Genomic DNA, 57,671 nt, shown 5'->3' on the forward strand with positions numbered 1-57,671 from the left:
AGGCAAGGGGAGGCAAGGGGAGGCAAGGGGAGGCAAGGGGAGGCAAGGGGAGGCAAGGGGAGGCAAGGGGAGGCAAGGGGAGGCAAGGGGAGGCAGTCCACTCAGCCATCTTCATTTTTGCCAAACGGGATGCCGCACCATTCGACTCCGCACTCCATCCCGGCCAGCAAGCTGGCGGCTCAAAGCGGCAGCAAGCTGCACGCAGTCCAAGCGGGCCATCTCCGTTTTTTCAAACGGGATGCCGCACCATTCGACTCCGCACTCCATCCCGGCCAGCAAGCTGGCGGCTCAAAGCGGCAGCAAGCTGCACGCAGTCCAAGCGGGCCATCTCCGTTTTTTCAAACGGGATGCCGCACCATTCGGCTCAGCACTCCATCCCGGTCAGCAAGCTGGCAGATCAAAGCGGCAGCGAGCTGCACGCAGTCCAAGCTAGCCATCTTCCTTTTTCCAAGCCGGACGCCGGGCCATTCGACTCTGCAATCCTGAAAAAGGACACGTGGGTTGAAAAACGCCGCCGCAGTTTGGCGACGCCGTTTCCCGGAGCTCTACCAGCCTCCGCCCCGGCCTCAGCGGATGCGTGTCACGAACAGTCCCGCAGCGATGGCTGCCGCGAGGTGCGCGCGGTGCTCGTTGATGATCTGCCAGGCGTCTGACGGCGATGTGGCGGCCGGAATGAAATAGCCTCCTCCGCTTTCCAGTTCCTCGGCGGAAGGGGCGACGGCCTTTTGCCTGAGAGCTTCCCGGGCGCTGTGGCGGTCGGTGGTGTCAGGAGCGGGAACGGGCGTCTCGCGGGGGGCGGACGAGAATGCTCCGGTTAAAGTTCGCTTGAACCTAGCGGCAATGGCTATTGCTTTCATTGGGGGAGTGGGGGTGACGAAAGTGCCACTCGTTTCCGGTGGCGGCGGGGTTCTTTTTCCGCACTGAATCGGGGATGCCTTGGGGTGGGCGTGGGTGGTGATGCAGTGCGTGCGGGGAAAGAAATAGGATCCGGGCCCCTTTTCGTCAAACCCTCATTTGGGGGGATCCATGGGAAGCAGCCGGCTCTTCCGTGAGCACTCGAGCCGCCACGCATCCCGCTCCGTCGGGCGGTATTTCCCGCAAAACGGCGGTAATTGCTGTTTAGCACGTGCCAACTCCGCCTGCCTGCCAAAAAGAATCCATCTGGCAATAACAGGCACCCCCTCCGCACGCCATCACACGATCGCGTAACACCCCTCCCCCCGATCGCGTTAGGGATCACCCCCCGATCACGTTAGTGCCGGAGGCGCATGAGCTGCTAGAATGTCCGGAGTGGCTCGGAATCATCCCGGGTCATCCCCCATGCAAGAATCATCCCCCACGTAATAATGTTTTTATGAACTCGCTTACTCTACTAACCATTTCGGGACTGTTGTCAATCACAGCCCACGGTGCCCTCATTGTTTCCTACGCCGAGGATTCGAACGACTTCAACTCCCGGCTGACCAACACCACGGTGTTCGACTTCGACAGTCTCTCCGGCGGTAACCGCACGAACGTGTCCTGGAACACGGTCGGGACCTATAACAATCTCTACATCAAGTCCGCCGACAAATTCGGCGGCGCGGGCAACCCCGGAGGATCGAAATACTCCGTGCAGGGCGCGAGCCTGGGCGCTGCCACCACCACCACCCTCACCCTCGTCGGCCAGCACGCCTATTTCGGCTTCTGGTGGTCCGCGGGTGATGCGAACAACGTCCTGAGCTTCTACAACAACAACGGTGTCACCGACACCCTTGTGGCGCAGTTTTCCACCTCCACCCTGTTGGCCGCCATCGCCGGATCCCCGGAATACAAGGGCAGTCCCGTGACGAACTACCTGAACCAGAATTCGGCCGAGGCCTACGCCTTCGTCAACCTCTTCGGTTCCTCGGGCAACACCTGGAACAAGATCGTCTTCAGCAACCTCGGCACCAGCGGCTTTGAAACCGACAACCACACCGACCGCGTGCTGCCATGGGGCAGCTATCCGGAAGAGGTGAACAAGCCCTATCCGGGCAAGGTCATCGCCAGCGTGTCCGGCACGACCGTGACGGTGATCCCGGAACCAAGTTCCGCGCTTCTGCCTCTCCTCGGTGCCGCTGTCCTCATCCCCCTGCGCCGCCGCCGCTGCTGATCGCGGGGCGCACGATGCGGGCCTGCCATCCCACCCCCGGGGAGGTCATGCCGCATCCGCACCCTAGGATCCATTGATTCGCAAAAGCCACGACGCGGCGGGACCTGTTTCCGGAACATTCCGATCACAGATCCCGCCCCGTCGCGCGCCGCCGGAAGACTTCGTCAGAAGGTCCCGCCCGAAGACTTCGCCCCGAAGCCTTCGGGCTAAGCCTTCGGGCTAAGCCTTCCGACGAAGGTAGATCCCACCATTTTCAAATGACGGACATCCCCCCGATCCCCCTGCCCCGGAACCTTGCTCCCATCGAAGTGCTCCGCCTCGCCGCCGAGCTCGCTTCGGTGTTGAACCTGCGTACCCAGGGCTTCCGCAGGTGCCGGGTGTCCGACGACTCCACCGGCCTGTGTTATTCGTTCGACACGATCAGCGACGCGCAGGTCTTTCTCGACAAGCGGACGAGGTCGCTGAGGGGGAAACCGGTTTTCCTCTTCGCCCGCGGGGCCGAGGTTTACGAATACCGGGACCAGAAGACGGACTGAGGGGATCGTTGCTGTAACAGACCGGCCGCACCCGTCTCACGTTCCGTCCGCCGCCGGACAGGATGTCCACGGCACGCAGCGTTCAAGATGAACGCGCTCCTTTCGCAAGGCCGCCTGGCGGAACGTCATACGAGCGGGGCGTTTTACCCGCGGGGCCTCATCCGGCGGGGCGTCGTCATTCTGACGACTGCTCCGGGGGACATCCTGTCCCCCGGAATCCCGACGCTATCGAGATGTCCGAAGTGCCCGGGCGGAACGGCCGAAACCAGACGGTAGCAACCAACCGCCACCACGACCTGCGGAATCTCACTCCACCGCGGTTTCGAGTTCCTGACGCGGGCCGAAGAACTCGAAGCGGACCTGTGCTCCGGGGATTCCCCAGGCGAGGAGCTGGCGGTAGATCGCCGCCATGAAGGGCTTGGGACCGCCGTCTGGATTCTTCAACCGTTCGTCATCCATCACGAACCCCTTGACGAGATATTTCTTCAAAATGGTGGATGCCCAGCGGCGGAACTGCACGCCCCGTGGAGAACGGACCCGGTAGCCCACGGCCAGGATGGCATCGAGGTTGTAAAGGGTGATGTTGCGCTGCACCTCGCGGTTGCCCTCGGTTTGAACTGTCAAGGAATCCTTGACAGTTGCGGCAGGGTCCAGCTCCCCGTCCTCAAAGAGATTCTTCAGATGGAGAGAGATATTCTGCTTGGTCGCATTGAAGAGTTCCGCCATCTCAAGCTGGGAAAGCCATACGGTATGATCCTTGACGAGAAGCCTGATCTGGCTGCGTCCGTCTTCCGTGGTGTAGAGGATGAGGTCGTTCATGGGGTGCGCTGGCATCGGATTCGAACGCCCGAACCGGTGGCGGTGAGCGGTTCCGATGCTGGCCAGCGATGGGGGACTTGCACGCTTTTTCGCCGCCGGTGCCTGAAGTCCCGAAGGCCCGTGATCGACCGAGAGCGGCGCGCCACGGATGCCGTCCCTTCAGGACTCGGTCCATCCGGGAAGCGCCACCCGGGGTTCCGCTTCGCTCACCCCGGGCTGTCCCATTTCGCACCGTTGGTGCTGAAGAAGCCCCGCTTCGGAGGCTTTGCCCGCCGCAGCCCGCCGATCCCCGATCCCCGATCCCCGATCCCCGATCCCCGATCCACGATCCACGATCCACGATCCACGATCCACGATCCACGATCCCAAATCACACCCAGATCGACTTCTGCTTCTTCTCTTTCGGATGTTCCTGGATCTCGAAGGTCTTGCGCTCGCGGCTGTTGAAGATGGCTTCCTCGCGGGTGATGGTTCCGGCGTTGAGAAGCTGGTTGATGCTGTCGTCGATGGTGCGGTTCCCCTCGCGGAAACCGATTTCCATGAGGCCCACGATCTGTTCCAGCTTGCGCTCGCGGATGCAGTTCCGCATCGCGTGGCTCGGCTTGAGGATTTCCGAGGCGAGGACGCGGCCCTTGCCATTGGCGCTGGGGATGAGCCGTTGGCTGATGATACCCTCCAGCGAGCCGGCGAGCTGGGTGACGATCTGCGCCTGCTGGTCCGCCGGGAACACGTCCACGATACGGTCGATGGTCTGCGGCGCGTCCGGCGTGTGGAGCGTGGCGAGCACGAGGTGGCCCGTCTCCGCCGCGGTCAGCGCGATCCGGATGGTCTCCAGGTCCCGGAGCTCCGAGACAACGATGACGTCCGGGTCCTGGCGCAGCGCCTGCCGCAGCGCCTTGGGGAAACTCTGGGTGTCCGTGCCGATCTCACGCTGCTTGATGAGGCAGGAGCGGTGCTGGTGCACGAACTCGATGGGGTCCTCCAGCGTGATGATGACGCCGTTCCGGTTGTCCGCGATGCGGTTCACCATGGACGCCAGCGTGGTGGATTTTCCGGAACCCGTGACCCCGGTGACGAGGACGAGACCGCCCCGCAGGTTGCACAGGTCGAACACCGGCGAGTGGTGGCCCAGATCCTCCAACCGCGGGACATGCTGGGAGATGAAACGGAACGCCGCCTCGGCATGGCCGCGCGCGATGTGGATGTTTCCACGGAAGCGGCCCACGTCGTTCACCTGCAGCGCGTAGTCCAGCTCCAGCTCCTGCTCGAGCTTGGCGCGCTGCGTCTCGGTGAGCGTGTCGAGGATGAGGTCCCGCACGGTGGAAGGATCCAGCAATTCCTGGTTGAAGGGAACGATGGAGCCGTTCACCCGCGCGCAGGCCGGTGCCCACGGGCTGAGATGGAGGTCCGAACCGCCGAGGGCGACGGTCTGGCGGAGGTAGTCGGTGATGTCGCTGGGCATGGTCGGGGTTTGTCAGGATCTGTTGGAAATGCCGCGCAGCGCACGGTCGAAGTCTTGCGGGCGGGTGCAGGCGTTGCGCGCAATCTCGGGCTCCAGATAGCCTTGTTGCACGGAGGCCACGAGGTACTCCAGCAGCGAGCAGTTCGAGGGATCGGTCGATTTCACCAGGTGGTCCTGGAGTTCCGGCAGCTTGTTTTCCAGGATCCAGTTGCGGGTGGCCGCCTCGTTCTGCATGTATTCCAGCGCGGGGAAAAGTCCTCCGCCCTTGCGCGGCAGCAGCCGCTGCGACATGATGCCGATGAGCTGCCCGGCGAGCAGGTGGAACGCCTCGTGCTGGCCCTGCTTGAGCAGATGGGAAAAGCGGTCCAGCGCCTCGATGACGCTGCTGCTGTGGAGCGTGGAAACCACGAGATGCCCGGTGGCCGCCGCCTGCAGCGCCGTCACGGCCGTCTCCTGGTCGCGGATTTCCCCGAGGAAGAGAATGTCCGGACTCTGCCGCAGCGCGGACCTCAGCCCGGTCGGGAAGTCCTTGGAATCCTGACGCATCTCCCGCTGGGAAAAAAGCGAGAGGTCGTTGGTGAAAAGATACTCGATGGGGTCTTCCAGCGTGACGATGTGCCTCGCGAAATGATGGTTCACCCAGTCCAGCGACGATGCGACGGTGGTGGACTTCCCGGCACCCGTCGGCCCGGTGATGAGGACCAGCCCCTGGCTCCGCTCCATCCAGGATTGCAGGAGCTCCGCGGGCAGTCCGAGCTCCACCAGCGGCGGGATCTCGTTGCGGATCGGCCGCATGACCGCCGCCAGCCGGCCCAGCGTGTGGTAGAGATTGACCCGCAACCTGCCGCCGCCCGGCACCCGCCACGAAAGGTCCGCCTCCAGATTGGACGCATGATCGACACCGCAGGATTTCCAGAACTCCTCCATCGTCACCCGCGGGATGGGACCGGGGTGGAGCAGCATCACCTCCCCCTCGCGGCGGACCCGCGGCGCTTCGTCTTCGAGAAGGAAAACGTCGTTCGCCTGGTCGGCGAAGGCGTCACGGATGAGTTGGTTCAGCGCGGAATTCATGCGGGCGGAAAATCTTTCGGATGCTTCCGCAGTGTTAGAAGAAGCAACGGGCATCACGAAGCTAAAAAGCCGCGGACGGATGAAATTGTCTGTGGAGGATGGCCATCGGGATTTCGGTCACCGTGCGCATTGGAGTGTCACAAGGGAAAATTCGTTCGCGAAGGACAGGGGGAAGGGTGGGGGAATGAATCCGGACTTCCCCCCATCCGCCCGCCTGCCGTACCGTTCCACGGGAACAAATGCGCCGCCACCTTCGGGTTTCTTTGTCATGAAAATGTCGGAACACATCTATCTTTTCACCATCACCGACCGATTCCATATCGAGGGCAGGGGACCCGTCGTGGTTCCGGGCATTCCTTGGACATACGAGGGACCGGTTGTCCGTCAAGGGGACGCCCTGATCCTGAGGACTCCGCTTGGCGGCATCATCCGCACATCCCTCGAAGCCATCGAAATGGTCAATTACAAGCCCGGCGGCCGACGGATTGAAGCGTCCGCCGTTTTATTGGCGAAAGGCCTGCACAAGTTTGACATTCCGATCGGGACGGAGGTCTATCTCGACTCCGCCGCCTCCTCTCAAGGTGCCGGTGGCGGAAGCTCCGGATGAATCCAACCTTCCCAATGCCCGGAGTCCGGCATATCCTCGCTAGGAAATGATAAAAACATCACGGGGATGTCTCTGGGCCGTGGTATTGGTCGTGGCCGCGATCGCCATAGTTTACCTGCAGGATGCGTTACTCCCTTCGCATGCCGCCGGCAATCTGCCGGAAGGAGCTACGGAGATTCAGGAATTTTACGCGGATTATGGGATTATCACTGGAGATTTCGTGAGATTGCTCAAGGCCCGCATTCCGGAAAACCAGGTGGCGGAGTATGCCAGGAAGGTGGGTGCGGTCGACAGGGCGGGGGACGGAGACAAAGGGAGATACCCCACATGGTCGCGGGAAGCGGACTGGTTCAAGCCACGGAAACCCCCGCTGTATTACCGCGTCGAGCCGGGCTACCGGCTGATCGTCGGTTGGGAGAACGGATACGTATATTACGATGCCTGCGCATGGTAGGACGACAAACGTATTCCACCGTGCGGAAGTGATGTGGCCGGTCTGCTCTTCCTCCGCGTCTTCCTCTCCGCTCTCCGCGACCTCCGCGTTTCGATTCCATCCGAATCCCATCCTTCTTCGCGCCTTTGCGGTAAATCTTCCATGACCGGGCACCCGGCCACTCACCCCAGCGGCAGCTCTCCCGCGAATCTCGCCACCTCCTCCGCCAGCCGCTCCCTCGCGGTCCGGAGGTAAAGCTCGTCCAGCTCGATGCCGGTGAACGCCGTGATCCTCTGCCGGTGCGCGGCGATGGCCGAGGTGCCGATGCCGAGAAACGGATCCAGCAACCGCGTCGCACTGCCCTTCCCGTGCAGCTTCACGCACTGCTCCACCAGCGCGATGGGAAAGGTGGCGGGGTGGGGGCGTTCCTTGTCGCGCGACATGATGGTGTCGTAGGGGATGAACCACGTGTTTCCCCGGCACCGCAGGTCCGCGCCGCCGGTGTGGCCCCAGCGGGCGATGTTCGACTTGTCCTGGTAAGGCACCCCCGCCGCGCGGCGGTCCAGGGGCACCTCGCCGTTCTTCGTGAGGTGGAAGACATACTCATGGCAGTCGTTCACGAAACGCTTCGAGTTGATCGGCTTGAAATGCCCCGCGCTGATCCTCTCCCCGCTCCGCGTCTCGATGGAGATGGACTTCACCCAATGGAACGTGTTCTGCAGGATGAAAAGCGGTTCCTCCCCGTCCGCCAGTTCCAGGATGAGCTGGTGCGGCATCAGCGGATTCGCCGGAGCCGCGCCCACGTTGAGGAAAAACGAACCATCGTCCGCCAGCACCCGCCTCACCTCCGCCACCCAGCTCCGGCACCACTTCAGATACTCCTTGCGCGGCGAGGTGTCCTTGAAGCTGTTATAATTGATGCCGAGGTTGTAAGGCGGCGAGGTGACGACCAGATCCTGCGATCCGGCGTCGAGGGTCTTTAGAATTTCGAGGCAATCGCCGTGGAGGAGATTCATGGAAGGTGGTGTCATTTCAGGCGCCGTTGGCTTCGGGATCTACCGCAAAGGAAACCGGACACCACGAAATTCACGAAGGATCACGAAAAATCGGATTGATGCGAATTTCCCGTCAGTCATCCGATCGCCGGGCCGCGTGATGGATATGATTCCCCTTTCGCGCTTTTTCGTGAATGTCGTGGTTCTGATACCTCTTCAGGCAACGCTACCTTTTCCATCCCGCTTTGCGACCCTTTGCGGCCTTCGAGACTTTGCGGTGAAAAAATCGAACCCATCAGGCATGATGCAGCAGGATCGAGTTCGCCGCGAAGTGGTCGGAGAGAAGGTCCGAAACGATCACCAGCGGAGTGCCCGGGCGGATGAGGTCGTCCTTCTTCAAAAGCTCGCTGACGCGCTCGATGGTCTCCTCGATGTTCGACGCGAAGGCCAGCTTGAACGAACGCACGCCACGGGTCAGCGCGAGCTGGCGGCAGACGCGGTCCGTCGGGGTGAAGGCATAGAAACCGGAGGTGCGCGGGCGGAGCATCGCCACGTGGTTCGCGAGCACGCCACGGCGGGTGAGCACCACGAGGCGGGCGTCCGGCAGGGAATCCGCCAGGGTCACCGCGGCGCGCGCCGTCTTCTGCCGCTCGTCGCGCAGCAGCACGTTCTGGCCGAAGCCGTGGCCGCCGGAACGTTCGATGCGCGAGGAAATCCGCACCAGCGCGTCCACGCAGCGTTCCGGGTAGCGGCCCACCGAGGTCTCGCCGGAGAGCATCAGGCAGTCCGCCTCCTCGTAGGCGGCGTTCATCACGTCCGTGACTTCCGCGCGGGTGGGGGTGGGGTTGAGGATCATCGACTCCAGCAACTGCGTCGCGACGATGACGCGCGTGCCGAGCTCGTGGCAGCACTTGACGATCCGGCGCTGGAGGATGGGCAGCTCCTCGAACTCCACCTCCGTCCCCAGGTCGCCGCGGGCCACCATGATGACGTCCGCCGCGTTGATGATCGCGTCGATGTTGCGGATGGCCTCCTGGTCCTCGACCTTGGCGACGATCTGCGCCTCGCCCTCGAGCTTCTCCATCGCGGCGCGCAGTTCATGGACGTGGGCGGAGTCGCGGACGAAGGATCCGGCGATGTAGTCCGCCTCGCACTCCACGGCGAGAGCGAGGTCCTTGTGATCCTTTTCCGTCAGGGCCGGCAGGTTGAGGCGGGTGCCGGGAAGATTGATGTGGCGGCGGGAACCCATGGTGCCCGGAGTCTTCACGTGACAAAGCACGCGGTCCGCCTCCACCACGTCGATGCGCATGAGCAGCGCTCCGTTGTCCACCACCAGCGTGTTCCCCACGGAAACGTCGCCCATCAGGCCGTCATAGTTCACCGTGGTGGATAGCGTCACCGTCGGATCCGCGCCGACCTTGCGGAACTCCACCACATCGCCCTCCAGCAGGTTGTAGGGTTTTTCCAGATCACCCGTGCGGATGGACGGGCCGGTCAGGTCGAACAGCACGGCGATGTTCGCATTCCGTTCGGCGGCCTGGCGGCGCACGCGCTTCGCCATCTCCGCCGCCCACTCGTGCTTGGCGTGGCTCATGTTCAGGCGGAAGACGTTCGTGCCGCCGTCGATGAGCTTGCCGATCATTTCTTCGGATTCGGTCGCGGGGCCAAGGGTGATGATGATCTTCGATTTGCGTGACATGATTTTGGAAAGTGGTTGGCTCGGCACGGAGCGGTGCCGCAGCGATGAAACACACTCCCGGGAAACCAAGCAAGACCGTATGCCCGTGCCGGATCGAGGGATTTGTTTTTGAATTTTTTCAGAACCATCAATGAGGTCCACCACCAAGACGCCAAGACGCCAAGATTCGGAAAAAGTCCCGGACTTGCGTTTTTGCCTTCCTCTTGTTCTTGGCGCTCTTGGCGTCTTGGCGGTAAAATCCTTTTCAATGACAGAGGACCCCCGCCGCCCGGCCATGAATCCCCCCGGAAAAGTCCCCGGAAATCCTCCGCAAATCCTGAATTCCGCCCTGTGACGAATAAAACCCCTGTCCCGGGATTGACGTAAGCGGCTCTGCCCGCTGAGATTCCCGCCCCCGCCGAGCGGCGGACTTTGCCATGGACTACACCGCGAAAATCGCAACCAACGTCGCCTCCATCCCACGATCCGGGATCCGCGACTTCTTCGAACTCGTACAAGGCCGGGATGATGTCATCTCCCTCGGCGTGGGCGAGCCTGACTTTGTCACTCCATGGCACATTCGCGAGGCCGCCATCTACTCGCTGGAAAAGGGGCAGACGACCTACACGTCGAATCTCGGCCTGCTTTCCCTGCGGAAATCGATTTCCAAATACGTGGACGACTTCTTCCACGTGCAATACGAACCTGCGAAAGAGGTCCTCGTCACCGTCGGCGTCTCCGAGGCGATCGACATCGCCCTGCGCGCCCTGCTGAACCCCGGCGACGAGGTCATCTACCACGAGCCGTGCTACGTTTCCTACAGCCCTAGCATCGTCATGGCGCACGGCGTCCCGGTGCCGGTGGTCACGACCAAGGAGGACGAGTTCTCGCTCAAGCCGGACAAGGTCGCCGCCGCCATCACGCCGAAGACCCGCATCATCTTCATCAACTTCCCGACCAATCCCACCGGTGCCTGCGCCTCGCGCGAGGACCTCGAGGGCATCGCCGCACTCGCGATCAAGCACGACCTCCTCGTCCTCACCGACGAGATCTACAGCGAGCTCCGCTACGACGAGACGAACCCGCACGTCTCCATCGCCTCGCTGCCCGGGATGAAGGAGCGCACCATCCTCCTGCACGGCTTCTCCAAGGCCTTCGCGATGACCGGCTTCCGCCTCGGCTACGCCTGCGCGCCGCAGCCCATCATCGAGGCCATGATGAAGATCCACCAATACTCCATGCTCTGCGCTCCCATCATGAGCCAGAACGCCGCCATCGAGGCGCTGGAAAACGGCCAGCCCGCGATGATCGAGATGCGCAACAGCTACCACCAGCGGCGTGATTTCCTCGTCAAGCGGCTCAACGAGATCGGCCTCGACTGCCACACCCCCGGCGGCGCGTTCTACGTCTTCCCGGACATCCGCAGCACCGGCCTCTCCAGCAAGGAATTCGCCATGCGCCTGCTCGAGGAGGAAAGCGTCGCCTGCGTGCCCGGCAGCGCCTTCGGCGAATCCGGCGAGGGCTTCCTGCGCTGCTGCTACGCCACCGCCTTCGACGACATCCGCACCGCCACCGACAAGATGGAGCGCTTCGTGAACCGCCTGAAAAACGCATGAACGCCACGCCCGCCACGCAGGATCCCGAGCGCCTCACCCAGGCGCACGTCATCCCGTTCGTGGTGTTCATGTCGTTCATGCTCCTGCTGCAGCTCGTCGGCGGCTTCATCGAGTGGAAACACCCGGACGCCCCGTGGTGGCGGCAGGAACCCGCGCAATTCATCTACCCCATCCAGACGATGGTGACGCTCGGCGTCCTCATCCGCTACTGGCGTCATTTCACCTTCAACTGGTCGGTGAAATGGTCGCTCGCCGCCGTGGTCTTCGGCGCGGTCGGCATCGGCTTCTGGCTGCTGCCCACCGTGCTCCACGACGCCTGGGGCCTCACCGGGAAAACCGAAGGCATTCTCAAGCTCCTCGGCGTGACCGAGCGCAAGGAAGGCTTCGATCCCGGGATCTTCCAAAACCCCGTGGCCTACTGGACCTCGCTGGTTTTCCGCTTCTTCCGCGCCGCCGTCATCGTCGCCTTCGTCGAGGAAATCTTCTGGCGCGGCTTCCTCATGCGCTTCGTCTGCGATTGGGAAGGGGACTACTGGAAACAACCCTTCGGCCGCGCCCGCTGGATCTCCTACCTCGTCGTCACCGGCCTCTTCATGGCTGCCCACGCGCCCGTCGACTACGCCGGCGCCTTCATCTACGGCAGTCTCACCTACCTGCTCTGCGTCTGGAGCAAGAATCTCGGCGCCTGCGTCATCATGCACGGCGTCGCGAACCTCCTCATGGGCCTCTACATCATGCGGACCGGGAACTACGGACTCTGGTGAGTTTCCAACATCGGTAACTTTTCAGGATCATGACACCCCGGCAACTGTACGATGAACTGGTTGCTCAAGGGTGTGATCCGAAAAACTTTCAAATAGAGGGGCTGGGCGGCATTTCTGATGTGTATTGCCTGGCAGACCGTGGCGGCGGCCGTTGGGAGGTATTCTATTCCGAGTGTGGTATCGAGTCTCCACCAGAATTTTTTTCCCGTGATCGGAGCGAGGCGTATGAGCATTTTCGGACAAAAATCCTCTCGATTCCTCATTTTCACTGCGTCGGCTTTTTTCATGACGAGGATGCGGCGGATGGTCTTTCGAAGCCGTTGGACTCGGCGGGTGTCGGGATTCGCCGGGATGTCATTCCCTACGCATCCGCCACGGACTTGAGGCACAGGATTTTTGTTTCGGGTGCCGATGTCTTTGAAGCACGTCGTATTCTGGGGAACGATCTCCCTATCCGGGACATCGCGCCGCCGCTCCCCGCCGCCCGGCACGTCCCCGGAGCCCCCCGGTTCCGCTCATGAAATCCGCAAACAAAAGGGGATCGGTAAGAAGCCGGAAAAAAATGAATTCCGAGTGATGTTTTTCTTGTAACGTCCGGCACTCTTCCTCATACCTCCGCCCCGCGTTACGCGGGAATGGGTAGATGCCCGAGTGGCTAAAGGGGGCAGACTGTAAATCTGCTAGCGAAAGCTTACGTTGGTTCGAATCCATCTCTACCCACCATTTCATTTTAAACGACCAAGGGAGTTCTTCGGAACTCCCTTTTTCTTTGCGTAAAATCTCGCTGTCAATCTGCTGGCGGTTTCATACCAGACCCTTCCCGGTTAGGATCTGCAGATTGCCAATTCCGGCGTGAAGTTTGGCGTGCTCCCAAATGAGGAAGCTCGATTTTTCTTCCTTTTCAAACTGCTCCAATTTATTTGGTCTTCTGTAATGAAAACCCGATTTTTCAGATCATTTCTCGTGAGCGTGGCAATCGCCGCTGCCAGTGCTGCCCAAGCTGCGGTCCTGGTTGTTCCAGGAGCCTACGAGTCCACCGAAGGCGCGGGACAGAACAACTTCCCGTTATCGCTGACGGCGGGCAACACGCAACGATATCAGCAAGTGTTCGGCTCCGGTGGCTTCTCATCCCTTACCGGCCCCTTTCTCATCACCGAAATCGCCTTCAGGCCGAGCGCAGCGCAGGCCGCATTCACCTCGACCGCCACAATTCAATTAAGCCTGTCGACAACCTCCAAGGCTCCGGATGGCCTGAGCACTACGTTTGCCGAAAACGTGGGAGAAGACCCGGAGGTGGTCTTCAGCGGGGACCTGGCGATCTCGTCAGCCGCAGCGGGTCCGCCGGCCGGGCCCAAGGCATTCGATATCGTGATTACTTTCCAAACTCCTTACCTCTATGATCCGGCGGAGGGAAATCTTTTGATCGATTTCAGAACGTCTGCGACCTCGGGAGAGAATTTCTTTCTCGATGCCCAGTCAACGGTGGGCGATCAGATTTCGAGGGTCTACAGCAATCAGGCTCCTACGGCCGTTAACGCAACCACGGGCACCGCGGTTACCCTCGCCCTGATAACCCGTTTCACGATCACTGTCCCGGAGCCTTCATCTGCGGCCCTGATCGTTTTAGGCGGGATGACTTTGTTGCGCCGCCGTCGCTAGTTGGGGGGGAGTTTAAGCGGGGACTTTTACTCATTTCCGAGCGAAGGGTGAGATATCCTCAGATTTGAAGCCGTCCGAAGAGGTGCCAGTAGAATTGCTTTCACCGCTTTGGGACGGTCCAAATTTGGATTGTTTAGAGAACAGCTCAAACCTGAGCGGCCCTCCGGTTGCCAGCAAATCTGCTTTCACTGATTTCAGCCTTTGTAGACGCCCTCAAATTTGAGGGCGTCAATTCCGGCCTCGGCAAGCACCGTGCGGATGTCCCGCATGACGTTGGAATGATTCTTCCTGCGATCTCCGCGATGTGCTGGAATGCCAGAGGGGGGAGGGGTGCTGTTTTTTGGTTGATATTCCTAATTCTTCCAATTGGGGACTTCTGCTAGTTTACGTGTGCGTCTGTTCACCGGCCCCCCCTCAGTTAGCGCACCGAGCAAGCGACGGATGACAGAAGAGGGTGGGGGAGCCAATGGGAAATGAACGGCATTATCGCGAATAATGTGGACACCACCTGCTTTCCGTAACAGGGATGAGAGGTGATAAAAGTATCAATTGTATTTGTTTCCACCACTCTGGCGTCGGCCTGTTTCAGTTCAGGGGCCACCCTTTTCACCAGCGGCGATTACAACAATCCGGGCCTCGGATTTGTCAGCAGTCCATACGCAAGCCAGTATATCGCCGCGCAATTTATTGTAACAAACGCTATCAGTCTCACGGGGATCAACGTCGCGGGACGGTATGGCGGAGTCGCGCAGGATGATCAATTCAGCATCGCTATCATGGCAGACAGCGGTAATTCCATGCCGGGTGAGTTAGTGGACAATTATGTTTTCTCTTCCATTCCCAGCACCCGCTCCGCTCTGTCCTCCGGCGAGGGCTATATAAACAGCTTGAATCTCTCTTCTGCAATTACGTTGGGAGCAGGCACTTACTGGTTGGCGGTGGCCAATGGAAGCAGCTCCTATTGGTCGTGGTTGAATTCCTTGAGTAGCGGAACCCTGTCTGCGTCCAGCAGCACATTCCTTACAAGCGGCTACCTGCCGTTTAATGACGCGCCCGTGCCCTTTATATTCAACTTGGAAGGTTCGGTGATACCAGAGCCTTCCGCGCTGGTACTCGGCCTTTTTGGGCTCGACTTCCTGACCCGTCGGAAACGGTTTTAAAAGGAGTGTCCACAAACTTTGGAAGACCCCAGACGAACAACCCGTCACCTATTTCAAGAAGCGGGCTAGTTGGCCCACCTTTCAGTGCGGGGCAGCAGGGACGAAGGAAATCTAAGCGGACGGTGGATAAAACTCCGATTGTGATTATGGCTCCTCTTGATTATTTTTTGCCGGCATTTTCTCTTTCTTCTTTTCAAGAAGAGTTGTGAAAAAGGGGGATATTGCAGCACCGACAACAAGAAGCATTGCGGCTCATCTCGTCCTTGAATTTGGAACGTCGTGCGGAGTGGCTTGACGGTTGAAACTCCGCCACGACGGACTTGCGCGCCGCGGAATCGGGATGAAACACTCGTCCCGACCGATCAAAAGACCGACATCACTTCGGAGCCGTGATCGCATAACCGCTCGGGATCAGCGGGCCGTCCGTTTTCTTGAGGATCTTCATGTCATTCATGCGCCAGATGGCGGTCTTGCGGGTCTTCGTGTTGTAGAGCAGCAGATCGGGCTTGGCATCGCTGCTGAAGTCCGCGAGGCCCGCCATTTGAAACCCGGCGGAAACGCTGATCTGGGAACTCTTCGCGGTGACGACCTGGTTGTTCATGTACCAGACGACCACCTTGGTTTTCGCGGTGTTCGTGAGGCAGAGGTCTGGCCTGCCGTCGTTGTTGAAATCGTCGGTTCCCGCGATCTGCCAGCCCGCCGGCAGGGTGGGACCGTTCTTGGCGGAGCTCTTCGCCTGGTTGTTCAGGTACCAGATGGCGGTCTTGCGGGTCTTGGCGTTGTATAGGAGCAGGTCCGCCGTTCCATCGACATTGAAGTCGTCCGCCGCGGCGACGGCGAATCCGGCGGTGATCGTGGGCCCGGCCTTGGTGCTTTTTTTCTTCGTCCCGTCCAGAAGGATGAACTGTGTCTTGTTGGAGGATGGGTGGACCGTGAGGAAGTCCGGCTTGTTGTCCTTGTTGAAATCATCCACCGCCGCCAGCACGAAGCCGGCGGGGAGGGTGGGGCCGGCGACGTTTTTCTTCAGGACTCCATTGCCCAGGGTGAGGACGGAGGTGCTCTTCTTGTTTTGTGAAACCAGCACGATGTCCGCCTGCTTGTCCGCGTTGAGATCTGTCTGGAGCGGGCGTGTCACCAGAAGGTTCACGAGGGCGTCGGCTTGTCCGTCCATCTGGTCCGAGACGGCGAAGGTGAAGGAATCCTTGCCGGCGAAATTCGCCTTCGGCATGTAGGTGATGGTGTTTCCGGAGATGTCCAGCACGCCACCGGAGGCGCTGTGGTCGTCGAATTCAGAGATGACCAGTGGATTGCGGTCGGGATCGCTCGCCTGTGACAGGAGGGTGGAGAAAGGAAAGGCCGCCTTCTGGTTCTGCGTCACCACATAAGTGCCCGGAGTGGTGACGGGAGGGGAGTTGAGGAAGACGTTGATCTGGATGGTCTTGGTGGTGGTCCCACCTGCGCTGTCGGTGGCCACGGCTCGCATCTGGTAGGTGCCGCCCGCGGCGGGCTTCCAGGTGTAGGTGAAGGGGGCGGTGCCGGAGCTGAAGAGTTCCGCGTCTCCGGCGTAGTAGGTCACCTTGGTGATGTTGCCGGAGGCCGCCAGCGCATCGGATGAGATCACGATGCCCTTTTTCCCGTTGAGCGAGGCCCCGTCCGCCAACTGGGTGAAGCGCACGCCCGGCGCGACCCTGGCGGCGACGGCGGCGCTCTGTGGGCTTGAGAGGGTGATGTTCGCGAGTGCCACGGGAAAGTAGGAGGTGAACCCGCCCGTCGCCGTCAGCGGGACATGAAACACCACCGAGTCCGTGAAAGCGGTGTTCGCCGCCGCGCCGACGACCACCCGGAGCCTGCCGGGTTCCACCAGGTGGGAGTCCACGCGGAAGGTGTTTCCCATGGTCCCCGGGGTCGCCGCGCCCGCCGTGTAGGCGGCGGTGTTGAAAAGCACGTCCATCTGCAGCGCCGCCACATCCCCGGAACTGCGGAACTCGATGGGCACGACGCCGGATTGTTCGCCGCTCTTCTTCAGCTCACCCACATTGACCGTCGCCGCGCCGGCGGTGGGCACGGCGGCCGGCATCCCTGACAAGGCAAGGAGCAGCCGGAGAAGGTGGAGCGGTGGTGGTGGAAATTTCATGGGGTGGGCATGCGTGGTCCGGCTCCGGCATCAACGGGTCCAGACGTCGATGCGGGTGGAGACGCCCGCGGGGATCTGGACTTCGACGCTGCCGGTGGCGGTTCCGCCCGAGGTGTTGTTCACGTCGAAATTGAAGGTCGTCCGGTTGCCCGCTTCCGGCGTGACGACGGCCACCAGCGGGACGACGCTGTTGAAATTCTTCACCTGCACCTGGACCGTCTGGGTCGCGGGAGCACCGGCGGGCAACAGCACGAACACCGGGTCCGTGCGGGTGGCCGCGATCGCCGTTCCGGCGGCGTTGGCGATGCGGATATCCGGAAGGTTGGCGGGGAACACGACCATGTTCGCACCGAAAGAAGCATAGGCCTCGGATCCGCCCACGACATTGAGCGCGTTGGACAGGGAGTCCACCCGGATGCGGCCGAAGCCCCCTCCCTGGCTCCCTGCCACATACAGGTATGCGTTCCCGGTGACCTTGGGGGAAACAAGCCGGATGGCTCCACCGCTTCCGCCACCATAGTAGGGCGTGTAGCCTCCATTGGCATAGATGCTTCCATAATTCGAAGAGATCTTCGTATTGGAAGCGACGAGGATCGCGCCGCCGCCCCCGCCGCCGCCATACTGATTTTCCATCGTGGAATCACCCTTTCCTCCGCCGCCCGAGCCTCCTACCAGGGGAATCAGAAGCGAATTTCCATAAACACTTCCGCCGGTGGTCGTCTCCGTGCCCCGGGTCCCGTAGCCGCCGCCTCCACTGTATGAGGTTCCGGCGGGGGGCGTGCTGTAGGCACCCCAACCTCCCTTGCCTCCGCCAGGGCCGAAGCCATTTGCCGGATCCGTGCCACCCTGACCTCCATCAAACCCACCCGGGCCGCCGGCCCCGCCCCTGCGCCCGATGTGCGAGGAACCGTCCACATAGATATAGCCATCAAGGGTGACATCGCCCGTCGCCAGCAGGTAGACGGGCGTGTTCGCCGCATTGCCCGTGAACTTGAGCTGATACCCGCTCACGATATTGATCGTCGTGCAGTTCAGGATGCCGTCGGGTGGCAGGGCGATCGTCCGGACCGAATTCGTGGCCGTTGTCTCATCGACGACGAGCGCGCCGAACGAGCCGGTGCTGCCTGAGTTGAAATCCGCTTGTGCGGACACGGGTTCGCAGGCCGCCGCGAGGGCCAGCGCCCAGAGCGCGGCGGATTGGATGATGTTGGATGGTTTCATGGGCATGGGGTGGGAGTTCTAGGGTGGGTCGATCTGGATCGTGACCGGAGGCTTGGAAAGGATCGCGCCCGCCGAACCGATGCGGGTGACGTTGACAGGCGGCCTGGCGATGATGGAGGCTCCGCCGGTGGAACCGTCGGTCCCGCCGATGGTGGAGAGGCGCGAGATGAATGTCGCGGGCCGGGAGATGATCGATGCGGCCCCGGCTCCGCCTTGGGATGAAGCGAGCCGGGCCAGATGGACCGGCGGGGTGGCGATGAAGCTGGCGTTGCCCGATCCCCCGGGGTTGGCGGGATCCGAACCCATGCGCGTCAGGTGGACGGGAGGACGGGCGATCACCGAGCCTTTTCCAAGCAGACCGTTTGCCGCGTCGCCGATGGCGAGGATGTTGACGGGTGGGAGGGAGGCGATGAAACCGAACGGGCGGCTGTTCGGGTCGAGCGGATTCGAGCCGCCGGTGACTTCGGTTTCATCGTTCCAGCCGTCCGAGTCGGTGTCCGCCTTGTTCGGATCCGTTCCCGCGGTGAACTCGTCGGCGTTGTTCAGCTTGTCTCCGTCGGGGTCCTCAAGGCTGTCGCGGATGCCGTTGCCGTTGGTATCGGCGTTGGTGGGATCGGTGCCGATATAGATTTCGGCGGTGTTGATCAGGCCGTCGTTGTCGTAGTCCTCCTGGCCGTCGGGGATGCCGTCGCCGTCGCTGTCCGGCTTGTCGGGATCGAGGCCGAGCAGGGCCTCCACATCATCCGGGACGCCGTCGCCATCGCGGTCGGAAAAGCCGAAGACGCGGACCTTGGCCGTTTTTTCCGAGGCGATCGGGTTTCCCGCGAGGTCGGCCAGCGGAGGACGGACGACGAACTGATACATGCCGGAGGAGAGATCGGCGGGGAAGGTGAGGAATACCGAGTTGGAGGAATCCCGGTAGCTGAGGACGCCACCTGTGGGGGTGATATCGTCGGCGGTGCCGAACAAACCGTCCGGTCCCGCCGCGGTGAGGACGAGCGTTGCGGGGCTGATGGTCGCCTGGTTGAGCGGCTCGCTGAAAACCGCGCCGAAGGTCCGCAGCTTGCCGGTGAGCGATCCATCCGCAGGGAGGAGCTTCACCACCCGCGGTGCGGTGGCGTCCGCGACGAGGTTCACCGTCAGAGTCTCGCTCCACGTCGAGTTGCCTCCGGTGTCCGTTGCCCTGGCGCGGAGGGTGAAGCTGGTTTTCAGCGGCAGCTCGGCGGCCGCCTGGGCTTTCTCGACCAGCGCGGCGGCCTCGTTTGTCGCGCGCAGGTCGCCGCAGCAGGGGGAATTGAGCTTATCAAGCGCGGCGGTGGCGGCGGCCGTCGCAGCGGCCGCCTGGGACCGCAGCGGGGTGGTGAAGCGGTGCTCGAAGGGGAAATTGCCATCGGTGGTGATTCGTTGGCCGTCCACGTAGAATTCCACATCGCGCACCTGGACGTCGTCGATCACCGTCGCGGAAACCCGGCCCAGCTTGCCCTCCTCCGCCTGCAGGGATCCGTTCACCACCGGGAAGCCGGTCTTGATGTCGATGCCGGGCGGCACCCGGAGAGTGTCGTAGGCCTTGTAGTTCACGATGGTCAGCCCGGCGTTGCCGTCGGCGACATAGGCGAGGCCGTTATAAATCGATACAGCCTCGGTTGTCCCCGGTGTGACGAAGGTGGTCAGGAACCGCGTGCCTCTGCCGTCCGCGCCGATGTTGTAGAGGCTGATGTCCGCATCCGCCCCGAACCCGCTCATCGCCGCGACGCCGAGGCCCGAGCCGGTGGGCACCATCTGTTTCCAGCCGAACTGCTGGGTGGAAACCACCTCTTGCACGGCTGGGGCCAGCGGATTGGCAAGGGAGATGATCGTGTAGCCCTGCAGGTTCGGGGCGTAAAGCTGGCCGTTGCCCGGATTCAGGCGGAGACGCCAGCCGCCGCCCGCCGAGCCATTGACCGGCACGCTTTCCGCCAGAGCCATTCCTCCGCCCGCCAGATCGATGGCGAAAACCCTTGAAGCGGTGCGGGCATACAGCACGTCGCCGACGAAGGTGACATCCGTGATGCCTTCGTTCGCCACCTGGATCCGCTCGATCTCCACACCGGCCGCCATGTCCACCGCGACCACCTGGCCCGTGCCGAGACCCGCATAGGCGGTTTTTCCCGCGGTGGTTACACAGGTGGGAGAGCCGCCGAGCGAGAGTTCCTTGATCAGCCGCACGGCGGAAAGGTTGGCGAGGTCGAGCAAATTGAGATTCGCGCCGACCGCCGCCGCGAGCGTGCCATCCAGGGCCACGGCTTCGATCGAACCGTTCAGCCGCACCTGCGCGGTGCGCACCGGGTTCAACGCGGTGGAAACATCGAACAGGCTCACCCCCTCGCTGCCGTCCGCGACGATCGCGATGTTGTTTTGAGCGGCGATGTCCCTGGCCTGGCCGGGGGTGTCGATGGTGGCGAATAGTCCCGTGGAAACCGCGGCACCATCAAGAGGGTTGGAATCTTGCAGAACCTCGGATTTGTCATTCACCCCGTCATGATCGGAATCCGCGTCATGCGGGTTCGTCCCCAACACTTCTTCGGCGATGTCCGGCAATCCATCCGAATCGCTGTCTGTTCCCAACAGGTCGGTCAGAAGCGGTGTTGGCAGGTCAAATGCGGTGCTGACATCCGGTGTGTTGAAATGAACGCGGGAAAATCTGGTCAAATCGAGCGACAGGATGGTGAACCTTATCGCCGCACCGGTTGGCAGTATGGGAAAGCTGGTGCCTTTGTTCAGCGACATTTTCCCCCGACGCACCGAGCCATTTGTCAGATCTTCAATCAGGTAATGAAAAGTCCCGTCGACGGTTGATATCACGGGAAAGTGACGGTTGACCGGGCTTGAGCCAACCTGATTCTCATTGCCGTCGGTGAAGCCGTCGCCATCCGTATCAGGATTGGTCGGGGACAAGCCCAGGGCGACTTCGAGAATATCGTTCAGTCCGTCACCGTCCGTGTCGGTCTGTTTTGTATTTTGTTTGTCAGGACTCAGACCGATCCTCTTTTCATAAGAATCCGCCAGTCCATCTCCATCCTTATCCTCATCAACAATAATGATTTGTCCAAATCCGTATTCCTCGCCGTTTACAACCAAAGGATAAACGATGCGCGGATAGCGGACGAAAGGAGCGGGTGTGGAATGGACCGTCAACCATCCCCCCGCATCAATTGTGTAATAGGTGGAGTCGCGATCTCCGAAGAAATAAGTTCCCGCGGTTTGGGAAGGAAGATCGACAACAGATCCTCCGACGTTTTTCCACGCCTGTAACTGAACGCGCTCGCCAACACGCACGAAACCGGCCGGCACCCTCACCTTGATCTTCGAAAGTTCGTCAATCTGGGGACTGATCGTGGGCAGGAGGGGGACATTGGAGGCTGCGGCCTGGAGAGGGGAGGGGGCGATGGGCGGGGCGATAGCCTCCTTTGCCCTTCGGATCGCATCCTCGCGGGCATCGCGGGCAGCCTTTCCAACTATGTCCGGAGCAATTCCCCAAGAAGGCCCCGGCAGGACTTTATTCAAACAATCGGTGAGGGTCCCATTCAGAAACGCATTATGTTCCTGCCGCCACTGCTGGAAGAGATCGTCCGAATTCGGCTCTTTTGCCAGCATTTCGGCATATTCCTCAAAAGCCGGTACCAGTTCATGATCGACATGCCACTGCCCGAGTATGTTGAAACAATTGAGGTGGACGTATTTGTTGTTGATGTTTTCCCAAAGAGTGCAGCTCCTGATTGATCGGAATCCATCGTTGGCAATGCGATCAATCTGCCATTTCGGGAACGGGACATGCTGGTCAGGCGGCAGATTTTTATACTGCTCACACAGCGTGTCCCGCAAACACAGTAGTTGTTGCCGGAAGTAATTGTTATCGCTATCAGGAGGTTTGATGTCGCAGGGGTCCGGTTTTTCCGGTACGCCGGGAGTATTCGGATTGGGCTGGATTCCCGGCATGGCCCCGTGCCATCCCGGCTGCCGCACCCCCACGCCCACATCCGTGACCAGAAAATTCCCATCCGCGGTCACCGTCATCGGCCCGGAGATTTCCCATCTGCCCTTGTCGTGGTTGTAGCTCCAGAGCGCGCTTTTCTCGCCCGGCTTGAGCTTGATACCGGTGACCGGGTCCGGGAGGTTGGGAAATTTCACCGGCACCGGTTGGTCGAAGTTCGTGCCGCCGTCGGTCTGGATGCTGATGTCGAGGGCGTGGTTCAGGCCCGGCGGGAGCGGTTCGGGAAGGCGGTCCGAGGCCACGGGGGCGAGCCCGACCTTTCCGCCGCGGGTGCCGTCGTCGGCGAAGAGGCTGTTCGGCGGGACGTAGATCTCCACCCCGGCGAGCGCGGGATTCGCGGCGACGGCGGAGGGAGCGAAGGTCACGGTGGTCTCCGCCGAGGCGCTCACGGGTTTCAGCGTGTTCGCCGGGACGAGGGGCAGGTAGATGATGCCGGTGCCCGCAGCGAGATTGTCCGCTTTTCCGGGCAGGGCTTCCCAGGGCTTGTTGATGTAGGGATAATAGCCGCCGTCCGGGAAGTTGCTGACCGGGCAGGTGCGGCCGTCCACCTCGACGAAAAACCGGCCCGCCGGACAAGGCTTGAGGGAGAACGAGCCGTCCGCCGCGGTGTGGGTGAAGAGCGTTTCCGATCCGACGACCCGGACCAGGGCGCCGGCGAGCGGCACATCGGCCCCGCCCGGAGCTTTCTCCGAGGCATACACATGGCCGATGACTCCGGTGCCGGGGACGGGGGTGATGGGGGAGGTGTCGTAGGTGAAAACCACCGCGCCGCCCGCGGTGCCGTCCCCGTCGGGATCGATCTGGCGGCCGAGAAGGTCCCGCAGCCCGGTATCGTTGAAGGTGACGGTGATGCGGGTGCTGGCGGGGACGGGTTCCAGGAAAAACAGCGTGGCCTTGGTGTGGTCTCCGCCGAGCTCGACGCGGGTGAGCAGCTTGCGCCCTCCGCCTTCCGCGTAGAGCGTGCCCGGCGTCTGGGTGTTGGCGTTCCAGGTGGACAGCGTGGCGTTCAGCGCGAGCGGCGTGGTGAAGCGGACGACCACCTCGCGGGTGAGGGAGACATTGCTTTCCCCGGAGAAGGGCGAGCTTTCGCGGATGCTGGAAAGCGGCAGGGTCTTGACCGTGTCCGCCCCGGTGATGGTGTTGATGAGGGAAACCGAATCGTCCTCATTGATGAATCCGTCTCCGGTGACATCCGCGAAGGGCACGAGATCCGCCGCCAGCGGCGAGGTCTGGCGGATGTGGCCGCGCAGCCGGGTGAGATCGTAGACCGTGAGCTGCCCGTCCCCATCGACGTCCCCGAGCTTCGTGGGATTCGCGGCGTGGAGCGCCGGAGCGGACAGCGTGGAAAGGGCCGTGAGCACCCCGGACAACCAGCCCAAGGTACGTCGTTTTCCTGCCAGCGGGGGGATGATGGTTTTCTCCGGCATCAATTTGTCTGACTGTCGGCACGTTAGGGGAATATCTGTTAGGGGCGAGAAAATTCCCTTCTTTTTTCCGAAAAGATATGGTTTCAGAAGATAACGGATGGATTGATCCGCCGCTCTAACAGGTCGTTTGCCCCACCCGATTTTCAACCTCCATGAAACTTCCCCCCGTCCGGACGCTCGTCTTCTCACTGGCAGCCGTGCTGCTGGCTCCCCGCGCCACCGCGGAAAACGCGGTGCTGGCCTGGAACCGCGTGGTGCTGCTCGCCCTCAAGGAGGACGCGACCCCGCCGCTGCTGGTGGCGAGGAGCCTTGCCATCCTGCACCTCGGCATCGACAGGGCGGTGAAGGAAAAGGGCAGCGAGGCGGCGGTGACCGGCGCGGGCTACACGGCGGCGGTGCTGCTGCTGCCCGGGCACCACGCGGTGTTTGAGAACCTGCGGGACGAGGAAATGAAGCAGCTCGCCGGAGACACCGTCATGCCGGACTTCCAGGCGGGCGAGAAGGCCGCGAGGGAGATCATCACCTCCCGCGAGAACGACGGCAGCTCCGAGCATGTTTCCTACGTGCCGAAATTCACCCCCGGAATGTGGCGGCGCACGCCACCCTTCCTCCGTCCCCCGGAACTCGCGCAATGGGCGAAGGAGGTCCAGCCGTTCGTGCTGAAGACCCCCGACCAGTTCCGCTGCCCGCCGCCACCCGCGCTCGCCAGCGCGGACTATGCGACCGCCTACGACGAGGTGAGATCCATCGGCGGGAAAAACTCGGCGGTCAGAACCTCCGAGCAATCCACCATCGCGAAATTCTGGTCGGATTTTTCCTACACCGAAACCCCCTCCGGCCACTGGAACTCCATCGCGCGAACCCTCGTGGAGGAGCGCAAGCTCCCCCTGCGCGAATGCTCCAGGATCTTCGCCGTGCTGAACGTGACCATGGTCGATACCGGGATCGCCTGCTGGGACTCGAAATACCACTACAACGCCTGGCGCCCCGCCACCGCCGTGCAGGGGGCGGCGGACGACGGTAACGACGCGACCGCACCGGAAAGCGGCTGGATGCCGATGCTGAATACTCCCGCCCATCCCGAGTATCCCTCCGGCCACAGCGCCTTCAGCGGAGCCGCCGCCACCGTGCTGGCGGAGATGCTGGGAGGCGACCAGGTGCGGTTCACCGTGCGGGCGGACGCCATGCCCGGCGCGGAGCGGCGTTTCGAAAGCCTGTCCGCCTGTGCGAAGGAATGCGGGGAAAGCCGCGTGTTCTGCGGCATTCATTTCCGCTACGCCTGCGATGCCGGCCTCGAGCTGGGGAAGAAAGTCGGGAACGCGGTGCTGGCATCGATGAAATAGCCCATGCGGAACCACCTCCCGTGATGAGGGCCGCCCTCCCATCCGGGCGTCCGCCGCCCTTGACGGATTTTCATGGTGGGGCGGAGACGCCTGCTCCCTCTCAGGTCTTGGCCGGCGCTCCGGAGGGCGGGGGAGCGGTTAGCGGCGCCGGCGGGAGAGACCCAGAAGGCCGAGGCCGCCCAGCAGTGCCACGGAAGGTTCCGGAACCACGGAGAACGGGCTGCTTCCGCCGTCGTAAATCGTCACATTGTTGAAGGCGATCTGGTTGTCGGACGAGTTTCCCCTGCGGAAGCGCATGTCGTCGCTGGAGATCGAGCCGGGTGCCCAGGTTCTGCTTGGATCGGCGTCGTCAGGGGTTCCCTCGACGCCGGTTCCAAGGGCTGGATTCACCCAGAACTTGACGGTATCGCCATCCGCCCCCGCTCCATTGAGTTCATACTTGACCACCAGCGTGATCGGGGTGCCCGGCACGATCGAGACTCCTGAAGACCTCTCACCATAGAAAGCGACCCCGATGGTGCTCGCCTGCCAGAGCTGGCCGAACACATCGTTGTCCGAGTGTGAGAATCCGCCGTAGCTCTGCGTGGTGTCGAGCGTGCCCGGGTTCGACGGGTTCGTGAAAGTGGTCTGCATCACCACGTAAACATTGCCGGAGGTATAGTTGAATATCTGGCTGCCTCCGCCGAAGACGGTGGTGAATGTTTCGGTACCGTCCGTGGTCTTGGTGTGGCTGCCCAAGGTCGTGACCGCCGCTTGCAGGGAGGATGCGAGGCAGAGTGCGGTAAGGACCGTGGTCATGGTTTTGCTGGATTTTGTCATGGGTATCTGTGGGGTGGCTTTTTGCGGGGCGCGTTCCATCGATCCAAATCGACGACTTTGGTGCCTCGGTGAGGGATGCGACGAATCGAAGGAAATCCCGCCAAAAAAAAATGCGGGCACGCCAAAAAAAGCGGCCCGGAGGGATGAGCCCCGGAAGAAGTGAGGGTTCCAGGGTGGAAGTGGCGCCGGATTCCCAACGGATCAGCCGGGCCCGCCCGATCCGGGTTTTCCCTTGATACCACCGGGGCGGAACGGTGTATTGCCGTTCGTAATGCGGATTTTCTTCGGTTGGATGGCTTGGCTGGCGATCGCACGGATCTGCGCCGCCGGGCAGGCTCTGCCGGAGGTGGGGGCCGCCGGGGAGACGCAGGAGACCACCGTCCTGCGGAGTGCGGCGGAGATCCGCGCGCTGCCTCTGGCGGAGGCGGAACGGAACGGACGGGTGGAGTTGGAGGGGGTGGTGATCTGGCGCAGCGCGAGGCGGAACCATGCCATCATCGTGCATGACGGCAGGATGGCGATCTGGGTTTCCCTGTTGGGAATGGGAGCGCGGTGGGAGAAGGGGCTGGCCCCGGAGCCGCCCGTCTTCGAGCCCGGGACCGTGGTGCTGGTGAAGGGGAGGACAGGACCCGGCGGTTACGCGCCCGTGGTGGTGGCGGAGGATGTGGTGAGGGAGGGGACAGCTCCGTTGCCGGAACCGCTCAGGCCGCCCATCGAGGACCTGCTTTCCGGCAGCATGGACGCGCAGCCGGTCGAGGTGGAGGGGGTGGTGCAGGAAGTGACGGAGGTGAATGACGTGGGGGTGGCCTCGGTGATGATGATGGTGGACGGGCACGTCTGCCGGGTGGACGCGGAGCGTGGCAGGGAGCTGCAGCGGGAGGAACTGATCGACGCGCGGGTCAGGGTGCGCGGGGCGCTGACGCCCTTGTTCAACCTGCGGTCGCAACTGACCGGCCTGAAACTGAGCAGCATGGGCCGTGATGATTTCCACATCGTCACACCCGCGCCGGCGGATCCGTTCCAGTCGGCCAGGGTGGAGCTGGGGAATCTGCGGAAATTCTCACCCGCTTCGAAGCCGTATCACCGCGTGGTGACGGACGGGGTGGTGACCTTCTCGATGCCGAAGCGGTTCTTTTTCCTCCAGAACGGGAAGACCGGAGTCAGGGTGAGCTCCACCGAGGCGGTGGTGGCGGTGGGGGACACGGTGACGGTGGCGGCGTTCGTCGATACCACGCGCACCCTGGCGGCGTTGAACGGGGCGGTGGTCAGGAAAACCGGTCGCGCGGAGGTTCCCGCCGCGGAGATGATGGGGGCGACGGCCATCCTGCGGCCGCAGTTCCGGGATTCCTCCAAGCGGGTGGCTCTGGCGGATTATGACGGGCGGCTTGTGAGCCTGGTGTCCCACATCCAGCGGGTGGAGCGGCTGGACGAACACGGCGGGCTGGGGGTGGTGGCCGAGTCGGACGGCCAGCTCTTCGCCGCCGCCCTGCCGTCCGGCGGCGCGGCGGTGCCGGCGGAGTTGTTGGGAAAACTGGTGCCCGGCGCGGAAGTGAGATTCACCGGCTTGTGCGACCTGACCTTCGCCGAGGAAACGCCCAAGCTCGATCTCATCGACATCACGGGTTTCCGCCTCTGGCTGCGGTCGCCGGGGGACATGGAAGTGCTGCGCTCCCCTCCATGGTGGACACCGGCGCGGCTGAGAGCGGTGCTGGTTACGGTGGGGCTCGTCCTGGCGCTCGTGGCGGCGTCCAATATCGCCCTGCGCCGCCTGTTGCGCCGGCGCACCCGGCGGCTGGAGGAGGTGATGCGCTCGCACCGCGATTCCGAATTGGAATTCCACGCGGCAAAGGAGGAGCGCCAGCGGCTGGCGTCCGACATGCACGACGGCCTGCAGCAGTTGCTCGTGAGCGCGGCGTATCGCATGGAGGCGGCCGCCGCCCACATGGGAGAGGGGCCGGTGGCGGCCAGGGAGCAGCTGACGGCGGCCCTCCGCGCGCTGTCACGCGCGCAGGCGGGCCTGCGCGAATGCCTGTGGGGGCTCAAGGAAGTGGATGACGCCGGGGAGGATGACTTCGCGGCGCTGCTCCGCCACGCCTCGACCACCGTCGAACATTGGCCGAAGGGGCTGGTCACGGTCGAGGTCTCGGGGGAGCCCTTCGGTCTTTCGCGGCAGGTGATGGGCAGCCTGCTCCTGCTCATGCAGGAGGCGGTGGAAAACTCCTGCAAACACGGAAAATCCACCGCCGTGCGGGTGACGCTGCACTATTTTCCCGACCGGCTTGAAATGGCCATCCGCGACAACGGCCGGGGCTTCGATTCCGACCGGGTCCCCGGCACGCGCGAGGGCCATCTGGGGCTGGAGTCGATGCGGCTGCGCATGAAATGGCTGGGCGGCCACCTGAAGCTGACCAGTTCTCCCGGAAATGGCACCCTCATCGTGGGGCATGTGGGGCGGGCCGCCGCCGAGGCGCTGCTGCCCGTCACTCGCAAGAACGGAAGCCGGTCCGCGACGCAGGCTGGAATATGATAGATCCGGCCGGTCCGGCGCGATCTCTATCGATACAGGGAATTTGAAAAATGAGCGTGAAACGCGGAAAAACAACCCCGGCGAGGGATGGACGTGGGGGAGGGAGCCTGCCCTCCTTGGGCATGGACGGAAAAATACGGCTGTTGATCGTGGATGATCATGCGATGGTGAGGGAGGGATTGGAAGCCATGCTTTCCGTGGACACCCGTTTTGAAAGCATTCTGACGGCATCCTCGCGGGAGGAGACCATGGAGATCCTCGCGCGGGCCAGCCCCCATCTGGTGCTGCTGGACCTCCGCATGCCGGGGTTCGACGGGTTCAACGTGTTGGAAACGGTGCTGGGCCGCTGGCCTTCCATGAGGGTGCTGATCCTCTCCGCCGGGGCCACCGGGCCGGAGGTGAGGCTGGCCCGGTCCAAGGGCGCGCGGGGCTACATCTGCAAGTCCGCCGGACGCGCCGCGCTGCTGGAGGCCATCGACACGGTGATCGACGGTCGGACATTCTTCGAGGACGGGGCGGCGCGGGAGGAGGACGATCTCACGTTGTCCGCCCGGGAGCTCGAGGTGCTGCGCCACCTGGGCCGCAGTCTTTCCGCGGACGAGCTGGGGGTCGTCTTCGGCATCAGCAAGCACACCGTGAAGAGCCACCTGAAGGCGATTTTCATGAAACTCGGCGTCGCCGGGCAGGCCGAGGCGGTGACGCGCGGATATGAGATGGGGCTCATCACGGTCGAAAAGGACAGGTGACCGCCGGGACGGTTTCCACCACTCCTCCGGCGGCGCGGGATATCCCTCCCGCGAGGGATGGTGGATGAGCGGGGGATCGCGTTGAATCGGAAGCGATGCGGATCGCCCGTGCCCGGACCGGAAAACCCTCCGGACCGGGCCACGGCTTTCCCACCGGCTCCCATCCACCCCAAGCTCAATTCCAAAAAACCCAATCCATGTCGAAACCATTCCAGAATCCCGGCCCCTCCCACCTCGCCCTCCGGATCGCGGCCCTTTCCACCCTGGCGACCATCGTTCCCGCCGCTGCGGCGACATTCACCTACACGCCCGCATCCGGCACCGGAGACCTTTGGTCCGCAGGCACGGGTTGGGACGCCGCTCCCGCCGGCGGCACCGGCACGCGGCTGACCTTCGCGACCGCCGCTCCCGGCCCGCTCGCCAATGCCAGCACGAACGACCTGCCGGGAGAGTTCTTCCTGAACATCCTCGACCTGTCCGGCACCGGTCCGGCCACGGGCGGAGCCTCCGTCACCGTCAACGCCGTCGATCCGGCCACGGGACTCACGCTGGCGACCGATGTCGCCGCCCCGGTGGTGAATCTCGACGCCCTCGCCGGAGATTCCGGGCTGGCCTATCGGATCAATCCGGTCCTCACCCTGGCCAACGACACCACCTTCACCGGAGCCGGCACCGCCACCTTCAGGTTTTCCGGCGGCATCGCGGGCCCTGGCCGCTCGCTCACCAAGGCAGGCACGAGCCAGATGGCGCTCGGCGGTCCGTCGTCGTTGGAAACGCTGCAGGTCGGATTCAACACCCCGGGCGGGAAAATCACCGCGGAAGCGGGAAGCTCGCTCACCGTCGGGACCGGCACGGGGGTGGCGCGGATCGGCGCGACCAACTCGGCCAACGCCACCGGCGCGCTCGATCTCTCCGCCGCCGCCAGCTTCGCCGCGAACGTGACCGAACTCCAGGTCGGGGTGAATTTCGGTGGATCCGCAGTCACCGCCGAGGGAGCGCTGAACCTCTCGCCGGACAACCTCATCACCGCGACCACCATGGTCGCCATCGGCCGCAGCGGCGGAAATTTCAACACTCCGCTCGCCACCGCCACCACGCCGGACGGGAGTTTCACCTCGATCAACACGCCTCTGCTGACCATCGGCCAGGGCAAGTCCAACGGCTCGTTCACCCTGGGCGCCGGCGCGTCGCTGGATATCAACGGTTTCAATGGCGGGCGCGCGGATCTCCGCGTGGGCCACAACGACCAGAGCGCTTCGGGAAACTGGAGCGGCAGCGCCGATTTTTCACGCGGACTCTTCCGGGGCACCCTCGGGGCGGTTTCCATCGGCCGCAAGACGACCACCTCCACCGGCAGCGCCAGCGGCATCCTGACCCTGGGCGACAACGACCAGCAGAACCTCGCCCTCAGCGCCACCGGCAGCCCGCTGGTCATCGCCCGTTCCGACGCCGGCACCACGGGCACCGCCACCGGCACCCTGACCATCGGACATCTCGGATTTTCCAGTTCCATCACATCGACGAACAACAGCACCGCCATCCTGATCGGCACCGGAGCGGGGTCCGTCCAGCGGGCGGCGGGCACCCTGAACCTCGGTGCGGGATTCCTCACCATCACCACCACCGGAGCCGCCATCGCGGGGGATTCCGCCAACCTGCTGAACACCAGCACCCTGAAATTCAACGGCACCACGCTCATCGCCGGGGCGAGCAGCGGCAACTGGATCCACAGCCTCACCAACGCCCGGATCTCCGACGCAGGCCTGACGATCAACACGAACGGGGCGAACGTTACCGTCCCGCAAAGCCTGTCCCACGATCCCGCCGGTGCTGCCGCGGACGGAGGCCTGATCAAGGAATTCTCCGGCATCCTCACCCTCTCCGGGACCAACACCTACAGCGGCGACACCACGGTCAACGGCGGGATCCTCCACCTCTCGAAGATCGCGGCCCTGCCAGGCTTCGATACTCCGGGCCGGCTCGCCGTCGGGGAGGCCGGGGGCCTCGGCATGAACATCGGCGGCACCGGCGAGTTCACCTTCGCCCAGCTCGAGACCTACCGCACCGACGGCACTTTCACCGGCAACCACCATTCCCTCATCCTCGACATCACGAACGCCGGTGGCGAGCAGACCTACACGAGTGCGCGGACGGACATGGGGTCCTTCATCAAACGCGGCAGCCACAAGCTGACCCTCGGCCACGACGTGGACATGTGGGGTTCGCTCGAGGTCGGTCTCAACCAGAACGCGGGCACCCTCGCCATCGCCGCCGGGAAAGACTTCACCCAGGCGCCGTCCGATTTCACCGGTGTCGGCACGATGACCCTCGGCGTCGCCACCGGCTCGGCCAACTCGCTCGGCACGCTTGATGCCTCGGCCGCGGATGCGTTCAGCATGGAGGTGACGACCCTGCGCATGGGCATCACCACCGGCACGGGCACCGCCGGAGGGAATCTCTCGCTCCCCGCGAACTCCTCCGTCACCGCCCATACGGAAATCCTCATCTCGGACAGCAACAACACCTTCAACAACGTCAACAGCACGCTCACCACCGGAGCGGGCGGCACGGCGACGGTCCGCACGCCACGGCTTCTCGTCGGCCACGGAAAAGGCCGCGGATTCGTCAACGCGGGTGCGGGTTCCACCTTCGACCTCGCCTATCTCGACGGCGCCCGCACCGCGATGGAAGTGGGGAACAATCCCGTCAACGGCGGCAGCGGCCCATGGTCCGGCACCGCGAATTTCTCCACCGCGGTCTTCAAGGGCGGGCTCTCCAGCCTGCTCATCGGGGCCATCAACGCCACCGGCGCGACCTCGTCGGTGACGGGGGTGATGACGCTCTCCAACAATCCGCTCAACCATCTGGACATCGAAGGTCCCGGCACCACCGTCACCCTCGGCAGATACGCCGGAAACACCAGCGGAACCGCGACCGGCACGCTCACGCTCGGCAATCTCGATTCCGCCAGCGCGATCACCAGCACCACCAACGAGACCGCCATCCTCATCGCCACCGGCGGCGCGGCTGGCGCGGCGAAAGCCTCCGGCACGCTCAACCTCAACGGCGGCACCCTGACCATCACCACCACCGGCAGCGCCCTCCGTGGCGACACCGCCAATCCCGACAACGCCAGCACGGTGAATTTCAACGGCATCACCCTCAAGGCCGGTGCCTCCAGCTCCGACTGGATCGGGAACCTCAAGACCGCCAACCTCGCCGCCGGCGGCCTCACGCTCGATACCAACGGCTTCGACATCGCGGTCAGCCAGGCGTTCTCCGGCACCGGTCCTTTCACGAAGTCCGGCACCGGAACGCTCGCCTTCCATGACGTGAACTCCTACACCGGCAGCACCACCGTCGCCGCAGGCACGCTCACCCTCATCGATGAAGCGCTCTCCGATACCGCCGCCGTGACCGTGGCCGCCGGAGCCGTTCTCAATCTCGCCTACCCCTCCACCGTCGTCGATACCGTCCAGTCGCTTTCGCTTGGCGGCGAGCCCGCCGGCACCGGCATCTGGGGTGCCGTGGATTCCGGAGCTCCGAACACCAGTCCGCTGATCACCGGCACCGGACGGCTCAACGTCCTTACCGGACCCGCCGGCAACGATCCCTACCCCGCCTGGGCCGCCCAGATCCCGGCGCCCGACGAGCGCGATCGCGCGGACGACCCGGACCACGACGGCTTTTCCAATGGCGTGGAATATCTTTTCGGCACCTCTCCCGTCGCCGCGAACGGCGGCCTGGTCCGGAGCAGCACCGTCGGAAACAACCTCATCGTGCGCTGGAACCAACGGGTGGGCGGAGGGTCCTACCAGCTCCAGCAGAGCGCCACGCTGGCGGAATCTCCCTGGCCCGCCAGTCCGGTGGTGCCCGCGCCCGCCGCCGACCAGAGCGGCGTTCCCGAAAACTACATCCTCCAGGAAGCCAGCGTGCCGATCGACAGTCCGCGCAAGTTCGTCCGCGTCAGCGGTGCGGAAAACTGAGTGCGGGGATCTTGATAGCACCGTCCGCCCGGGCGGTGCTTTTTCCGCCTTGCGCTGTGGGAAATGGCAGGGTTCGGGGCATCCTCCGTCATCAATTCGTTCCACTTCCGGTCCTGACACCTTCCAACCCATGAAATGATGGGGGCTTCAGCGGAGGGGCAAACAATGGGCGCGCGGCATTGTGTTCAAGATTCCGGCTTCCGGCAGGATTGGTCCAGATCTCCATTTTGGGACGCACACGACCATCCTCCGGGGGAGGGAAGACCGAATCCACCGCGCCGTGCCAGAGGTGCTTCTTGCTACGGACGAAGAAACGTATCCGCAGCCCCTCCATGCCTGTCCGCCCGTCCATGTCCTCGGGACCATACTGGCAGGTGATCGACTCCTCATATCCGTTTTCAGGAGCTTCGAACAGGAATGGGTCGCTTGGATCCGCCTTCACGACTCCACAGTCCTCGTTCCATCCGGAAATCCTCACCTCCCAACGGCGCGAATCCGCCGTGCCGATCTCTGAAACGGAAATTTTCACATCCGGTGTGTATTTGAAATCCGGATCGGTCGTGCTCCCATGGTCGTCCATCGACAGATTCTGCGGAGGTCCGCCAACCGGTATCCGCATCTCGGGATTGAAAATCATCAGGGGTTCGGGACGTTGCAATTTCCATAACCTGAATTCCACGGGATTGGCCGGATCCGGTTTGAACTCCGGTTGTTGTCCATCCATCGATTTATACAGATACTCGCGGTAGTTTGTCCCGAATGCGGTGGACAGCTGCTGGTCGTGGGGCAGGACATAACCATCCTTGGTCATTTTCAGGATCTTCAGCACGAAGCCGGACGCCCCTTCCAGCGCGAAGCGGCCGGTGGCGTCGGTGCGTGCCTCGATGACGTCAAATTCACGGAAACCGGCCCCACCCTTGACCGGCTTCACCCGCAACGTGGTCACAGCCGCACGCACGTGCACCCCTTCCAAAGGAACCCCCTGTGAGTCCAGGACCTTTCCCCAGAATCTGACATCCGTATCATAGACCGAAGCCCCGGCATTGTGGTCGTCAAGAGCTCTGGCCGCGAAAAACCTGCCGACCACCGGAAGCCCGCCGGCAAGCCGGGGAACATCCGTCATCACCAGAAGCACAAGCAAGGCCGCGACCGCCAGCAACAACGGGGTAATCATCCATTCGGCAGCTCTCATCTCCTTCAGTTCCTGTGGCTCGGGGTTCCGGCGCGAACCAACTTCATGGACACCACGGAACGTTCATTGCCCTGTCAAGTGTGATCGCCCGGTTGGGAGATTGCCAAATCCACCACTGTCAGGACCTGACCGGCCGGGGCGGGTTGTCATGAAAATCTTGCGGCAACAAAACGCCACCATGCCAGACCCGGATCTAACATGATCCAATTTTGTCACCTTTTCCTGCGACCGGACGAAGAGAGTTCCGTGCTGTAAGGGGCCTTTCGCAAGGAAAGACCATCCGCACATGCACCCCATCCCTACCAAACACCGTCTCACCCTCCTCGTCGTGGCCGCGGCGGCGGGCTTGTCATCACCGGCCCGCGCCCAGGAGCGCTTCCTCCTCGACATCGGTTCGTCCGGCCGGCTCACCACGACTCCGACCACCGCTCCGGTCGCGGGAGTGCACTGGAACAACCTGACCCAGCCGACGGCGGCCGCCTCCACGGTGACCACCCTGGTCAACACCGCGGGTGCGAGCACCTCCGGAACGACCTTCGCGGTGACGGATGCGTTCGCGTTCAGTTCCACGAACGGCCACGCCTCCACCTCCGCGGCCTACCTGCATTCCGCCTCGTCGGATTTCTGGGCGGTGCAGAACAATCCCGGCAAGGACGCGCGCGGCGTGATCCGGATCGGCGGGCTGGATACCACCGGCACCAAGGTCTATGACTTCACGCTCTTCGGATCCTCCAACCGCGCGCTGACGCAGAAGCTCATCGCCGACTACACCGTGAGGGGGTCCACCTCCGAGACGAAGAGCCTCGAGGCGGTGGGAAACATCACCAACACCGTGACCTTCACCGGCATCCAGCCGGACTGGCGGGGCAACATCCACATCACCACGGACGTGAACCCGGCGTCCTACAGCAGCGCGAGCGAGTCCTATGCCGTGCTTGGCGTCGTCGATTTCCAGTCCCGCCTGGAATCCCGCCCGCCGGTGCTTCCCCCGGTTTATTCCGCCATGGGAAACACGCCGAATCCCGCGGCGGAGGCCAATCCGGCCAACCCGAAGGGACTCACCGCCTACGTGCTGGAATCCAAGGACAGCTACACCGGCCGCGTCGGTCTCGGTGAACTGCTGCGCCGCGCCGGCTTCAACGTGAAGCCGCTGCCGCTCGACGCGCCTCCATTCAACACCGCGCCGGGTTCGGATTTCTCGGAAGACGTGGATCTCATCGCCATCGGTTCGTTTTCCTCGGAAGATCCGGACTACCAGGCCTACATGACCCAGTATGGCGACGTCCTGGACGATTATGTGGACCGCGCGGGCCTCCTCATCCAGTTCACCCAGGCGGACCAGACGGAGGACGAGCCTCCCTTCCTGCCGGACACGCAGAACGCCAGCCGCAATGACACGGATTTCTCCAAGGCGCTCATCCTCGAAAAGCAGCACCTCATGATGCAGGGACTGCCGACGGTGGACGGAGGCAACGCCATCGAGCTGACGCTGTGGAACGAGCCGGGCAACACTTATACGGACAACACGCTGTGGGAGTCCTATTTCCAGTTCTTCGGATTCAACGTGATCCTTTCCGGCGACAACCGCGCCCGCACCCCCGGCTTCATGGAAGGTGCCTACGGCCAGGGCCGCTTCTTCCTTTCCGCGATGGCGAATGACAAAATCCTCAACGCCGATACCGGCGAGCCCACCGAGACCCCCTCGCTGCGCGCCTTCAACGACGTTTTCTTCGCGAACCTCTACAACTACGCCGGACTTGTCCGGGACATCGCCACCCCTCCGATCACCATCACGCCGCAGCCCGGCAGCTCCACCATTCCGGAGGGAGCGTGGTCCATCGTGCTGCTGCCGGACACGCAGATCTACTCGCAGAACTATCCCGGCCTGTTCGAGGCGCAGACCGCCTGGATCGCGGACAACATCAAGGACCGCAACATCAAGTTCGTCCTCCACCTCGGTGACATCACCAACGTGAACTCCGTGCCCGAGTGGAAATTCGCCCGCAAGGCGATGGCGAATCTCGACGGCATCATGCCCTACGCCTTCGTCACCGGAAACCACGACTACGGTCCGGGCGGAAACGCCGCCACCCGCGACACCTACCTGAACGACCATTTCAAGGTCAGCCAATACCAGGACTGGCCGACCTTCGGCGGAGTCAAGGACGCCGGGAAAATGGACAACAGCTACCACCTCTTCTCCGCCGGCGGCGTGGACTTCATCGTCCTCGCGCTGGAGTGGGCGGTGCAGGATGCCACGGTCGTCTGGGCCCAGTCCATCCTCGACCAGTATCCCAACCGCACCGCGATCCTGCTGACCCATGCCTACATGAACAACAATGATTTCCGCTACGACCACCTGGACACCAGCCGGCCGCAGACCTATAACCCGCACGACTACTCCACGCCCGGCCTCAAGAACGACGGCCAGCAGCTCTGGGACAAGCTGGTGAAGAAGAACAACTTCGCCTTCACCTTCAACGGCCACGTCCTCGGCGACGGCACCGGCTTCCGCATCGACAACAACGAGGCGGGCAAACCCGTCGCCCAGATGCTGGCCAACTACCAGATGCGGAACCTCGGCGGGGAATCCTACCTCCGCGTGCTGGAGTTCCAGCCGGATGGCAAGACCGTGAAGGTTACCACCCACTCGCCGGTCTATAACAACTACCTCACCGCCGCCGACCAGGACTTCCAGTTCGAGGTGCCGCTCGGCGCCGCGGACAGCGACAACGACGGGATCCTCGATTACTACGACGATGACTTCGATGACGACAACGACGGCCTGAACAACTACCAGGAACACTCGGTCTACGGCACCTCCAGCAAGTCCGCCGACACCGACCGGGACGGCATCTCCGACGCGAAGGAAATCGCGGCGGGGACCAATCCCTCGCGCAACGACAAGACCGAGTTCGACGCCGTGAAAAACAACCGCGCGGACCTGGACCTCTTCACCCGCGGAGACCTGATGGACGTCCGCCCCTCGCCGATGCTTATCGAAGTCACGGAAGGGGAGGCGAAGCTGGACTTCCAACTGGAGCAATCCTCCGACCTGCTCGAATGGAATCCGGCAGGGGAGAAGCTGGAGTGGAACCTGCCCGTGGAAGAAGGCACCCGCCTCTTCCGCCTCCAGATGGCTCCCACCGAATGATGCCTCAGGCCGCCATGCGGATTGTCAGAACCTACCCCCCCAGGATCTGTCAGTCCGCTGCGTTGTCCTGAGTTCACGCTTCAGCGGACCGCTCCAGCGTGCTCTTCCGAACGGCAATCCGGTTTTGACGTGAGAACAGAGGGCTGTATGTGAACGGATTCTCGTGAAAAGGCCGGAGTCTCGTGAAAGAGCAAACTGAAGTTTGAACTCCGGACAATGTCGCGGCGGATCTTCGTCATATTGTTCCACCAAGCTCTTTTGGTGATTTGTATTTATGCATTTCCGATGCCCGAGGAGCCGCCTGATTCCGTGATGTCTCACGCCGCCTCTTCCAGCCTTCATCTCGGAAGGGCAAGTTCCAGTGCCACCCGCCATCCGGTTCATACGTAGATCGCGCGAACGTCACGCATAACCGCTTGCCTTTCCGCGCGGGGACGGCTTGTTAGTGCTTCAATCAGGCGCTTCCTCACCTTTCGGATGAAAAAATCATATCTGCTCTCCCTATCCGCCGTCGCTCTCGCCTGTTTCTCAGGTGGATGGATCAGTCCCGCCGCGGGTTCTCCCGAGGTTTCCAGCCTCGCTCAAGCCTCGAACAGTGGTGCCGCGTCATTCACCCTTTCACCCATCGCGGGGCGACAGATCAGGAACGCGCCGATCCCCGTCACCATCATCGCGCGCGACAGCCAGGGGGCGGTCATCCCGGACTATACGGGCGCGCCGTCCTTCACCGCGGCGGGTCCTTCGGGACCCATCGAGGTTTTCACCCCCACGGCCGGGGGATTCGTGGCCGGGGTTTACACGGGGAATGTGACCATCGGCCAATACGCGGAGGGCGTGGTCCTGACCGCGAGCGCGGACGGCATGTCGGTGGCGAGCAACGCCTTCGATGTGGCCCGTGGTCCGATGAACCGCCTGACCTGGGCACAGGTCGCCTCGCCGCAGACCGTGGATACTCCTTTCAGCGTCAGGCTGCGGGCGGAGGACGCGGGGGGGAATCTGGTGGAGGATTTCGCGGAAGACGTCTCGCTCGCGGCGCTTTCCCTTTCCCCCGGCGCACCGACGGGGACGGGCACGCGGATCAACCGGGACCTGGACTCACACTACTCACAATCGCGCTTCCAGTGCGTTTACACTCCTGCCGAAGTCGGCGGGACCGGTCCGCTGACCGCGCTCGCCATGGAAATCGGCGAACTGCCGGAACTCCCGTATGAAGAGTTCACGATCCGGGTGAAGCACACCTCGAGAGCCAATTACGATGCGCCCCATCCCGGCTGGGAGACCGATGGCTGGACCGTGGTGTATCGTGGATCCGTGCGGATCGAGGCCACGGGCTGGCACACCTTCCCATTCACCGTTCCGTTCGACTACGACGGCACCAGCAACCTGATGGTGGATTTCAGCTTCAACGGCGAGGGCTGGGGCTATGCGGGGGGGTATCTGGCGAGCGTGACGTCCGACAGCCGCAAGATCGACTATCAGACGCTCTCCGGTGACTCACCGCTGACCTGGTCCGGCGAAAGCGATTACTTCTCCACCTCGAACGAACTCCCGAATCTCCGTTTCACCTCTTACAACGCTCTTTCGCCCATCCGCCCCGCCACGACCGGCGCGTTCTCGGGTGGTGTGTGGAATGGCGTCGTCTCCGTTCCCTTCACGGCGGGCGGCGTGAAACTCTTCGCTTCCGATGGCGCGGAACACCGCGGCGCGAGCGACGGATTCGCCGTGGAGGCTGCGAAACCAGTGATCCGTCCTGGAACCATCACGGAAACGTTCGAGAAACTGCCGCTGGAGAATGCCTGGAAATTCACCGGCACCGGCACCCATCGGACCGAGGTCAGCACCTACTACAAGGCGCACGGTGGCACACGCCACCTGCTCATGGATTCCGGAACCTACGGCTATTCCCGCAACGAAGCGACCTGGACGGTGGATCTCAGGGGACTGAGCGGCGTCACCCTCAAGTTCTGGGCGAAGCGGGGTTATGAAGAGTACTACTATCAAACCACCCCCTCGCCGCCGAGTCCCTTCACCGACGGAGCGGATTTCAATGGCGTCGCCATCAGCACGAACGGAACCAAGTGGTATGAGGTGCAGTCGTTCCGCGAGATCGAACGGGACTGGACACAGTTCTCGGTGGATTTGGACAGCGCCATCGCCTCTCTCGGTCTCACTTACAATACCAGCTTCAGAATCCGTTTCAACCACTACGAACGGGGCCCGATGGACGGCAACGGTCTCTTGGTGGACGACATCGAGATCACTTCCAAACAATCCCCTTACTTGCTGAAAGTCAGCGGGCCCGGGCAGGTCCGCGAGGGCGATGGACCCGCCCGTTTCGCGGTGACGCTTCCTTCCGCCGTGGCGACGGATACGGTGGTCAACCTCGTCAGTTCCGCCCCCGCCAAGGCCACCGTTCCCGGTCAGGTCACGGTGCCCGCGGGCCGGCTGAGCGCCTCTTTCATGGTACAGCCTGCCGACGATTCATTGGCGGACGGTCCGAAAACCATCGAGATCATCGCCACGAATCCTCTTCTTTCCGGCACCGCCCATCCTCTGGTGGTGCTCGACAATGACGGGGGCGGCCTGGCGTTCACCGTTCCCTCCACGGCCACCACAGAAGGTGCGGATCCCCTCCAAGGCACCGTGAGCATCGCCGAACCGGCCGTCTCGCCCACCACTTTCATCGTTACCAGCGGCAACACGAAGGAAATCACCGTGCCCGCCACCGTCACCATCCCGCTGGGCGCCACCTCCGCCCCGCTGCCGGTCACCATCGTGGATGACAGCCGGTTGGACGGCCTCCAATCCACCACCGTGACCGTCGCCGAACCGGGAGGCGGTCTCTCGAAAAGCGTCACCATCCATGTGGCCGACAACGAGACGCTGGATCTGCAACTGGTTCCCTCCACCACGCCGGCACCGTCCTCGGTGAACGAAAGCGGCGGCGGCATCAGTTTCGTCGCCAGCCTGCCGGGCGGCGTCACCACCGCCAGCACGCTGACCTTCAGCTCCTCCTCACCCGCGAAAATCATCCCGCCCGCGCCGAACATCATCCCCGCGGGAAACATCTCCTCGACCGCGACCTTCACCCTCGTGGATGACCAGGTTTCCCAAGCCTCCGAGCCTGTCACGCTCACCGTCAGCTCGCCCGGCTTCAACAGCGCCTCCTACGTCCTCACCTTCCTCGACAACGATCCGCACCATTTCACCATCTCTCCCATCGCCAGCCCGCAGGTCCTCGGTGCGCCGATCGCCGTCACGGTGACGGCATGCGATCCGTCCGGCGGGCCCGTGGCGGGCTTCCTGGGGCCCGTCACGCTCGGTGCGGGCGGCCGTTCGATCATTCCGACCTCGCTCGCCACCTTTGCCGGCGGCGTCCACAACGGAACCCTCCGGATCAACGAGGCGGCCGACGATGTCGTGCTCACCGTCGCGGACTCACAAGGGCACACCGGAACCAGCAATCCCTTCGATGTCGGGCCCGGTGCCTTCCAGCGGCTTGCCTGGGCACCCATGCCGTCCACCCGTCCACCTGCCAGCAATATCCCGGTGGCCCTGAAAGCCGTGGATGCGGGCGGAAATGTCGATCCATCCGTGAACGGGCCCGTCACCCTGCGGGCGCTGACACCCGTGCCCGCCTTCACCGTCGGTGAGGGGGAGGGCAGCACCTGGTACTTCCTTTTCACCTTTTACGAGCGCTGCCGTTCCCAGGTGATCTACCTCGCGGACGAAATCGGCGGAAAGCGCACCCTCGGCGGCATCGCGCTGAATGTGAAATCCGGCGCGGACGGTCAGAAGCTCACCAATTTCACCATCCGTCTCAAGACGACCACCCGCGGGCAGATGGACCCCTCCGCCGGCTGGGATGGAGACGGCTGGACGGTGGTCCACAAATCCACCCCGATCCTGTCCGGAAACGGATGGGTCACCCTGCTCTTCGATGTGCCGTTTGAATACGACGGTCAGGAAAACCTGCTGGTGGACTACAGCTACAACAGCCCCTCCGACTTCTCGCTGGTGGACTGGACCGCGGATTATCACGACGGCGAAAACCGGGTCCTCTACGGCTACTCGAGTTCCTCCACGGATCCTCTCTCCTGGTCGGGTCCCGGCAATACGGGCTATACTTCCTCCTACCTGCCGCAGACCCGCTTCCTCACCTTGCAGCCTGTCGCGGCCAATCTTCCCGCCTCGTCGGAAATCAGCGGCGGCACGTGGAACGGTCTGGTGTCATTCACGGGAAACATCGACCGGGTATTCCTTGAAGCCGTCGATTCCTCAGGGCACTACGCCTTCAGCGACGCCCTGCGCATCGGTGCGCCCGCCCTCCCGGCCAAGACATCCCTCCCGTTCAGCGACGGGTTTGAAACCGGCACGCTCTCCAGCGCGTGGGAGACTTCCGCCACCGGAAGAGGAAGTGTCCGGGTGGCCTCCACCGACACCCCGCACACCGGGACCGGGCATGCCGTGTCCGACACTACTTACGATGACGCCCGTACTGAACTGACGCTGCCGCTCGACCTCACCGGCCATACCGGCGTGGTCCTGGATTTCTGGGCGAAACGTTTCGACAGCACCGACGATGGTCCGCCCTCGGCCCCCTTCACCGAGGGTGCTGACTTCGACGGCGTGGCCATGAGCGCCGACGGAAACCACTGGTATGAAATCCAGCCCCTGCGCGGCATGACGGCCAAGACATGGACACGGTTCACCGTCGATCTCGACGCCGCCGCCGCCGCACACGGTCTTGTCTACACCTCGGATTTCCGCATCCGCTTCAACCAGTTCGGCGACAGCAGCGCGCCGTATGACGGCCTGGCGATCGACGATGTTTCCGTCACGGGAAATGCTCCGGGCCGCCTGACGCTCGGACTGCCCGACTGGATGGGGGAAAACTCCGGCATCGAGGAGGGGTCGGTCCAACTGCCTTCCGCGGTCGCGACGGACACCGTGGTGGAACTCGCATCCTCCAGCCCTCTCGCGCTGACGGTCCCTTCCAGCGTCATCATTCCGGCGGGGGAGACCGGCGTCACGTTCAACGTCACGGCGGTGAACAACTCCACCCTCAACGGCCCGCTCCGCGTCAATGTGACAGGAACCGCCGTCAACCTGGCACCCGCCACCGCGGCGGTGGAACTGCGCGATGACGAGAGCGGCACGCCCGCCCTGTCCGCGCCGGACGCCGTCTATGAAAATGAAAATTCCGGATCAGCCACCCTCACGATTTCCACCCCGGCCACCGGAGCCCTCGTCTTTTCCCTCACTTCCAGCCTGCCCGCCACCGTGCAGGTCCCCGCCACCGTGCGGATCCCGTCCGGCCAGACCTCGGTGAGCTTCCCGCTGAATGTCGTGCCTGACTACAAATTCACCGGTCCCCGGGAGGCTCTCCTCTCCGCCAGCCTCGACGGCTGGCCCACAGCGACCGCCCCCGTCACCGTGCTCGACGAACAAAGCCGTCCCTTCAACTGGTCGCCGTCCTCCACCGACTTCGCCGTCGAAGGCGATACAAGGGATGTCCGGATCATTGCTCATGGCATCGTGAGCGAAGATCTGGTCCTCACGCTCAGCTCGTCGGACACCTCCCGGCTCACCCTCCCCGCCACCGCCACCATTCCCGCCGGGACCCAGATGGTGTCCGTTCCCATCACCGGAGTGGACAACAACGCGGTCGAAGGGGACCGGACCGTCACCATCACCGCCAGCACGGGTGGACACCTGATCGACACCCGCGACCTGCAGGTGCGTGACAACGACGCGCACCGCTTCACCTTCGATCCCGTCCATCCCCGTCAGTTCAGCGGCCAGGCGTTTCCCGTCAGCGTCTCGGCATATGACCTCGAGGACAGGCTGATTTCCAACTACTGGGAAACCTTGCCCATCACCGCTACCGGCGACTCCGGAACCCTCGGCATCAGCCCCGCCACGCTCTCCTTCAGCGGCGGGGTGGCTGTCGCCAACATGACCATCAACACCGTTTCGGAAAACGTCCGGTTGCGGGTTTCCCCGGACGCGGTCCCTTCCGCCACCAGCGGAGCCTTCAGCGTCATGGCCACCGGACCGGCCAAATACAACTGGAGCACCATCAGCGCGACGAAGACCGCCGGGACGCCCTTCACCGCCACCATCACCGCACGCGACGCGGGCAACAATCTCATGTCCGGACATACGGGCTTCGTGGCGCTTTCGACCTTTGTGGCCGAGCGTGTCATCGGCCAGGGGACAAACTATTCCGAACAATTCCCGTTGAGCGGCAACTATCCGAACGCGAGAACCCAGTCGATCTACCTCCCCGGCGAGGTTGGCCCCGCCAACACCCTTTCCTCGCTTTCCTTCTACGTCGCTGTCAATCCCCCGGGATACCCCGCCTCCCCGCCCGTGACGGCCGCCTGGACGATCCGGATGAAACATACCACCCTGGCGAGCCACACCGCCCGCACCTGGGACAACAGCGGCTGGACCACCGTTTTCTCCGGGAACCAAACCCTCCCTGAGAGCGGCTGGGCGACATTCCATTTCAGCACCCCCTTCGCCTACAACGGCACCAGCAACCTGCTGGTGGAGTTCATCCACGCCGGTGCCAACTCCAGTTATCGCAAGGTGGTCCGGAACTACCCCGCCACCGTCAACCGCACCCTTTTCGGGATCAGCTCCTCCGGCGGCAGCCCGGTGAATTGGTCGGGCTCCAATCCGTCGGCATATCCGGTCAACGCGATGCCCCAGATCAAACTGAATTCCGGTATCGCCGGCGGGCCCGTCGCCCCTTCCACCGTCCTGCTCACCAATGGTGTCTGGACCGGGTCGTTGAGCATCGGGAAGGTTACCCCGTCCTTCTCCATCGTCGCCACGGATCTCAACGGGATGACCGGGAAGAGCAACAACTTCTCCGTGGTTTCCTCCCCTGACAGCGATGGCGACGGTCTGCCGAATTTCTGGGAAACGGCCAACGGCCTCGCCTCCAACGACGCGGCCGCCCACGCCGGTGCCATGGGCGATCTCGACGGCGACGGAGTGCCGAATCTGCTGGAGTATGCCTTCAACCTCGACCCGAGTGCCGCCGGCACCACCGGCCTGCCCTCTTCCGTGACCATGGCCAACCCGGTCGATGGCGGGGATTACCTCGAGTTCACCTACCGCCGCCGCCTTGGCGCGGCGGGCGTCAGCTACATCATCGAGACCTCCGCCGATTGCAAGACATGGTCGGCGGCCGCCACCCAATACGAAACCGCCGCCGGTCCCTTGCCCACGGGAGATGGTGTCACGGAAACCGTCACCGTCCGCATCCTGCCGAAAATCACCGCCACCGCCGTGAGGTTCGCCCGCCTGCGGGTGGCCGCGCCCTGACGATGTGTCCGCCCTGACAACGGCGGGAACCGACCCGCGGTTGTCCCACGCTCTCTTTGGCATCTTGAATCCCGGGCCACCATTCCGTGGGATGTGACCGGTCCGAGGGCTTTGCCTAGGGTCCGGCACCTTCCCGAAACGCTTCATTGCGGGTGAAGCGGGAGGGGCGGCAACTCCTCCGTCTGATAGATATCAAAACACAGGCCGCCCGGGGTTTCCGGGCGGCTTCCTTCATGACATGCGGCGTGGAGCCAAAACCCGCCGCAGGAGAGACGACGCGGTTGCCGCCGCCAGCGCCTCATGCCGCGGCTCCTCCGCAGGGTGTGTCAGTTCCCGGTCATGGTGACCGAGTCAGTCGTTGGCGCTGTCGCGGGATCCGGCTTCTGCGGGGGATTTCCGGCCACGCCGCCTTCCGCGGTTCCGGTCCCTCCGTTTTGCGACACGGGCTCTTTGACGGGGATGGGCACCTTCGGTGCCGAACCGGCGGCCTGTTTCGTCAGAGAACTCCGGAAGATCCCGTGCAGAAGATCCGTCGTCGGCTTGTTGAAGATTCCGCCCTGGAGACGGTCGCCGCTGTGGCCGGAGAGAACGGTGGTCGGAACCTGGAAGACCCAATAGGCCTTGCTGTCCAACACATGGTCCACGTCAGGCTGGTGATGCGTGTCCAGGAGATTGAGCTTCCATTGCTCGGTCTCTCCCTCGGACCCGGTGGCGAGGGGGTAGACCTCTTCCGTACGGACGATGGCGGCTTTCCTGGTTTCGGTACCATTCTCCAGCACGTGGGTGAATTGTCTCGGATCGTTGGTCACGGTGTCCGCCAGATAACTGGACTGTTTGTCTCGGGTGCTCTCATAATAGCGGGTTTTCGTGCGCAGGCCGAGCCAGTAGCCGGCCGTCCACGCCTGGCCGTTGGCACCGTCATCTTTGGCACCCACCGCCACGACCAGGGGATAGTCCTTGTTCCAGCCGCTCAGCCCTCGTTTGATCACGCGGGCGTTCAGGGATTCGGAGGCGGGGTTGACCAACACCACCAGATTCGCCAGCGGCCGGTAGTTCTCCCAGTTTCCGGACTGGGCGGCCATTCCCATGCCGACCGTCCGCTCGAGAATACGGCCACCGAACGAATGCCCCATCATCACGGACTTCCCTTGTGCTTTCCAAGCGGTGGTGGAGATCTTGCTCAACGTCTGGCTCAGGCGGATGTTCGACATGCGGTCGGTGGCCTGCTTCCGGTCCCAGAAGGAAAAGACGGCGGGAATCGTGGAAACGAACCCCAGCTTTTCGTCGATGGAGGCACCCCGCCAGCCGATATAGACGCCGCGTACGGAGAAGGCGAGTCCCTGTTTGTCCAGGTCTGCGACGAACTTGTGGAATTGAATCAGGTCGGAGTCGTCTTCGCGGGGGTCGTGCCGCCAACCATGGATGAAGGTGATCACCAGCGGTGGTTTTGGCGTGTTCCGCAGCATCTTCGTCGCCTGGTCCACCTGGTGCGCGTCCCAAAGGTCGCCCTGCTCGTCGAATTCGACGGCGGCGATCAGGTTGGTCGTGGCGGCTTTTCCGCCGTCCGGCGTGCTGACTTTGACATTGGGCCAGTTGGCCTGATGCTGTTGGTGCGGGGCACACGAAAACGTGACTGCGGCGAGAAGCACGGGGAGACTCCGGAGAATGCTGTGGTGTGATCGGCTGGTCATGGTTTTTTTCGGATGATGGGGTGGGGAAAAGGCGGTGTGAATTCAGGGGGAGGGCTGTCGATCCGTCTGGCGGATCTGCCCTCCGAGGGTCATGGCTTGTTTTTTGTCAGTGGCTTGAGACGGAGCTCTTCGAAGAGCGCCTTCCGGAACGCCTCGCGGTCGCCGGGATCCGCCGCACCGGTCACGGTCGAGTGTCCGCAGGTTTCGACGCTGATTTTTTCGTAACCGGGATGACGCGCAATGGCCACCGGCAGTCCCCGATGCGGTCCATCTGGAATGCCGATGCGCAGCCGGTGTTGCCGGGGTTCTTTCAAAGCCATGGTCCGCTCGGCCAGACGGGCGGTGCGCTCGATGATGGCGACAGGGTCCTCGAGATAGTTGATGGAGATCAGTTTCTTTTTCGAATCGCTGTCCAGCGCGGCGATCGCCGCGCTCACGTCCGCCTCCGGGATGCCCAGCGCTTTCTTCCGTGAGGGGGTCCAGGGGAGCATGGGGACCGCAGGCTGGCAGACCACCACTGTTTCCACCTGCGGCAGGGCGAGCAGGCCCAGCGCCTGGCCTCCTGTCATGCAATTCCCGATGACCGTGAGTTTTTCATGCGGATTCTCCGCCTGCACCTTGATGGCGAGCTCGCGGATGTGGTTCCGGACCGGGCCACCCTGTTTGCTGTATAAAGACCAATCAGGGGAGAAAACGACGAATGGCCAGAGCGTGGCGGGGAGATCAGACCCATAGCTGCCATAGAAGCGGGGCACGTAGACCTTGCAGCCGGCCTGTTCCAGTTCCAATGCGAGGTCCAGGGCTCCCGGACTCTGGCCGTTCAGTTCATGCAGGAGAAGTATGGGACGGGTGCCGGTGCGGGTGACATTCACCGGCCAGGATTTTCCACAGGTGGTGATGCTTCTCTCCGGTTGGAAGCGTTCGGGCAGCGGAGGTTTTTCCTTTTGCGGTCTTTTCAGGCAGGCGCAGCTGGAAAAGCAGACGGTGATGGCGAGCGACAGGCAGAAGGGGAGGATCCGGTGCATCAGAGCGTGGAGCGGCTTTGTTGACCTGCTTCTGTTAGTGGAATAAGACGCTGGCACAAGCTTTTTCTGAAAAGCGAAGGATGTATCTGTTACGACAATGAGGATCGATATTCAACCCATACTAACAACATATGGGTCGTTTGTTAGATCGTTCCGGATGGATATCCATGCGATGGAGTTTCATACATCTCCGGATTCCGTCACATCCGGGGCGGCCCCGGACCAACGCGACGATGGTCGGGAAGATGGCGGGGAAACCGCCGGGCGTTTTCATCACAGTTCCTTCTGCTTGCGGAACACGGTGGCCTGGCGTCTGGAGATGCTGATTTCCGTGCCTCCGGCGAGGATCAGCCGCATGCCGCCGCTGTAGGATTCGCCCACCTCCACCACCGACTTGAGGTTGACGATCTGGGACCGGCTGACGCGGAAGAAAAGGGACTTCGGCAGGCGGCGTTCCAGCGATTGGAGGGAGCGGTTCAACAGGACCTTGTGGCCGTCGAAGTGGACGTGGGTGTAGTTGCCGTCGGCGGTCAGCAGCCAGATGGAGCGGACGGGGGCGAGCCACGAGCGGGATTCGTTTTTCAACAGCACCCGGTCGCTTTCGAGCAGGGGTTCCTCGGGAGGGGCTTCCGCCGGGAGGGCGGTTCCTGCCTTGGGGGCGAGGCGTAGCAGTGCCTGGGACAGGCGGGCCGGGTCCACGGGTTTCAGCAGGTAGTCGATGGCGTTCACCTCGAAGGCCCGCAGCGCGTGGGCGTCGTATGCCGTGCAGAAGATGATCCGGGGAACGGGAAGCGGGATGGAGTCCAGCAGTTCGAAGCCGTTGGTCCCGGGCATCTGGATGTCCAGGAACAACAGGTCCGGGCCGAGCTCCGCGATCAGGTCGAGGGCGGTCCCGGCGTTTTCCGCCTCGCCCACCACTTCGATTTGCGGGTGGCTTTTCAGCAGCCGCCGCATTTCCAACCGGGCGACCGGTTCGTCGTCGATGACAAGGGCTCTCATGAAAGGGGGATGGGTTCGGACGGTTGTTGCGGAATGTCCGCCCGCACGGTCACCACGCCGTCCGCTTCGGAGATGGAGAGCGAGGCGTTGCCCGGATAGAGCAGCGCCAGCCGCTCGCGCGTGTGGATCAGTCCGAGGCCGTTTTTGTCGGGCAGGTCCCAGCCCGCGGCGAGGTTGCCGGAGTTCCGCACCGTGATCTTCAGCGTGCCGCCGTCCATGCGGAGGGAGTAGTGGACGAAGCCGGGGCCGGGATGGGTCCCCACGCCGTGTTTCACCGCGTTTTCCACCAGCGTCTGCAGGAGCAGCGGGGGAATGCAGGCGGTCGCCGCCGCGGGATCCGCCTCGCTGGTGAGGGTGAGGCGGGAGCCGTGGCGGGCGCTCTCCAGCATGAGATGCGCGTATACGGTCTCCAGCTCCTCGCCCAGCGGGACCAGCCGCTTGCGGGTGCTGGAAAGGGAGGCCCGCAGCACGTGTGCCAGGTGGGTCACCGCATCCCGCGCTCCCGCCGGATTCTCCTCGATGAGGCCGCGCACGGTGTTGAGGCAGTTGAAAAGGAAATGCGGATTCATCTGGGTGGCGATGACATCCAGCCGCGAGTCCTTGATCGCCGCCTCCTGGCGGAGCTGCATCAGCTCCATCCGCGCGAGGCGGGTGAACGCCTGCAGCGAATAGTAGATCACCATCCACGTGCAGATGACGAAGAATCCCGGCACCGAGCCATCCCCGAGGGAATACTCGAATCCGCCGTCCTGGATGTCGTTTTTCAACCACCACCGGTTGGAAACGCAGGTGATGGTCTTGACGATGACATATCCGCAGCCGGAAAGAAGAAGGCACGAGGCCAGCGCATACTGGACCAACCTCCTCAGAGGGAGATCCGCCCACGACAGGCGGGTGGAGACGCGGTGCTGCACGTGGGTCAGGAACAATCCCGTCAGCGGCAGCACCACGTTTCCCAACCAGAGGCTGGGTTTGATGATCTCCAGCTTGTTGAGAATGATCATCCGGGTTGTCGGATCGAACTCATTCATGATGGTGGTCGGCGGATCGGTCAGGATCGCGATGCTCATCAGCCCGGCGACCAACAGCCAGAACCCGGCTTGGAGGGCGGCGTATTGGGGCCCTCCCAGCAGGGGAACATAGGGGGAGGTGGCGGTGGACGTCGCGTTCATGGCGGGCAGGATTTAAATCCTTCAGATCCCCCGCGACCGCGAGAGAAATCGTGCCAACGGTCCGGACGCAGGATGAACGGTCCTGGAGAGCGCGGTGCCGGCGCTTCGCTCTGTCGCCGCACTCCATCAATCCTCCGCGTCCTCCGCAACTCCGCGTTTCGATTTCCTCCATCATCTTGGTTTGTGTCTCATTGCGACCTTCGCGATGAAATCCCAATCCCCGGTCTTCTTTCCTTCACGCATTCCCGTCTCTCCAAACGGCCCGGCGCATGCGGATCTTCACCTCATCCACCAGCTCGAACAACACGGGCACCACCAGCAGGCTCAGCGCGGTGGAGGTCACCAGCCCGCCGATGACGGCCACGGCCATCGGCGCGCGGAATTCGGCGGACCCTTGCAGGCCGAGGGCCATGGGGGCCATCCCCGCGACCATGGCGATGGTGGTCATCACGATCGGCTGCGCCCGCTTGTGGCAGGCGTCCAGGATGGCTTCCGTCCGGCCCAGCCCGTGCTCCCGGCGGGACATGATGGCGTACTCGACGAGCAGGATGGAATTCTTGGTGACGATCCCCATCAGCATCACCAGCCCGATGAGCGAGGGCATCGACATGCTGTGGCCGGTGAGCGCCAGCGCGCCGAAGGCCCCGCCGAGCGAAAGCGGAAGCGCCGCGAGGATGGTCAGCGGCTGCATGAAATCATGGAACAACAGGACCAGCACCGCGAACACGCAGAGCACTCCGGCGGCCATCGCCAGACCGAAGCTTTCGAACAACTCGCTCATCTGCTCCGCGTCTCCCGATTCGATGCGCCGGACGTCCGGCGGCAGTTGCTTCAACGAGGGCAGCGTGTCGACCTGCTCCAGCACGTCGCCCGTCGGCCTGCCCTGCAGTTCGATGTCGATGGTGATGTTCCGGCTGCGGTCGAAGCGGTCGATCTGCGCCGGTCCGCCCTCGATGGCGATGGTGGCGACATTTCCGAGCGGCACCGCGCCGTTTTTCCCCGCGACGCGCAGGTGCCGCAGCGTGGCGAGGTCCCGCCTTTCCCCGGGGGAGAACTGTGTCCGGATGTATAGCTGGCGGTTCGGCAGGTCCAGGCGGGGGAGGTTCTGGTCGTAGTCTCCGGTGGTGGCGATGCGGACCGCCTCGCCCAGCGCCTCCGCGCTCACGCCGAGCTCGGCCGCGAGAGCGAAATCCGGGCGGATGATCACCTCCGGCCGCAGCAGGCTGGCGGAGGATGTGATGTTCCCGAGGTCCGGCAGGGTCCGCAGCTCCGCCATCACGCGGCGGGCGGTTTCCGCCAGCGAATGCTGGTCGTCGCCCGCGAGCACCAGCGATACCTTCTCGCCCGAGCCGCCGCCGCCCACGGCGAAACGGGCACCCGCTATTTCACGGAAGCGTCCGCGCAATTCCGTCTCGATCTCCTGCTGCGTTCTGTCGCGTTTGTCCGGAGCCACCAAGGCCGCGTTCAGGGTCGCCTTGCGGACCTCGCCCGCGCTGCCGGACTCCCCCATGCCACCGGAGCTCCCGGCCCCGATCACCGTGTGGACGTTCCGCACCCCGGCTTGTTCGGAAATGATCTTCCGCGCCTGCTCCGCGAGCCACGCCGTGTGCCCGATTCCGCTCCCCGGCGGTGCCTCCACCGTGACGGAAATCTGCGACTGGTCCTCCGCGCCCATGAACGTCGTGGACAGCAGGCCGGACAACCCGACCGATCCCGCCAGGAAAACTCCGGTGGCGATCATGACCTTCACCGGGTGGCCCAGGCACCAGCGGACCATCCCCATGTAGGTCTTCGTGATCCGCCCGTCCTTTTCCACCGCCGTCTGCGGCTTCATCAGGTAGGCGGCCATCATCGGCGTGAGCAGCCGGGCGACCAGCAGGGAGAACAGCACCGCGATCGCCGCCGTCCAGCCGAACTGCACGAAGAACATGCCGGGAATCCCGCCCATGAACGCCGTGGGCAGGAACACCGCCACCAGCGTCAGCGAGGTGGCCACCACCGCCAGGCCGATCTCGCTCGCCGCCTCCAGCGCGGCATCCATGGCGCTCTTGCCGTCCCGCAGGTGGCGCATGATGTTCTCCACCTCCACGATCGCATCGTCCACCAGCACCCCCACGATCAGCGTCAGGGCCAGCAGCGTCACCGAGTTGAGCTGGTAACCGAGCAGGTGGATCACGATGAAGGTCGGGATGATCGACAGCGGCAGGGCCACCGCCGAAATCAAGGTCGCCCGCCAGTCCCGCAGGAAAAGCCACACCACGATGACGGCGAGGATCGCGCCTTCGTAAAGCGAATGCATCGACACGCCGTAGTTCGTCAGCACCGGCTCGATGGAGTCGTTGATTTCCCTCAGCCGGACGTGCGGGAAATCCTTGCGGAGCTTTTCCACCCGTTCGCGCACGAGCACCGCCACCGCCACTTCCGAGGCCCCGGTGGCCCGCTTCACCTCGAAGGTGACCGCCGGTTTTCCGTCAACGAAGGCCATCTCCCGCCGCTCCGCCGCCGTGTCCGTGACGGTGGCGATGGCACCGAACCGGACGTGTCGGCCGTCGGCGAGCGGGATGTCCAGCGCGGCGATCTCGGCCGCGCTCCCGACCGTGGCGATGGTGCGCACGGACTGCTCCATCCCTCCCAGGTCGATCCGTCCGCCCGGCGATTCCTGCCGCACCTCGCGCAGGCGGGAGGAAATCTCGCCCGCGGTGACACCGAGCGCGAGCAACTGGTCCGGATCCGGCTCCACCCGGATCTCCCGCGTGACGCCGCCCTGCCGCGTCACCTCGCCCACACCCTTCAGTGAAAAGAGCTGCTTGCTGATTTCATTGTCCACGAACCACGAAAGCGCCGCCTCGTCCATCGCGGCGGACTCCACCTGATAGGTCAGGACCGCGCCGCCCGTGGTCGTCGCCCGGGAAATCAGTGGTTCCAGCAGGTCCCCCGGCAGGTCGCCACGGGCGGAACTCACCGCGTCCCGGACATCGTTGACCGCCTCCTGCACGTCCTTGCCAAGCTCGAACTCGATCACCGTCATCGAAGTGCCGTCGTTGATGGTGGACGTCATGTGCTTGATCGAGCCGAGCGTGGCGAGCTGGTCCTCGATCTTGCGCGTCACCTCCGTCTCGAGGGCGGACGGGGTGGCTCCCGGCAGATTGGCCGTCACCGTGACGGTGGGGAGGGCCAGGTCCGGCATGTCCTGCACCGGCAGCTTCATGAAACCCACCAGCCCGGCGAAGGTCAGCAGCCCGAAGATCAGCAGCGGGGGGATCGGCTTGCGGATGGCCCACGTCGAGAGATTCACGGCGCACCTCCTTCGGTCCGGCCGGTGGCGGTGACCTCCACCAGGTCGCCTTCATTGACGAAACTGCCGCCGGAAACCACCATCCGGTCGGTCTCCGAAACGTCACCTTGGATTTCCACCAGATCATCCCTGCGGCGCGACGTGGAAACCTTGACCTGGTGGGCGAGCGCGTCCTGCCCCACCCGGATGACATAGGTGTATCCGTCCCGATAGACGATCGCGGATTCCGGCACGTGCAGGGCGGGGGACTCGCCGGTGCGGATGACGCCGCTGAGAAACATGCCCGCCCGGACAGCCGGGGATTCCGGCAGATCGACATAGCAGATGGCGTTCAGGGTCAGGTTGTCGAGGGTGGGGGAGAGCTGGCGCACCTTGCCTTCCACCGGCCCGGCGTTGTGGATCTTCAGGGTGGCGGTCTGGCCGGGGCATACGCCGGCCAATTGCCTGGAAGAAACCTCCGCACGCCATTCCAAGCGGTTCTGGCGGATGAGCCGGAACAATTCGGAACCGGAGGCCAGCACCGTGCCCAGTGTGGCCGAGCGTGAGGAAATCACCCCGTCGTCGGGAGCCGTCACCCGGGTGTTGCGGAGTTCGAGCTGCCGCGCGGACAGGCGGGCGCGGGCGGAGGAAAGCTCCGCCTCGTTTTTTTGCACCGTCGTTTCATTCAGCCGGTGGGATTCCTCGCTGACCGCCCGCGACCGGACCAGATGGCTCGTGCGCGCCAGTTGGTCCCGCGAGGTGGCGAGGGTGGCTTCTCCCGCGCGCACGTCCGCCTCCATCTCCTCCAGCCCGGCGCGGATGGTGTCCTCGTTGAAGCGGGCGAGGAGCTGGCCCTTTTTCACCGCATCGCCCACGTTGACCAGCACCTCGTCCAGCTTGTGGTCGCCGATCTCCGAGCTGACGACGGACTCCTGCCATGCCTCCACCCTGCCGCCCACCGCCAGCTCGACAGGCCAGACCGAGGTGGCCGGTGAAACGAGTTCCACCGTGAGGGCGGCCCGGGTCTCGACCTTTTCCCCGTCGTCCGCCTGTCCGCACCCGGCGAGCAGGACGAGGATCGCGCAGGCGGCGGTGAAGAGCCAGCTCCCCGTGACGGCGTCCTTCATGACATGGGTGGTCAGGGAAATGAAAGGTAGGATCATGGTCATCGGTCTTCCGGGACTTGCGGTGCCACGCGCTCAGAAATCGAAGGAAACCGACACCGCGCCGAACGCCGCCGGATCGACCTCGAGCTTCACGTCCTTGTCATAATAATCGAACTCGCGCCCGAAGGAGTAGCCGCCCTCGACGTTCAACGTCACTCCGGTGTCGAACCGGTATTCGAAGCCCGCCACCGCCCGGATTTCCATCTCGGACAAATAGGTGTCGCCCATGCTGCGGCCGGAGGCGGTCACCAGCGACGGATTGTCCACCGCATAGGATTCCCCTTCGAGTGCCGCGCCGCCGTAGAGCGAGAGATGTTCGTTCCATTGGTACCTCAGCTCGGTGCGTGGCGCGCCCAGCGCGAGCTGCCACTCGGAGTTGATCTTCCATTCCACTCCGAACACCGGCAGGACCGGCATCTCTGAAAAAACGTCCACCCTCACCCCCAGCGCCAGCGACAGGTTTTCGGTCTTCTGCCATTTTCCGAGCACCATCAGCGGGACGTTGAGGCCGTCGGACACATCCACCTCGTCGTCGCCGTAGAAGCCCGGCGAAATGCTCGCGAGCACCGACCACTCGTCGTCACGACGCCATATCGCCCGCAGGTTCACGGCGAACTTGGTGAGGTCCTCCGGGACCAGCGGGGCGCCGGCGCTCTGGTCCGTTTGCAGGAGGTTGTAACCCAGCCCCGCCTCGAACATCCATTGTTCGCCCACGGGAATCATGTGGCTTGCCTCGACGCTGTAGCGCGCGGTCTCCACCTCGCCGAGCTTGTCTCCGGAATACTCCGCGTCCCCGGAACCCGTCACGCTCCCTCCCAGCATGATCGAGTAGCGTTCCTGCGGCGGCTGCGCCCGCAGCGCTCCGGCGGAAACGAGGGTCAGGCCCGCGGTGAATCCCAGCAACTTCGATATCGGTTTTGATTTCATCGGGCGCATCCTAGCCGCCCCGCCGCCCCTTCCGCTGAAGCGAAAATGACCAGCGGGTGGAACGCGGGGACGAACGGCTCCGCACGGGGATGAGCGCCCTTGCGGGGGCTGCCGGGGGGCGGTCCATACAGGGAGCCACGCGGGTTGCTTTTTGCCGCGCATCAGTGCGAAACGCGATGCTTCCGCGATTTCCGACCACGCGAGGCATGCGGATGAGCCGGACATCCCTGCCTCAAACCACTCGATTTCCCGCGAAAAAAGCCACCCGCGCCACGCTGTGGCGGGATTTGGCACCGTGCGGGGGCGGCTTGGCATTCCACCTGCGAATAACCATGCAACGACAACAAAAAACCAACTCACATCATGTTCAATCCCAACTCTCTCGAAGACATTCTCGCAGCCGAAATCCAGGATCTCTACAGCGCGGAAACCCAACTGATCAAGGGTTTGCCAAAGTTGGCCCAGGCGGCTTCCTATACCGAACTTGTCGCTGCTTTCGAAGCCCACCTTGAGGAAACACGATCGCACCTCGAGCGGCTCCAGGAGTTCTCGTATCTTCTTGAAATCGCCTCCGCCGAAAGCGTTCACGAGGAAGATGAGGAAGCCATCGACGATCTCGATCTTGTATACGCCGCTTGAAAACGGAATGCCGCGGGAGCCGCATGCCCGGGTCACACTGATCCGGTCGACGACTCTCTTCTGAGAAAAAAACGGTGATCCTGCGGTCACCGTTTTTTTGGCTATTTTGCGAACGACCGGGCCGACTGGCGGAGATATGGATTGTTTGCCAGAAGTTGTTTCCGATACTCCATACGACTTGCGGATCCTTGGCGCTGTCCGGAGTTCAAGCTTCAGCTTGCTCTTTCACCTTCGCCCGATCTTCCAGCTTCAGGATGCTGTTCCGAACCACTCCCGGGGCTCGTGAAAGAGCAAGCTGGCGCTGTCAGCTGAAGCTTGAACTCCGGCAGCGGTTTGGAGGGCCGTCGCCGCACCCGTTTCGGAAATGTTTTTCGGCACTTCAAACACCAGCATAAAAGAAATCCGCAGGGCCACCTTCGTGACCGCTGCGGATTTTTCGTTCTACCGGAGTTTCCTCAGCGACCGTCGCTGGGCTTCTTGCCGGTGGTCTGGGTGGACTGGGTCTTGGGATTTCCGAACATGCGGGAACCCGGTTCTCCGGCACGGTCGACACAGCTGGTCGACATGAAGGTGAGCGCGGTGGCCACGGCAAACATCGTGGCGGTGGAGGTGATGAGTGTTTTCATGAGTTTGTGGTTTGGTTTGTTGGCGGACACGGATCGGTCCGCCATTTTTCCGAGCAGGAGTTGTTCCCAACGCAGTTATGGGAATCTCATGAGTTATGGGTAAGGCGTGTCGTGCGCAGGGGAATGCGAACATGCTTTTTGCAACGGATCGCCAGGTATCCAGTCTTGTACAATAATGGGATTTTCTTCACCCGCCCGCTTGACACATCACGCCGGCACGCGGAACCAGAAGGGCGATGGGAATGAATGCGAACAAGTGGCTCAAGGTGGTTCCCGAGGGGCTGTATTGCGCGCCCGGGGATTTCCATATCGACGCGATGAGCCCGGTCGCCACCAACGTCGTGACCCATGGCCATGCCGACCACGCCCGCGCGGGACATGACCGCGTGTTCGTCACCCCCATCACCGCGGACATCATGCGCACCCGCTACGGCGAGGACTGCGCGAGGGAGATGCACCCGGTTCCCTATGGTGAGAAATTCGGGATCGGGGATGTCACCCTTTGGTTCGAGCCCGCCGGGCATGTGCTCGGCAGCGCGCAGGTCGTCATCGAGCACGACGGCACGCGGGTGGTGGTCTCCGGCGACTACAAGCGCCGCCGCGATCCGACCTGCGCGCCGTTCAAGGTCACCGAGTGCGATGTCTTCATCACGGAGGCGACGTTCGGCCTGCCGGTGTTCCGGCATCCCACGACAGAGAGCGAGATCGCGAAACTGGTCAAATCCCTGCGGCTTTTTCCCGAACGGTGCCATGCGGTGGGCGTGTATTCCCTCGGCAAGTGCCAGCGTGTCATCATGGAGCTGCGGGAGCAGGGATATGTGAAACCCGTCTATCTGCACGGTGCCTTGGTCAGGTTGTGCGAACTCTACCGCAGGCACGGGGTGGATCTCGGCGAGACCATTCCCATTTCCTCGATCGACAAGAAGATCCTGCGTGGCGAGATCGTGCTCTGCCCGCCGTCCGCTCTCGCGGACCGCTGGGCCAGGAGCCTGCCGGACGTGCTGCCGTGCAATGCCAGCGGCTGGATGCAGATCCGCGGGCGCGCGAAGCAGAAGCTCATCGAACTGCCGCTGGTCATCTCCGACCATGCGGATTGGGACGAGTTGCTGCAAACCGTCGATGATGTGAAGGCGCGGGAGGTATGGATCACCCATGGCCGCGAGGACGCGCTGACGCACGCGCTCGAACAAAAGGGCATCAAGGCCCGCTCCCTCCGGCTGGTGGGTTACGAAGAGGAGGACAACGACTGATGAAGGAATTCGCCAAACTGATCGACCGGCTGTTCTACACGCACAGCA

Annotated in this window: 36 protein-coding genes, 1 tRNA gene and 1 pseudogene (1 of these 38 running past the window's edge); 19 read left to right on the top strand and 19 right to left on the bottom strand. The window is 63.2% G+C overall.

Annotated features, from left to right (window positions below):
- Positions 1 to 566: 566 nt before the first annotated feature.
- Positions 567 to 857 carry a hypothetical protein gene (locus tag JIN84_RS00005; RefSeq protein WP_200348955.1) on the bottom strand — a complete coding sequence of 97 codons (291 nt, stop codon included), beginning with the start codon at positions 855 to 857 and terminating at the stop codon, positions 567 to 569.
- A 533-nt stretch (positions 858 to 1,390) separates the two neighbouring features.
- Between JIN84_RS00005 and JIN84_RS00010 the strand changes: the two genes are divergently transcribed.
- Both JIN84_RS00010 and JIN84_RS00015 read left to right on the top strand, forming a co-directional pair.
- Positions 1,391 to 2,134, top strand: a complete 744-nt coding sequence (locus JIN84_RS00010; RefSeq protein WP_200348956.1) for an Npun_F0296 family exosortase-dependent surface protein — start codon at positions 1,391 to 1,393, stop codon at positions 2,132 to 2,134.
- A 257-nt stretch (positions 2,135 to 2,391) separates the two neighbouring features.
- Positions 2,392 to 2,670 carry a hypothetical protein gene (locus JIN84_RS00015; protein ID WP_200348957.1) on the top strand — a complete coding sequence of 93 codons (279 nt, stop codon included), beginning with the start codon at positions 2,392 to 2,394 and terminating at the stop codon, positions 2,668 to 2,670.
- Between the two features lie 411 nt (positions 2,671 to 3,081).
- On the opposite strand, the pseudogene JIN84_RS00020 reads toward JIN84_RS00015, so the two are convergent.
- The 3 genes and pseudogenes from JIN84_RS00020 to JIN84_RS00030 all read right to left on the bottom strand — a co-directional run.
- Positions 3,082 to 3,489: pseudogene (locus tag JIN84_RS00020) on the bottom strand (virulence RhuM family protein); the annotation flags it as partial.
- 370 nt (positions 3,490 to 3,859) lie between these two features.
- Entirely contained in the window at positions 3,860 to 4,951 is a 1,092-nt protein-coding gene (locus JIN84_RS00025) for a type IV pilus twitching motility protein PilT (protein ID WP_200348959.1), read from the bottom strand.
- Between the two features lie 12 nt (positions 4,952 to 4,963).
- On the bottom strand, positions 4,964 to 6,022 hold the full coding sequence (locus JIN84_RS00030) for a type IV pilus twitching motility protein PilT (RefSeq protein ID WP_200348960.1): 1,059 nt from the start codon (positions 6,020 to 6,022) through the stop codon (positions 4,964 to 4,966).
- Between the two features lie 268 nt (positions 6,023 to 6,290).
- On the opposite strand from JIN84_RS00030, the gene JIN84_RS00035 reads away from it, so the two are divergent.
- Entirely contained in the window at positions 6,291 to 6,629 is a 339-nt protein-coding gene (locus JIN84_RS00035; protein WP_200348961.1) for a hypothetical protein, read from the top strand.
- Positions 6,630 to 6,675: 46 nt separating this feature from the next.
- Positions 6,676 to 7,083, top strand: coding sequence for a hypothetical protein (locus JIN84_RS00040; RefSeq protein WP_200348962.1), 408 nt, complete (start codon positions 6,676 to 6,678; stop codon positions 7,081 to 7,083).
- Between the two features lie 161 nt (positions 7,084 to 7,244).
- Here JIN84_RS00040 and JIN84_RS00045 read toward each other — a convergent pair whose 3' ends face one another.
- Together JIN84_RS00045 and pyk are read right to left on the bottom strand one after the other, a co-directional pair.
- Positions 7,245 to 8,078, bottom strand: coding sequence for a DNA-methyltransferase (locus tag JIN84_RS00045; protein ID WP_200348963.1), 834 nt, complete (start codon positions 8,076 to 8,078; stop codon positions 7,245 to 7,247).
- A 274-nt stretch (positions 8,079 to 8,352) separates the two neighbouring features.
- Entirely contained in the window at positions 8,353 to 9,756 is a 1,404-nt protein-coding gene (gene pyk / locus JIN84_RS00050) for a pyruvate kinase (RefSeq protein ID WP_200348964.1), read from the bottom strand.
- A gap of 416 nt (positions 9,757 to 10,172) precedes the next feature.
- Between pyk and JIN84_RS00055 the strand changes: the two genes are divergently transcribed.
- The 6 genes from JIN84_RS00055 (at position 10,173) to JIN84_RS00080 (ending at position 14,934) form a co-directional block, all read left to right on the top strand.
- Positions 10,173 to 11,351, top strand: coding sequence for an aminotransferase class I/II-fold pyridoxal phosphate-dependent enzyme (locus JIN84_RS00055; protein ID WP_200348965.1), 1,179 nt, complete (start codon positions 10,173 to 10,175; stop codon positions 11,349 to 11,351).
- Positions 11,348 to 12,115 (top strand): CAAX prenyl protease-related protein, encoded by a 768-nt coding sequence (locus JIN84_RS00060; protein ID WP_200348966.1) that lies wholly within the window; start codon positions 11,348 to 11,350, stop codon positions 12,113 to 12,115. Before JIN84_RS00055 ends, JIN84_RS00060 begins: the two co-directional genes overlap by 4 nt.
- A gap of 29 nt (positions 12,116 to 12,144) precedes the next feature.
- The gene (locus JIN84_RS00065) at positions 12,145 to 12,636 is read left to right on the top strand and encodes a hypothetical protein (RefSeq protein WP_200348967.1); all 492 of its coding nucleotides are present in this window, start codon (positions 12,145 to 12,147) and stop codon (positions 12,634 to 12,636) included.
- A 116-nt stretch (positions 12,637 to 12,752) separates the two neighbouring features.
- A tRNA-Tyr gene (locus JIN84_RS00070) sits at positions 12,753 to 12,838 on the top strand.
- A 129-nt stretch (positions 12,839 to 12,967) separates the two neighbouring features.
- Positions 12,968 to 13,774, top strand: a complete 807-nt coding sequence (locus JIN84_RS00075; RefSeq protein ID WP_200348968.1) for a PEP-CTERM sorting domain-containing protein — start codon at positions 12,968 to 12,970, stop codon at positions 13,772 to 13,774.
- 533 nt (positions 13,775 to 14,307) lie between these two features.
- Positions 14,308 to 14,934, top strand: a complete 627-nt coding sequence (locus JIN84_RS00080; RefSeq protein ID WP_200348969.1) for a hypothetical protein — start codon at positions 14,308 to 14,310, stop codon at positions 14,932 to 14,934.
- 376 nt (positions 14,935 to 15,310) lie between these two features.
- Here the strand turns inward: JIN84_RS00080 and JIN84_RS00085 are convergent, their stop codons facing one another.
- Genes JIN84_RS00085 through JIN84_RS00095 form a run of 3 tightly spaced genes read right to left on the bottom strand, consistent with a single transcriptional unit; the run spans position 15,311 to position 23,746 of the window.
- Positions 15,311 to 17,068, bottom strand: coding sequence for an FG-GAP-like repeat-containing protein (locus tag JIN84_RS00085; RefSeq protein ID WP_200348970.1), 1,758 nt, complete (start codon positions 17,066 to 17,068; stop codon positions 15,311 to 15,313).
- A gap of 30 nt (positions 17,069 to 17,098) precedes the next feature.
- The gene (locus JIN84_RS00090; RefSeq protein WP_200348971.1) at positions 17,099 to 18,289 is read right to left on the bottom strand and encodes a hypothetical protein; all 1,191 of its coding nucleotides are present in this window, start codon (positions 18,287 to 18,289) and stop codon (positions 17,099 to 17,101) included.
- 18 nt (positions 18,290 to 18,307) lie between these two features.
- A complete protein-coding gene (locus JIN84_RS00095; RefSeq protein ID WP_200348972.1) occupies positions 18,308 to 23,746 on the bottom strand; it encodes an Ig-like domain-containing protein in 5,439 nt (1,812 codons plus the stop codon).
- Between the two features lie 152 nt (positions 23,747 to 23,898).
- On the opposite strand from JIN84_RS00095, the gene JIN84_RS00100 reads away from it, so the two are divergent.
- Complete coding sequence (locus JIN84_RS00100; protein WP_200348973.1) at positions 23,899 to 25,089, top strand: vanadium-dependent haloperoxidase; 1,191 nt, start codon at positions 23,899 to 23,901, stop codon at positions 25,087 to 25,089.
- Between the two features lie 138 nt (positions 25,090 to 25,227).
- Here the strand turns inward: JIN84_RS00100 and JIN84_RS00105 are convergent, their stop codons facing one another.
- Positions 25,228 to 25,887: a PEP-CTERM sorting domain-containing protein gene (locus JIN84_RS00105; RefSeq protein ID WP_200348974.1), complete on the bottom strand. Its 660-nt coding sequence runs from the start codon at positions 25,885 to 25,887 to the stop codon at positions 25,228 to 25,230.
- A gap of 313 nt (positions 25,888 to 26,200) precedes the next feature.
- On the opposite strand from JIN84_RS00105, the gene JIN84_RS00110 reads away from it, so the two are divergent.
- The 3 genes from JIN84_RS00110 to JIN84_RS00120 all read left to right on the top strand — a co-directional run bounded on the left by JIN84_RS00110 (position 26,201) and on the right by JIN84_RS00120 (position 33,167).
- Entirely contained in the window at positions 26,201 to 28,435 is a 2,235-nt protein-coding gene (locus tag JIN84_RS00110) for a sensor histidine kinase (protein ID WP_200348975.1), read from the top strand.
- 50 nt (positions 28,436 to 28,485) lie between these two features.
- Entirely contained in the window at positions 28,486 to 29,181 is a 696-nt protein-coding gene (locus tag JIN84_RS00115) for a response regulator transcription factor (protein ID WP_200348976.1), read from the top strand.
- A 197-nt stretch (positions 29,182 to 29,378) separates the two neighbouring features.
- Complete coding sequence (locus JIN84_RS00120; RefSeq protein WP_200348977.1) at positions 29,379 to 33,167, top strand: beta strand repeat-containing protein; 3,789 nt, start codon at positions 29,379 to 29,381, stop codon at positions 33,165 to 33,167.
- 91 nt (positions 33,168 to 33,258) lie between these two features.
- On the opposite strand, the gene JIN84_RS00125 is transcribed toward JIN84_RS00120, so the two are convergent.
- On the bottom strand, positions 33,259 to 34,341 hold the full coding sequence (locus tag JIN84_RS00125; RefSeq protein WP_200348978.1) for a carboxypeptidase-like regulatory domain-containing protein: 1,083 nt from the start codon (positions 34,339 to 34,341) through the stop codon (positions 33,259 to 33,261).
- A 304-nt stretch (positions 34,342 to 34,645) separates the two neighbouring features.
- On the opposite strand from JIN84_RS00125, the gene JIN84_RS00130 reads away from it, so the two are divergent.
- Both JIN84_RS00130 and JIN84_RS00135 read left to right on the top strand, forming a co-directional pair.
- Positions 34,646 to 37,513: a metallophosphoesterase gene (locus tag JIN84_RS00130; protein WP_200348979.1), complete on the top strand. Its 2,868-nt coding sequence runs from the start codon at positions 34,646 to 34,648 to the stop codon at positions 37,511 to 37,513.
- A 477-nt stretch (positions 37,514 to 37,990) separates the two neighbouring features.
- On the top strand, positions 37,991 to 44,854 hold the full coding sequence (locus JIN84_RS00135; protein ID WP_200348980.1) for a hypothetical protein: 6,864 nt from the start codon (positions 37,991 to 37,993) through the stop codon (positions 44,852 to 44,854).
- A gap of 326 nt (positions 44,855 to 45,180) precedes the next feature.
- On the opposite strand, the gene JIN84_RS00140 is transcribed toward JIN84_RS00135, so the two are convergent.
- The 7 genes from JIN84_RS00140 to JIN84_RS00170 form a co-directional block, all read right to left on the bottom strand.
- On the bottom strand, positions 45,181 to 46,545 hold the full coding sequence (locus JIN84_RS00140; RefSeq protein WP_200348981.1) for a hypothetical protein: 1,365 nt from the start codon (positions 46,543 to 46,545) through the stop codon (positions 45,181 to 45,183).
- A gap of 89 nt (positions 46,546 to 46,634) precedes the next feature.
- The gene (locus tag JIN84_RS00145) at positions 46,635 to 47,570 is read right to left on the bottom strand and encodes a hypothetical protein (RefSeq protein ID WP_200348982.1); all 936 of its coding nucleotides are present in this window, start codon (positions 47,568 to 47,570) and stop codon (positions 46,635 to 46,637) included.
- Between the two features lie 273 nt (positions 47,571 to 47,843).
- Complete coding sequence (locus JIN84_RS00150; protein ID WP_200348983.1) at positions 47,844 to 48,569, bottom strand: LytR/AlgR family response regulator transcription factor; 726 nt, start codon at positions 48,567 to 48,569, stop codon at positions 47,844 to 47,846.
- On the bottom strand, positions 48,566 to 49,741 hold the full coding sequence (locus JIN84_RS00155) for a sensor histidine kinase (protein WP_200348984.1): 1,176 nt from the start codon (positions 49,739 to 49,741) through the stop codon (positions 48,566 to 48,568). Before JIN84_RS00155 ends, JIN84_RS00150 begins: the two co-directional genes overlap by 4 nt.
- 235 nt (positions 49,742 to 49,976) lie before the next feature.
- Complete coding sequence (locus tag JIN84_RS00160) at positions 49,977 to 53,036, bottom strand: efflux RND transporter permease subunit (RefSeq protein WP_200348985.1); 3,060 nt, start codon at positions 53,034 to 53,036, stop codon at positions 49,977 to 49,979.
- A complete protein-coding gene (locus JIN84_RS00165) occupies positions 53,033 to 54,178 on the bottom strand; it encodes an efflux RND transporter periplasmic adaptor subunit (RefSeq protein ID WP_200348986.1) in 1,146 nt (381 codons plus the stop codon). Before JIN84_RS00165 ends, JIN84_RS00160 begins: the two co-directional genes overlap by 4 nt.
- 36 nt (positions 54,179 to 54,214) lie before the next feature.
- Complete coding sequence (locus JIN84_RS00170; RefSeq protein ID WP_200348987.1) at positions 54,215 to 55,108, bottom strand: DUF6268 family outer membrane beta-barrel protein; 894 nt, start codon at positions 55,106 to 55,108, stop codon at positions 54,215 to 54,217.
- A 363-nt stretch (positions 55,109 to 55,471) separates the two neighbouring features.
- On the opposite strand from JIN84_RS00170, the gene JIN84_RS00175 reads away from it, so the two are divergent.
- Positions 55,472 to 55,747 carry a DUF892 family protein gene (locus JIN84_RS00175; protein ID WP_200348988.1) on the top strand — a complete coding sequence of 92 codons (276 nt, stop codon included), beginning with the start codon at positions 55,472 to 55,474 and terminating at the stop codon, positions 55,745 to 55,747.
- Between the two features lie 455 nt (positions 55,748 to 56,202).
- Here JIN84_RS00175 and JIN84_RS00180 read toward each other — a convergent pair whose 3' ends face one another.
- Entirely contained in the window at positions 56,203 to 56,373 is a 171-nt protein-coding gene (locus tag JIN84_RS00180; protein ID WP_200348989.1) for a hypothetical protein, read from the bottom strand.
- A 242-nt stretch (positions 56,374 to 56,615) separates the two neighbouring features.
- Here JIN84_RS00180 and JIN84_RS00185 point away from each other — a divergent pair, with 242 nt between their 5' ends.
- Positions 56,616 to 57,623, top strand: coding sequence for a ligase-associated DNA damage response exonuclease (locus JIN84_RS00185; RefSeq protein ID WP_200348990.1), 1,008 nt, complete (start codon positions 56,616 to 56,618; stop codon positions 57,621 to 57,623).
- A protein-coding gene (locus JIN84_RS00190; protein WP_200348991.1) for a cisplatin damage response ATP-dependent DNA ligase crosses the window boundary here: on the top strand, positions 57,623 to 57,671 show its 5' portion. Its footprint extends 1,535 nt past the window's final position; 49 of the gene's 1,584 nt are visible here — the first part of the coding sequence; its start codon is at positions 57,623 to 57,625; the stop codon falls past the right edge of the window. Before JIN84_RS00185 ends, JIN84_RS00190 begins: the two co-directional genes overlap by 1 nt.

Source organism: Luteolibacter yonseiensis, assembly GCF_016595465.1.
GTDB lineage: Bacteria > Verrucomicrobiota > Verrucomicrobiia > Verrucomicrobiales > Akkermansiaceae > Luteolibacter > Luteolibacter yonseiensis.

Excerpts from the sequence above, each read along its gene's own strand:
- JIN84_RS00005 (WP_200348955.1), bottom strand. The coding sequence starts at position 857 with ATGAAAGCAATAGCCATTGCCGCTAGGTTCAAGCGAACTTTAACCGGA.
- JIN84_RS00015 (WP_200348957.1), top strand. The coding sequence starts at position 2,392 with ATGACGGACATCCCCCCGATCCCCCTGCCCCGGAACCTTGCTCCCATC.
- JIN84_RS00025 (WP_200348959.1), bottom strand. The coding sequence starts at position 4,951 with ATGCCCAGCGACATCACCGACTACCTCCGCCAGACCGTCGCCCTCGGC.
- JIN84_RS00030 (WP_200348960.1), bottom strand. The coding sequence starts at position 6,022 with ATGAATTCCGCGCTGAACCAACTCATCCGTGACGCCTTCGCCGACCAG.
- JIN84_RS00035 (WP_200348961.1), top strand. The coding sequence starts at position 6,291 with ATGAAAATGTCGGAACACATCTATCTTTTCACCATCACCGACCGATTC.
- JIN84_RS00040 (WP_200348962.1), top strand. The coding sequence starts at position 6,676 with ATGATAAAAACATCACGGGGATGTCTCTGGGCCGTGGTATTGGTCGTG.
- JIN84_RS00045 (WP_200348963.1), bottom strand. The coding sequence starts at position 8,078 with ATGAATCTCCTCCACGGCGATTGCCTCGAAATTCTAAAGACCCTCGAC.
- pyk (WP_200348964.1), bottom strand. The coding sequence starts at position 9,756 with ATGTCACGCAAATCGAAGATCATCATCACCCTTGGCCCCGCGACCGAA.
- JIN84_RS00055 (WP_200348965.1), top strand. The coding sequence starts at position 10,173 with ATGGACTACACCGCGAAAATCGCAACCAACGTCGCCTCCATCCCACGA.
- JIN84_RS00060 (WP_200348966.1), top strand. The coding sequence starts at position 11,348 with ATGAACGCCACGCCCGCCACGCAGGATCCCGAGCGCCTCACCCAGGCG.
- JIN84_RS00065 (WP_200348967.1), top strand. The coding sequence starts at position 12,145 with ATGACACCCCGGCAACTGTACGATGAACTGGTTGCTCAAGGGTGTGAT.
- JIN84_RS00085 (WP_200348970.1), bottom strand. The coding sequence starts at position 17,068 with ATGAAATTTCCACCACCACCGCTCCACCTTCTCCGGCTGCTCCTTGCC.
- JIN84_RS00090 (WP_200348971.1), bottom strand. The coding sequence starts at position 18,289 with ATGAAACCATCCAACATCATCCAATCCGCCGCGCTCTGGGCGCTGGCC.
- JIN84_RS00095 (WP_200348972.1), bottom strand. The coding sequence starts at position 23,746 with ATGCCGGAGAAAACCATCATCCCCCCGCTGGCAGGAAAACGACGTACC.
- JIN84_RS00100 (WP_200348973.1), top strand. The coding sequence starts at position 23,899 with ATGAAACTTCCCCCCGTCCGGACGCTCGTCTTCTCACTGGCAGCCGTG.
- JIN84_RS00105 (WP_200348974.1), bottom strand. The coding sequence starts at position 25,887 with ATGACCACGGTCCTTACCGCACTCTGCCTCGCATCCTCCCTGCAAGCG.
- JIN84_RS00110 (WP_200348975.1), top strand. The coding sequence starts at position 26,201 with ATGGCTTGGCTGGCGATCGCACGGATCTGCGCCGCCGGGCAGGCTCTG.
- JIN84_RS00115 (WP_200348976.1), top strand. The coding sequence starts at position 28,486 with ATGAGCGTGAAACGCGGAAAAACAACCCCGGCGAGGGATGGACGTGGG.
- JIN84_RS00120 (WP_200348977.1), top strand. The coding sequence starts at position 29,379 with ATGTCGAAACCATTCCAGAATCCCGGCCCCTCCCACCTCGCCCTCCGG.
- JIN84_RS00125 (WP_200348978.1), bottom strand. The coding sequence starts at position 34,341 with ATGATTACCCCGTTGTTGCTGGCGGTCGCGGCCTTGCTTGTGCTTCTG.
- JIN84_RS00130 (WP_200348979.1), top strand. The coding sequence starts at position 34,646 with ATGCACCCCATCCCTACCAAACACCGTCTCACCCTCCTCGTCGTGGCC.
- JIN84_RS00135 (WP_200348980.1), top strand. The coding sequence starts at position 37,991 with ATGAAAAAATCATATCTGCTCTCCCTATCCGCCGTCGCTCTCGCCTGT.
- JIN84_RS00140 (WP_200348981.1), bottom strand. The coding sequence starts at position 46,545 with ATGACCAGCCGATCACACCACAGCATTCTCCGGAGTCTCCCCGTGCTT.
- JIN84_RS00145 (WP_200348982.1), bottom strand. The coding sequence starts at position 47,570 with ATGCACCGGATCCTCCCCTTCTGCCTGTCGCTCGCCATCACCGTCTGC.
- JIN84_RS00150 (WP_200348983.1), bottom strand. The coding sequence starts at position 48,569 with ATGAGAGCCCTTGTCATCGACGACGAACCGGTCGCCCGGTTGGAAATG.
- JIN84_RS00155 (WP_200348984.1), bottom strand. The coding sequence starts at position 49,741 with ATGAACGCGACGTCCACCGCCACCTCCCCCTATGTTCCCCTGCTGGGA.
- JIN84_RS00165 (WP_200348986.1), bottom strand. The coding sequence starts at position 54,178 with ATGATCCTACCTTTCATTTCCCTGACCACCCATGTCATGAAGGACGCC.
- JIN84_RS00170 (WP_200348987.1), bottom strand. The coding sequence starts at position 55,108 with ATGAAATCAAAACCGATATCGAAGTTGCTGGGATTCACCGCGGGCCTG.
- JIN84_RS00175 (WP_200348988.1), top strand. The coding sequence starts at position 55,472 with ATGTTCAATCCCAACTCTCTCGAAGACATTCTCGCAGCCGAAATCCAG.
- JIN84_RS00180 (WP_200348989.1), bottom strand. The coding sequence starts at position 56,373 with ATGAAAACACTCATCACCTCCACCGCCACGATGTTTGCCGTGGCCACC.
- JIN84_RS00185 (WP_200348990.1), top strand. The coding sequence starts at position 56,616 with ATGAATGCGAACAAGTGGCTCAAGGTGGTTCCCGAGGGGCTGTATTGC.